Origin of the sequence: Methylobacterium sp. WL8, from assembly GCF_008040045.1 — a bacterium.
GTDB classification, from domain to species: domain Bacteria; phylum Pseudomonadota; class Alphaproteobacteria; order Rhizobiales; family Beijerinckiaceae; genus Methylobacterium; species Methylobacterium cerastii.
In genome coordinates this window covers 1-46,529 of record NZ_VRVF01000039.1, presented here as the reverse complement: position 1 = coordinate 46,529, position 46,529 = coordinate 1, and the positions used below count along the sequence as shown (strand labels likewise).

The following is a 46,529-nucleotide window of genomic DNA, read 5'->3' as shown; positions in this document are numbered from 1 at the left end:
GGACCGGGATGTTGATCGCGGTGTCGGCGCCGAAGGTGGCGTCGGGCCGGCGGTAGATGAAGGTGTTGATCGCGTAGACGCCCTCGGGCAGCGGCGCGCCGGTGGCCAGGCCGACCTGCTCGCCGGGAATGGTCGTCGTCTGCGCCTGCGCGGTCGAGACGGCCAGGAGGCCCGTGACGGCGGCGAGGCCTGCGACGATCGCGGTGCGTAACGACATGATGGATCTCAAGGTTGGAAGCTCGTGGGCGGCGGCGCGAATCATCGCGGCGGCGGTTGCCCGTTCTGTCTAACCGAGAATGATCGTCTTGCACGCCACGATGAACTCTGTTGAGCACGGTTAATCGCACCCGTTGCATTCACAGCACACGCGAACCCGTTCTTAATGGTTCGTTAACCTGGGGCCGTCGCGCGATGTGCAGGTTGTTGCAGTGCGTGATCTCGCGCGTCGCAACCCACGACGCCGTCTTCGGCCGTGACGCCCCCGATGCCGACCATCTCTACGGTGCGTCTGCGCCAGCCTCGCCGGCGCGCAGCCGATCGGCGACCAGGGCCTGCAGGGTCCACAGGTGCCGGTCGCGGATGCCGAGCGCCTCGCAGGCCTCGACCGTGCGGAACAGGTATTCGGCGCTCGGCCCGAGGTGCCCGCAGGCGGTCGCGATCCGGTCGGCGATCTCGGGCTCGGTGAGGCGGCCGGAATAGCGGTCGCTGTCGCGGTTCACCAGGAAGGTCAGCGCCGAGACGGTGCCGGCCTCCGTCGCCACCGGCAGCCAGCGCGCGACGTAGCCGCGCCCGCGCATCTCGCGGCGCCACACCGGCATCAGCGTCTCGCGCAGGTCGGTGCCGGGCAGCCGGAACGCGACGCCGCGGCAGGCGCCGCCACGGTCGAGCGCCAGAACGAAGCCGGGCCGCTCGGGGGTGCCGCGGAACCGACGCTGCAGCAGGCAGAACCGGCGGTGGAAGCCGCGCACCGTGCCGATCCGGCTCTCGGCGAAATCGAATTCCGGGCGCCACATCAGCGAGCCGTAGGCGAACACCCAGAGGTCGCCGCCGCCGGCGCGCTGCGCGATGATCGCGTCGAGGGCGGGCTTCAGCTCCTCGTCGGTCATCACCTGCAGGGCCGCGGCGTCGTCCGGCACCGGCACCGCGTGGGCCCGGGCGATGAGGTCGAGGGAGAGGGCGAGCGGCGCGTTTCGCATCGGTCCGGGGGAGCAAGGACGGGGCCGGGACAACCCGGCTCGGCCCCCGATGGTGCCGGACTAGGTCCCGGACTTGGTGTTCGACAGCGTGTCCAGCTCCGCGAACGGCTCGGTGCGGTGGCCCTGGCAGACCTCGTCGTCGTCGATCGCCGTCAGCGTGTCGGCCGCCTTGTCCTGGCGGACCACGACCTTCGGGCGCTCGCCCTTGCCGAAGCTGCGACCCTTCATGTGGCTCGACACGCAGTACAGCGTGCGCCCCCCATCCTCGAACGGCCCCGCGATGCGGCTCGACTCGAACCGCACCGGCAGCAGCGAGACCGATCCGAACGCCACCTGCCGAAGGGCGAGCGCGGCGATGCGCTCGCGGACGGGTTTCGCCGACGCGGTCGCGGGGGCGGGCGCCTCGCCGCGCGCCATGCAGCCGGAGAGCGCGAGGGCGACGGCGAGCGTGGCGGCGGCCGCCCGGAGCGGTCGGTCATCGAACGCCGCCGGTCGCTTCCCTCCCCCCTCTGCGGGGGAGGGTGAGCCTCGCGTCAGCGAGGGTCGGGAGAGGGGAGCGCCGTATCCGGAAACGTCGCTCCCCTCTCCCGACTTAGCTCGCGGCCCACCCTCCCCCGCAAAGGGGGGAGGGGGCGCGGCGTGGCGGCCTTGACGGAGCGTGCATAGGCGCAAGCGCCGGAAGGCGGTTTCGGTATTCGATATCCGCAGAAGCACCCCGACCTCCCCACGCCAAGCCTCATTCGATGCTACCGCGGCTTTCAGTCCTAGCAAACGCGAACTCTCACGCCGCGCACGGAAATCCCCTAAGGTGGGGCCATGCAATGGACGGATGACGCGCTGGTGCTCGGCGTGCGCAGGCAGGGCGAGACCGGCGTGGTGCTCGAGGCGATGACCCGCGCGCACGGGCGCCATCTCGGGCTGGTCCACGGCGGGCGCTCGCGCCGGATGCAGCCGGTGCTGCAGCCCGGGAACCTCGTGCGCGCCACCTGGCGTTCGCGGCTCGACGAGGGCCTCGGGGCGTTCGCGGTCGAGCCGCTGGATTCGGCGCTGTCGCGTCTGATCGGATCCGGCCTCGCGCTCTACGGCGTCGGCCACCTCGCGGCGCTGCTGCGGCTGCTGCCCGAGCGCGATCTGCATCCCGATCTGTTCGAGGCGGCCCGCGTGCTGATCGCGCACCTGCACGACCGCACGGTGGCGCCGGTGCTGATGGTCCGGTTCGAGCTGGCGATCCTGACCGAACTCGGCTTCGGGCTCGATCTCGGCGCCTGCGCCGCCACCGGCGGCAACGACGCCCTGATCTACGTCTCGCCGAAGAGCGGGCGCGCGGTCAGCGCCTCGGCGGGCGAGCCCTATCGCGACCGCCTGCTGGCGCTGCCGGCCTTCCTGCGCGACGGCGGGCGCCTGGAGGGGCCGGACGACGTGCGGAATGGCTTTACCTTGACCGGCTACTTCCTCACGCAGCACATCTGGGGTCCGCGGGCACTGCCGACCCCTGAGGACCGCACACGATTCGTCGCGGCCGGCCTGGATGCCGAGCGCTGATGTTCGTGTTATGTTCCACGTGAAACGTATGAGAACGGAGCCGTGATGGGCCAGCCCTTCGAGCCGCCGACCGGGGACGGCATCGAGAGCGTGGAGCTGAAGTCCGCGCTGGAGGAGCGCTACCTCGCCTACGCGCTCTCCACGATCATGCACCGGGCGCTGCCCGATGCCCGCGACGGGCTGAAGCCGGTGCACCGCCGCATCCTCTACGGCATGAGGCTGCTGCGGCTCGACCCGAACACGGCGCACAAGAAGTGCGCCAAGATCGTCGGCGACGTGATGGGCGACTTCCACCCGCACGGCGACCAGGCGATCTACGACGCGCTGGTGCGGCTGAGCCAGGACTTCGCGCAGCGCTACCCGCTGGTCGACGGGCAGGGCAACTTCGGCAACATCGACGGCGACGGCCCCGCCGCCTACCGCTACACCGAGGCGCGGCTGACCGAAGTCGCACGGCTGATCCTCGACGGGTTCGACGAGGACACGGTCGACTTCCGCCCGTCCTACAACGGCGAGAAGGACGAGCCGTCGGTCCTGCCGGCGGCCTTCCCGAACCTCTTGGCCAACGGCAGCCAGGGCATCGCGGTCGGCATGGCGACGTCGATCCCGCCGCACAACGCGGCGGAGCTGTGCGACGCGGCGCTCTACCTGATCGCCAACCCGGCCGCGACCTCGGCCCAGCTCGTCAGCTTCGTGCAGGGGCCGGACTTCCCCACCGGCGGCATCCTGATCGATTCGGCCGAATCGATCGCCGAGGCCTACCGCACCGGGCGGGGCGCCTTCCGCGTGCGCGCCCGCTGGACCAAGGAGGATCTGGGCCGCGGCACCTGGAACATCGTCGTCACCGAGATCCCCTACGGCATCCCGAAGGCGCGGCTGATCGAGAAGCTCGCCGAGCTGCTGCAGGAGAAGAAGCTGCCGCTGCTCGCCGACGTGCGCGACGAGTCGGCCGAGGACGTGCGCGTGGTGCTGGAACCACGCTCGCGCAGCGTCGACCCGGTGATCCTGATGGAATCGCTGTTCCGGCTGACGGAACTCGAAGCCCGCATCCCGCTCAACATGAACGTGCTGGTCGGCGGCCTCGTGCCCCGGGTGATCGGGCTCGCCGAGGCGTTGCGCGAATGGCTCGACCACCGCCGCGTCGTGCTGCAGCGGCGCTCGCGCAACCGCCTCGGGCAGATCGAGCGCCGGCTCGAGATCCTGAACGGCCTGCTCATCGTCTACCTCGACCTCGACGCGGTGATCCGCATCATCCGCGAGGAGGACGAGCCGAAGGCGGCGCTGATGGCGCATTTCGGGCTCACCGAAGTGCAGGCCAACGCGATCCTCGACACGCGGCTGCGGAGCTTGCGCAAGCTCGAGGAGATGGAGCTGAAGCGCGAGCTCGACACGCTGACGAAGGAGAAGGACGGGCTGGAGGCGCTGCTCGGCTCGGACGCCGCGCAGTGGAAGTCGATCACCCAGCAGGTCCGCCAGGTGAAGAAGACCTTCGGGCCCGACACCAAGCTCGGCGCGCGCCGCACGACTCTGCAGAACCCGCCCGACACCGCCGGCATCGACTTCACCGCGGCGATGGTCGAGCGCGAGCCGATCACCGTCATCGTCTCCGACAAGGGCTGGATCCGGGCGCTGAAGGGCCACGTCGCCGACCTGTCCGGCGTCGCGTTCAAGGGCGACGACCGGATCAAGATCGCCTTCCCGAGCGAGACCACCGCCAAGATCCTGGTGCTGGCCTCGAACGGCAAGGTCTTCACCCTCGACGCCTCGAAGCTGCCGGGCGGACGCGGCTTCGGCGACCCCATCCGCCTGATGGTCGACCTCGACGACGGCACCGAGATCGTCGCGGCCTTGCCCTACCGCCCGGAGACCCGCCTGCTGATCGCGGGCTCGGACGGGCGCGGCTTCCTCGCGCCGGCGGACGCGCTGGTCGCCAACACCCGCAAGGGCAAGGGCATCCTGAGCCTCGACGGCGACGCCAAGGCAGTGGTGCTGGTGCCGGCCGAGGGCGACCACGTCGCGGTGACGAGCTCCGACAAGCTGCTGCTGGTCTTCCCGATCACAGAGCTGACCGAGCTCGTCCGCGGCAAGGGCGTGCGCCTGCAGCGCTGCCGCCAATCGAGCCTGGTCGACGCCTGCGTCTTCCCCCTCGCCGAGGGCCTGCCCTGGCGCGACGGTTCACCCGAGGGCCGCCTCGCCCAGCACAGCGTGCTGGAGAAGTGGACGGGCCACCGCACGGATGCCGGGACGCTGATGACGCGGAGTTTCCCGAAGTTCGAGCGGTTCGGGAAGTAGGGCGAAACATCGGATGCCGCTCGGCGGCGGCTTTCCCTGACCGGCCACGTCCATCCCCTCGCCCCGCTGGCGGGGAGAGGGCTTCGGCGACCTCGTCGTCGCCGAAGCGAGGCGGCAGCCGAAGGTGAGGGGGGGCCGAAGCAGCCTCGTCCTGAGCCGCCCCCTCACCGTCGCTCCGGCTACGCCTCTCGCCTCCCGGCTGCACGACGGGGTGCAGCCGGGCCTCTCCCCGCGCGCGGGGAGAGGGGAACCCGCGGCTCAAGCCTTCACCGGTTCGACCCCTTCTCGAGCGAGCAATGCGCGCTTGCGGTCGATGCCCCAGCGGTAGCCGGAAAGGGCGCCGTCGGCGCGGACCACCCGGTGGCAGGGGATCGCGACCGCGAGCGCGTTGGCGCCGCAGGCGCGGGCGACCGCCCGCACCGCCGCCGGCGTGCCGATGCGCGCCGCGATCTCGGCATAGCTCGCGGTGGTCCCCGCCGGGATGGTTCGCAACGCCTCCCAGACCCGCTGCTGGAAGGCGGTGCCGCCGATGTCCAGGGGCAGGGAGACCGGGCGGGACGGTGTTTCGACCAGGCCGACCACCTGCGCGACCAGCGCCGCGAAGCCCTCATCGCCGCCCGCGAGCGCCGCGTTCGGGAAGCGGTCTTCCAGGTCGCGCAGCAACGCGTCCGGTTCGTCGCCGAGCAGGATCGCGCAGACGCCGCGGGTCGTCGCCGCGACGAGGACCGCGCCGAGGCTGCACGCCGCGACCGCGAAGCGGATCGTCTCGCCGGCTCCACCCTTGCGGTAGGCGGCCGGCGTCATGCCGAGGCGTGCCCCGGCGTAGAACCGGCTCGCGGCGCCGTAGCCCGCCTCGTACAGGGCTTCCGTGACGCTGGCCGCGCCTGGCAAGGCTTTGGCGACACGCTCGGCGCGACGGGCCGAACCGTAGGCCCGCGGCGTGACGCCGATGGCCGCCTTGAACACGCGGTGGAAGTGGAACGGACTCATCCCGGCGGCGTGGGCGAGGTCGTCGAGGGTGGGCGCGGTCTCGGACTCGTCGATCAGACGGCAGGCGCGGGCGACGGCCTCCGCGCGGCGGGTCTCGCGCGACGCCTCGTCAGGCCGGCAGCGCCGGCACGGGCGGAAACCCGCCGCCTCGGCTGCCTCGCAGGTGGCGTGGAAGGCGACGTTTCGGGGAAGCGCCGCGCGCGACGGGCAGCTCGGGCGGCAATACACGCCAGTGCTGCGCACGGAGTAGACGAAGCGGCCGTCGAACGCGCCGTCGCGGGCGGCCACCGCGGCATGGCGAGCGGCATCCGACAGGTCTGCGGGGGACACGGTTCCCAACGTCGGCATCGCGACCTCTCGGGTGGTGGGTGCCGGATCGGCCCCCTGTGCGTCCCTCGGAATGGCGCGTCTCGGTGTTCCCGGCATCCCGTCCCTTGCTCTCGAATCCCGCGGCGGCATCCGCCACCCAGAGATGCATCGCCGCGTAGGCGCGATAGGGTCGCCACGCCTCCGCCCGCCGAAGAAGCTCGGCAGGATCCGGGCGCCCGGCGCCGACATCGAGCGCCCGCATCAGGCCGACGTCGCCGCCGGGTAGGGCGTCCGCCGCGCGTAGGACGCGCATGGCGATGAACCGCGCCGCCCACGGCCCGATGCCGTGGATCGCGGTGAGGCGGCGGACCGCTATGGCGAGGTCCTGTCCCGGCGCGAACAGGTCCGGCTCGGCGAGGCTGGATTCGGCGAGCGCCCGGATCGCGGCGCGCCGCGCGCGTGGCATGTCGAGCATCTTCGCGACATCCGCCGCGGCGACGGCCTCCGGGGTGGGGAACAGATGGCTCAGCCCCAGGCCGGCGGCCGACCCGAACGGCATCCCGCCTTCGTCGGCGTTCCGGCCGGCGAAGTCGTGGCGCGTCGGCGTCATCCGCGACGCGGATCAGCCGGCCGCCCGCCGCAGCGGCTCGGCGTCGCGACCGGGCAGCCAGCGCGCGATGGTGTCGTAGAGGACCGCGCGGTCGAACGGCTTGCCGACGTGGTCGTCCATGCCGGCCTCGCGGAACTGGCGCACCTCGGCGGGCAGGACGTTGGCGGTCATCGCGATCACCGGCACGTTCGCGCAAGCGCCCTTCAGGCGGCGGATCATCCGCGTCGCGGTGATGCCGTCCATGCCCGGCATCTGGACGTCCATCAGCACGAGGTCGAAGGCGCCGTCCTCCACCGCCATCACGGCGGTGGCGCCGTCGGCGACCACCTCGACGGTGTGGCCGGCGGCCTCGAGCACAAGGCGCGCAAGCTCCTGGTTGATCTCGACGTCCTCGACGAGGAGGATGCGCCCGGTCGCCTGGGGCGCGGCGACGGGCTGCGCGGCGATGGCGGCGGCGACGTCGGCGGCGCGGGGAAGCGTCACCGTGAACCAGAAGGTCGAGCCCTCGCCGTCGTCGGAGGCCACGCCGATCGTGCCGCCCATCAGCTCGACGAGGCGGCGGCTGATCGCGAGGCCGAGCCCGGTCCCGCCGAAGTCGCGGCCGACCGAGTTGTCCACCTGCGAGAAGCGTTCGAACAGCCGGTGCTGCTTGGCCAGCGGGATGCCGATGCCGGTGTCGGTCACGCTGAAGCGGACGGTCTCGCCTGCATCCGTGGTGCCGGCATGGCGCACCGCCAGGGTGACGCTGCCGCGCCGCGTGAACTTCACCGCGTTGTTGAGGAGGTTGAGCAGGATCTGGCGCAGGCGCGCCTCGTCGCCCAAAAGGCTCCGCGGCAGGTCGGGATCGATCCGGGCGATCACGGACAGGCCCTTGGCGGCGGCCAGCCCCCGCACGATCGAGAGCCCGTTGTCGGCGAGCGCCGCCGGAGCGAAGGCGCGGTGTTCCAGGTCGATCGCCCCCGCCTCGACCTTCGAGAAGTCGAGGATGTCGTTGACGACGGTCAGCAGGGCCGAACCCGAGGAGCGCGCCAGCTCGGCGTGGCGCCGCAGGTCCGGCGCCAGCCGCTCGGCGCGGGCCAGCAGGTCGGTGAAGCCGATCACCGCGTTCAGCGGCGTGCGGATCTCGTGGGACATCGCGGCGAGGAAGTCGGTCTTGGCCAGGCTCGCGCGCTCGGCCTCCAGGCGCGCCGCCTCGGCTGCGGTCTTGGCCGCCTGCAACGCCAGCTCGGCGTTCTTCCGCTCGGTGGCGTCGAGGTTGAGGCCGATCACCCGCACGGCGCGGCCCGATGGATCGTAGTAGGCGCGACCGAAGCATTGCAGCCAGCGCACGACGCCGTCCTCGCCCGCGACCCGGACCTCGGTGACGAAGGTGCGGCGCGACGTGATCGCCTGCGAGGCGACCGAGAAGGCGTTCTCCCGGTCCTCCTCCACCACCAGGGCCTTCCATGCCTCGATCGACAGGTGCAGGGGTTGCGTCGTCGACACACCGTGCAGCCGCGCGCTCTCGGGCGAGAGCATGACGGTGCCGGCCACGAGGTCGAGATCCCACGAGCCGGCCTCGGCCGCGTCCTGGGCCAGCCGCAGCAGGTCGCTGGTCTCCTCCAGGGAACGCCGCGCCGCGATGATCTCGTCGATGTCCAATGCCGTGCCGAGCCAGCCGACGACCGCACCCGCCTCGCGGATCGGCATCATCACGATCTTGTGCCAGCGGTAGGCGCCGTCGTGCCGGCGCAGACGGCCCTCGACCTCGTGGCCGCGCTCCTCTCGAATGGCGGCGGCGCAGGCCGCGTCCATGCGCGCGGCGTCGTCCGGGTGGTTGGCGGCGCGCCTCTCCGCCAAGCCGGTGCCGATCGAACCGTAATACGCCTCGAAGCGCTGGTTGACGTAGGCCGCCCGGCCGTCCTCGGCCCGCATGATCCAGACGAGCTGCGGCAGCGTGTCGGCGAGCGCCCGGTAGCGCGCCTCGCTCGCTCGCAGGGCGTCCTCGGCCTGGTGGCGCGCATCGATGTCGCGCACCGAGGCGACGAAGCCGGCCGGCTGCCCGGCGGCGTCGCGCACGAGGCGCCACGAGCCCTCGACCCAGAGGTAGGCGCCGTCGCTCCGGCGCAGGCGATAGCTCGCGACCGCGGTCTCGGCCTCGCCCCGCGAGAGGCGGCCGACCATGGCGGTGAGGGTCGCCACGTCGTCCGGGTGGGCGTCGTCCTCGGGACGGGTGCCGACCATGTCCTGCGGCGACCGGCCGAGCAGGGCGTGCGAGGCCGGCGACGCGTAGATCTGCCGGCCGTCGCGATCGACCTGGACGATCATGTCGCTGGCGTTGTCGGCGAGCAGCCGGTAGCGCGCCTCGCTGCGGGCGATCGCCTCCTCGGCGCGGCGCAGGTGGGTGATGTCGCGCACGCTGACGAAGACGCGGGCGACGCTGGTGCCGCCGGCCTCGCGCAGGGGCACGAGGATCACCTCGAAGCGATGGGTTCCGTCGCCGTGGACCCGTTCCTCCGCGCGCCGCAACGGTTCGCCGGAGCGGATGACGCCCTCGATGTCGGCCCGCACGATCGCCGCGGTCCCGGGCGGCATCACGTCCTCGGGGACCTTGCCGCGGACCTCCTCGGGCAAGCGCCCGATCAACGCCGCGGCGCTCGGGTTCAGGGTTTCGAGGGCGAAGCTGCCGTCGGCCGCGACGGCGTGGACGAACAGGTGGTCGGTGGCGTTCTCGAACACGCCGCGGAACAGGGTCTCGGCTTGGCCGAGCGCACGGTGGGTCTCGACCAGCAGCCTTTCGCGCCGGCGCCGGCGTTCGAGTTCGCTGAGCAGAAAGAGGCATCCGAGCAGGATGACCGCGCTCGCGGCCACGCCGACCGCCAGCGCGTTGCGCCGCTCGGTGACGAGCGGCGCGAGCACCACGTCCACCGACTTGCCGACCGTGACGACGAGCGGCAGGTTCTCTGTGGTGCGATAGCCGAAGATCCGCGGGCGCCCGTCGAGGCCGCTCGCGATCTCGTAGACTCCCGCGGGTGCGTCCGCGAGCCTCGCGAACAGGCCCCTGCCGTCCGGGCGCAGCGTCAGGTCGCGCTCGTACATGCCGGCCATCGCCGGCTCGCGGATGCGGACGTAGCCGTCGCGCCCGAACAACCCGACGACGGAATCCGCGCCGACATCGAGCGCCTTGAAGCGGCGGGCGAGGTAGTCCGGGTCGACGGCCACCATCAGGACGCCGCCGAAGCTGCCGTCGGGGCGGGTCAGGCGGCGGGCGAGGTTGAACGTGAACGTGTCCATCAGCCGGCCGCGGATCGTGCGCCCGACATAGAGGCCGGCATCGGGGTTGTCCGCCAGCGCCCGGAAGTAGGGCCGGTCCGCCACGTTGGTCTTGCTGAGGGCGGAGGGCACCGCGTCGCGGGTGGCCACGAGGTCGCCGTTCTCGTCGAAGATCGCGATCTGGCGCGCGCTCTCGGCGAGCATCGTCGCGCGCTTCGACCAGGTGGCGAAGTCGAAGGCCTTGGGGTCGTCGGCGTAGTCGGCCTCGATCAGGCGCATCACCTGGTCGACGCCCTCGATCAGGCGCGACACCTGCTCGGCGAGCGCGATCGACAGGTTCAGCACATCGCGCCGCGCCTGGACCACCTCGCCCGCGCGGCGCTGGTCGAGGTGGAACAGCAGGCCGAGCCAGACGAGGGCGAGGAACACGAGGCCGCCGGCGGCCACCAGCGCCTGCGGCAGGCGCCCGGCGAGGCGGCTCGGCGACGGATCGGCCGCCCGGCGTCCCGTCATCTCAGACGTTCCCAACATCATTTCGCCCGTTCCGAGGCCTGGTCCGCGGAACCGTGGCATACCGATCGTGACGAAACTGAATACGCGGCGCGCGGTCTCAGTGCGTCTGCGCGGCGTCTTCCAGCGCGCGCACGGTCTCGTCGCGGAGCGCGCGGATCTCGGCGAGCGCCGGCGCGAGGTCGCCGCCGCCCTTGGCCTGCGCCTCGAGGGTGCGGCAGGCGTCGGAGAGCCGCTCGCACCCGAGCATGCCGGACATCGAGATCAGGGTGTGCGCTTCGCGCGCGACCGAACCGGGCTCGCGGCTGTCCTTCGGGAAGGCGGTGCGCAAGCTGTCGGTGAAACGGACGAGCAGCCGCTGAAGCTTCTCGGCGCCGATCACGCCGCCGAGGTCGTCGAGGACCGGGCGGCTGAGCAGGGGCAGTGTCACGGGCGCGCTCCGGGCGTCTCGGCGTTCAGGCGTCGTCTTCGCGGGCGACGCGCGCTTTACGTCGGCGCAGAGGGTGAAGTTTCCCTCACCGATCCATCGCAGGCGTCGCGGGCGCAATCCGTCAGAGCAACGTACCGCGCAGGATCAGCAGCGCCACCGAGAAATAGATCACCAGGCCGGTCACATCGACCAACGTGGCCACGAAGGGCGCCGAGGCGGTCGCCGGATCGAACCCGAGCCGCTGCAGCAGGAACGGCAGCATCGAACCCGAGAGGGAGCCGAAGGTGACGATGCCGACCAGCGCCCCGCCGACGGTGGCCGCCACCAGCGGCCAGTGCTCGCCGTAATCGTACAGGCCGGTCTTCTGCCAGATCGCGATGCGGACGACGGCGATCACGCCGAGGATGGCGCCGAGCACGAGGCCGGTGGGCAACTCCCGCAAGGCCACCCGCCACCAGTCGCGCAAGGAGATCTGATGCAGGGCCAGCGCCCGGATCAGCAGCGAGGTCGCCTGGCTGCCGGAATTGCCGCCCGAGCTCATGATGAGCGGGATGAACAGCGTCAGGACGATCGCCTTCTCCAGCTCGCCCTCGAAGCCCTGCATGGCGGAGGCCGTCAGCATCTCCGACAGGAACAGGGCGCAGAGCCAGCCGGCGCGCTTCCGGATCATCGTCATGAAGCCGATGTCCATGTAGGGCTCGGGCAGAGCCTCCATGCCGCCGAAGCGTTGCACGTCCTGGGTCTGCTTCTCGACCATGGCGTCGATCATGTCGTCGACGGTGACGATGCCGATCAGATGGCCGACGGCGTCGACCACCGGCAGGGCGAGGAGGTCGTATTTCGAGATCAGCCGGGCCGCCTCCTCGCGGCTCGCCGTCGGCGACACCGCGAGCGGCCGCCGGCCGGCGGCGACCGAGAGCACGTTGTCGTCGGGGTTGCCCGAGATCAGCCGGCGCAGAGGCACGGCCTTGGTCAGCGCCCGGGTGCGCGGGTCGAGCACGAAGATCGCGTAGATGGTCTCGCGAGTCTTCTCGACGCTGCGGACGTGGTCGAGGGTCTGCGCCACCGTCCAGGTGCCGGGCACGGTGACGAACTCGGTGGTCATCAGCGATCCGACCGTCTCCTCGCCGTAGGCGCTGAGCCGGTCCACGGCGCCGCGGGTCTCGGCGTCGAGGCGCGCCCGCAGGTCCGAGCGCCCGGGCTCCTCGATCTCGCGGAACACGTCGGTGACCCGGTCTGCCGACATGCCCGACAGGAAGGTCGCCACCCGGTCGCGCGGGAGCATCTCGATGATGTCGGCGGCGTCGTCGAGCTCGGGCTGATCGAGCACCTCGATCGCCCGGTCGTGCGGCAGGCCGAGCAGGATCGCGGCTGCGACCTCGGGGGCCTCGGCGTTCAGCGCCTCGACGATGTCGGGCGCGCGCTCGTCCGAGAGGCGGGCGGCCAGGACGGAGGGGTCGACGCGCGGATCGATCGGCGCGACCGCGTCCGGGACCGGCGGACGGGAAACCTGTTGAACCATGGGCCTCGCCTCGCGGGCTCGGCGGCGCGCCCTACGGCACCGGCCGCGACCGGCGGCGCGGCGGAGCCCGGCGCGGGCCCCTCAGGACCTCAGGCGGGATCGCGACGTGCGGCCGGGCACGGCTCGGACGATCGGTCTGGCGTGTCGCTGGGCATCGGGATCTTCGTGGGAAGGGCGCATGCGGTCACCGAAGCCCGGCTCACCGCGCGCCAGCCTGTGCGCCCGGCGCCGCGACCCGTCAAGCGAAAGGATGGCGGCGTCGGATCGGGGGGCGACGGGGTTCGGCCGCCCGGGCTGGCGATCGTGGGCGATCGGCACCATATGTCTGATCAGGCACGCAATTTTGGCTCGAACAGGGTGAAGGCGCACCGGATCGGCAGGTCGGGCTTCGATCTTATGAGAAATATAAGTGTAGCGCCCGCTTGTATTGCGCCCAAGGTATCGCCTATCTTCCGGTCATCGAAGTTCACGAGGAGAAACGCCATGGCCTGGTCCGCCCCCATCGTTCAGGAAGTCTGCGTCGGCATGGAAGTGACGAGCTACGAGTCCGCCGAGATTGACACCTTCAACTGAGCCGATGACCGGCTCGCTCGCGAGCCGGCACGACGCCGTTTCCCACCTCTTTCCGTTCAGGAGAATTCACATGGCTTGGTCCGCCCCCGTCGTTTCCGAGATCTGCGTCGGCATGGAAGTCACCAGCTACGAGTCGGCCGAGATCGACACCTTCAACTGAGCACCGGTCGGCTGCGAACGCGGCCGGTCGACGGAACGCCGCTCCCTCGGGGGCGGCGTTTTTCGTTTGCGTCGCGCAAAAACGAAAAAGCCGGCCGTCCCTCGCGGGCGGCCGGCTTCGTCGTCCTCGGTGTCGGCAAGTTTCAGAGGCGGTAGCGGATCTGGTCGGTCCAGAACCGCTCCAGGCGACCGAGCGCGACGTTGAGCCGGCCGAAGTCGTCGTCCGAGATGCCGCCGATCGGCTGGATGGTGCGGGCGTGCTTGTCGTAGAGGCCCTGGATGATGTCGTGGACCATGCGGCCCTTGTCGGTGAGGCTGATGCGCACCGAGCGGCGGTCGGTCTTCGACCGGGCGTGGTGGAGGTAGCCGGCCTCGACGAGCTTCTTGACGTTGTAGGAGACGTTCGAGCCGAGATAGTAGCCCTTGGTGCGCAGCTCGCTCGCGGTGAGCTCCTTGTCGCCGATGTTGTAGAGCAGCAGCGCCTGGACGCTGTTGACGTCCTCGCGGCCGCGACGCTCGAACTCGTCCTTGATCACGTCGAGCAGGCGGCGATGCAGGCGCTCGACGAGGTGGAGCGCCTCGAGATACGAGCCGGTCACGACCCCGGTCTCGGGGGCGGCGGTGGTCTCCGAGATCTTGACGGCCTGGGACTTCATCGTGTGCCTCATCCGGTGGTTCTGCCGGAACATCTGCTGTCCGGCGCCGCTCATGGGGTGAACCTAGGCGGCGGAGATGAAAGGCGCTCTAAGAGACACGATGAATTCGCGATTTACTTCTGTCGGTAAATGCAAAGTGAAGCGATCCGAATAACCTCTCGTTTACCGCGCTTCCTGCGCCGCAAGCCAAGAGAATACGAAATAGATCACCACGATACTGGACTCAGCCAAGACCAGCGCCAGCGGCGTCTGCAGAAGCTGCGGCGTGAGGACGGCGAGCGTCAGCATCGAGGTCACCGCCAGCAGCCAGACGACGCCGCCCCAGGCGCTGGTGAGCCACAGGCCGATCGCGGCGTTGGCGTCGATCACCGCGAAGTAGATCAGCGCCGCCTGCCGGCCGAACGGCTCCAGCGCGAACGGGCGATGCCCCGGCACCACGTCGAGGATCGTGGCGAAGGAGAACACGCTCTTGGCGAGCCAGGCCAGCGCGGTCAGGCGCATGAACCAGACCAGCACCGTGTCCCAGGTGCTCTTGGGCGCGGCCGCGCGCCGCTCGATGCGGTCGCCCGGCGCGTCGCCGACCGCGCTGCCGCGGGTGATCCGTCCGACCTTGCGCATCAGGAGAACCGCGGCTCCGGCCGCTCAGTCGGGCCGAAGGCGGCGCGCACCGCGTCGCGGTCGACCGCCTCCAGGGTCGCCGGCCGCCAATCCGGTCGTCCGTCCTTGTCGATCAGCACGGCGCGCACGCCCTCGAAGAAGTCGTGGCCGTGCATCAGGCGGGTGACGAGGCGGTATTCGGTGAGCACGGCCGCGGGAAAGTCGAGCGCGGGCCCGCGGGTCATCTGCTCGCGGGCGATGCACAGGCTCGTCGGGCAGCGGGTGCGGATCAGCGCCGCGGTCTCGGCGGCGAAGGTCGAGCCGGCCGACGCCGCGACGTCGAGGCGGCCGAGGATGTCGGCCACGTCGTCGGCGGCGAACGCGTCGTCGATCAAGCTGCGCTCGGCCACGAGCGGACCGGTCGGGGGAAGCGGGGCGCCGGTCCCGATCGCGTCGGCGACCGGTCCGCCGTCGGACAGCCGGTCGAGGATCGCCTCGAAGCCCTGCGCCGGGGCGTAGGCGGTAGCGAGGCCGATCGCGAGGGCGTCGCCGGGACCGACCCGGCCGCCGGTGAGGGCGAGATAGGTACCGATCCGTCCCGGAAGCCGGGGCAGGGCGTAGGTCGTGCCCACGTCCGGAAACAGGCCGATGCCGACCTCCGGCATGGCGAAGACGTAGCTCTCGCAAGCCACGCGGTGCGCCCCGTGCAGCGAGATGCCGACGCCGCCCCCCATCACCACGCCCTCGATCAGCGCGACGACCGGCTTCTCGTAGCGCTGCATCCGCGCGACCAGGCGGTACTCGGCTTGCCAGAACGCGAACACGTCGTCGAACCGCCCGGCCTTGCCGCAGGCGTAGATGTGGCGGATGTCGCCGCCGGCACAGAACGCCCGGCCGCCCGCGCCACGGATCGCCACGCGGGTGACGCCGGCATCCGCCGCCCAGGCGTCGAGCTGCGCGTGCAACGCGTCGATCATCCCGAGGGAGAGCGCGTTCAGGGCCTTCGGCCGGTCGAGGGTGACGAGGCCGAGCGCGCCCCGCCGCTCGAACCGGATCTCGTCGTTGGCCGCTTCGGCTCCGCTCACGATGTGCCCGCTCCGTTCCCGTCCACGCGATCGTTGCGCGGTTAGAGGCCGACCGGGCGCTCGCGTCAACGCGCCGGGCTTCGCCGGCTCGGGCACTTGTGCTAGGCCGCGCCACCCGCGAACCGATCACAGCGAACGCGATCCCATGTCCCGCGAACATCCGTCCGACGACACGCCCCGGCCGCGCCCCCTCGCCGTGGAGACCGCGCACGAGGATTCCCGCGCCGCCGGCCTGAAGATCACCCAGCGCCCGCGGCGCAACCGCAAGGCCGACTGGTCGCGGCGCCTCGTGCGCGAGCATACGCTGACGGTCGACGACCTGATCTGGCCGATGTTCGTGATCGAGGGGACCGGCCGGCGCGAGCCGATCGCCTCCATGCCCGGCGTCGAGCGCCTGAGCGTCGACGAGATCGTGCGCGACGCCGAGCGCGCGGCGCGCCTCGGCATCCCGGCGGTCTCGTTCTTCCCCTACACGGAGGTGAGCTTGCGCGATCCGACCGGCTCCGAGGCGCTGAACCCGCACAACCTCGTGTGCCGGGCGGTGCGCGCGGTGAAGAAGGCGGTGCCGCAGGTCGGCATCATGACCGACGTGGCGCTCGATCCCTACACCAGTCACGGCCATGACGGCCTGCTCTCGGACGGGGCGATCCTCAACGACGAGACGGTGGCGCTCCTGGTGGAGCAGAGCCTGATCCAGGCCGAGGCCGGCACCGACATCATCGCGCCCTCCGACATGATGGACGGGCGCGTCGGCGCGATCCGCGCCGGGCTCGACAAGGCCGGCTACCTCGACGTGCAGATCATGGCCTACGCCGCCAAGTACGCCAGCGCCTTCTACGGCCCGTTCCGCGACGCCATCGGCACGCAGGCGGCGCTGGTGGGCGACAAGCGCACCTACCAGATGGACCCCGGCAACGGCCTCGAGGCCCTGCGCGAGGTCGCGCTCGACCTGGAGGAGGGCGCCGATTCGGTGATGGTGAAGCCGGGCCTGCCCTATCTCGACATCATCCGCCGGGTGAAGGACGAGTTCGGCGTGCCGACCTTCGCCTACCAGGTGTCGGGCGAGTACGCGATGATCGAGGCGGCCAGCCGCAACGGCTGGCTCGACGGCGACCGCGCCATGGTCGAGAGCCTGCTCGCCTTCAAGCGCGCCGGCGCCGACGGCGTGCTGACCTACTACGCCCCCCGCGTCGCCGAGCGTCTGCGCGCCGGGGCGTGAGGCGCCGGCTCCTTGCCGCCGGCGTGCTCCTCGGCTTCCTGGGAGGCCTGGTCGCCTGCGAGAGCGCGGTGCAGCGGCAGCGCCTCGACACCTGCCGCCGCGCGGTGCCGGCGCTGGTGCCGGACGAGACGGCCGTGCGCATCCTGCGGGCCGGCACCGGCTCGGCCCCAGACAGCGTCCGCGTCGACTACGTGCTGGGCAACCAGCCCCACTTCGCCCTGTGCCGCTTCAACGCCGGCGCAGTGCTCGAGGGCGTCGCCACCGATCGCAAGACGCTGTCCGAGTCCTCCCTCTACCTGCTCAAGCGCTACTACCTCGACAGCCCGGACGCTCAGGACCCGAAGCCGAAGGCGCCATGACGGCGCGCGAGCGCCCCGGCCTTGAGGGGGGCTCGGGCACTTCCCATTTGACGGACCAGCGACGTCACGCGAGACCACCGCCATGCTGAACCCCCGTCCCGAATACGCCCGCCCGTTCGATGCGCCCGTCTACCTCCCGCCGGTGGCGATGCCGGCCGTCCGCGCCAGCCTCGGCGGGCGCACGGTCGCCTACATGCTCGACATCCTGTTCATCCTCGGCTTCACCGCCCTGCTGTCGGTCGCGATCGCCTTCGTCGGCGTGATCACCTTCGGCCTGGGCTGGGCCCTGTTCGCGATCCTGCCGGCCAGCGGCGTGATCTACAGCGCGATCACCGTCGGCGGGTCGCGCCAGAGCACGCTCGGCATGCGGATGATGGGCCTGCGCGTCGTCGCGCCCGAGAGCGGGCGGCCGGTGGACATCCTCACCGCCGCCGTGCACGCGCTGCTGTTCTACGTGGCGGTCTCGACCTTCCTGCTGTGGTTCCTCGACCTCGCCTTCGGGCTCGTCCGCGGTGACCGGCGCCTCGGCCACGACGTGCTCCTCGGCCTCGCGGTCGTCCGCGCCGGCTAATACCAAGTCTCATGGGTAGGAACCCATGAGGCCCGTCGCATTGCCGCCGCCCCGCAGTCGCGGGGGCCGGACCTCGATGAGTCGGGCTCATCGCGGTCTGGTATAAGCCGCGAACCTCCGCCGCGGCGTAGCCTTCCCCGGCGGCGGCCCCGGCGAAAATGTCGCCGCGGGATTGCCGGCAACCCATTGAGCGCGGCCGCGGCCGCGTTACACTGCGGATCGCGGCCCGGCGCAGGAACCCGTGGCGAGAGGGCAGCGCGAAGCGTGACGAGCCACCCGCGCGACACACCGCAATTCTACCTGACGGCGCCGTCGACCTGCCCTTACCTGCCGGGCCAGGAGGAGCGGAAGGTGTTCACGCACCTCGTCGGACGACGCGCCCGCGACCTCAACGAGATCCTGACGCAGGGCGGCTTCCGCCGCTCGCAGACCATCGCCTACCGCCCCGCCTGCGAGACCTGCCGAGCCTGCGTCTCGGTGCGCGTGGTCGTCGCCGACTTCGCGCCCGGCGGCAGCCAGCGCCGCATCCTCTCCCGCAACGCCGACCTCGTCGGCACGCCGGAGCCGAACCGCCCGGCCTCGGAGCAGTACGCCCTGTTCCGCCGCTACCTCGACGCCCGCCACGGCGACGGCGGCATGGTCGACATGACCGTGCTCGACTACGCGATGATGATCGAGGACAGCCACGTCGATACCCACCTCGTGGCCTATCGCCGCCGCGGGCCGGACACGGCGATCCACGGCCGCGGCGTCGGCGGGCTGGTGGCGTTGTGCCTCACCGACGTGCTCTCCGACGGCCTGTCGATGGTCTACTCGTTCTACGACCCCGCGGAGGCGCACCGGAGCCTCGGCACCTACATGATCCTCGACCACATCCGCCGCGCCCGCGAGATGGGTCTGCCGTACCTCTACCTCGGCTACTGGGTCGAGGGCTCGCGCAAGATGGACTACAAGGCACGGTTCCTGCCGCAGGAACGGCTGATGCCGCAGGGCTGGGTGCGGGCGGAGTAGGCGGCCGTTTCGGGCGTCGAGGGCTGCTCGGGCGGTGCGCCTTCGCGCAGTCCGAAAATCCGGGCGGCGTCGGCCGCCGCCCGGGATGTCGTGACGACGCCTTCAGGCGGCGCGGACGGTCCGCAGGAACCGATCGACCTCGCTCCCGAGGTGCTCGGATTGGCGCGACAGCTCGGAGGCCGCCGACAGCACCTCGTTCGCGGCAGCGCCGGTTTCCTCGGAGGCCTGCGCCACGCCGGCGATGTTGCTGGTCACCTCGGTGGTCCCGGTCGAGGCCTGGGCGACGTTGCGGACGATCTCCTGGGTCGCCGCGCCCTGCTGCTCGACGGAGGCGGTGATCGAGGCGGCGACCTCGTTGATCTCGCGGATGCGCGCCGCGATCGAGCCGATGGCGGTGACGGCCTGGCCCGTCACCCCTTGGATCTGGCCGATCTGGGTGCCGATCTCCTCCGTGGCCCGGGCCGTCTGGCCGGCCAGCTCCTTGACCTCGCTCGCGACGACCGCGAACCCGCGGCCGGCCTCGCCGGCCCGCGCCGCCTCGATCGTGGCGTTGAGCGCCAGGAGGTTGGTCTGGCTGGCGATGTTGGAGATCAGGCCGACCATGTCTCCGATCCGGGCGGAGGCCTGGCTCAGGGCCTCCACCAGATGCAGCGTCTGGTCGGCCTCGCCCACCGCCGTCCGGGCAAGGTCGGACGAGCCGGCGACCTGCCGGCTGATCTCCTGGACCGAGGAGCCGAGCTCCTCTGCGGCCGCGGCCACCGTGTGGACGTTGGCGGCGGCCTCCTCCGCGGCGGCGGCCACGGTGACGGACTGGTTCGCGGTCTCGGTCGCGGTCGCCGTCATGGTCTGGGCGGTGGCCTGCAGCTCGGTCGCGGAAGACGAGACCATGCCGATGATGCCGCCGACCGCCTGCTCGAAGCCGTCGGCGAGGGCGACCATCGTCCGCTTGCGCTCGGCGCCGGCGGCTTCGTCGGCGATGCGCTTGATTTCGGCCTGCTCGGTGGCCTTCTGCGCCACCATCGCCTTGATGCCCTCCACCGCACGGCCGACGGCGCCGATCTCGTCGCCGCGGTCGGCCGCCCGGATCGTGGCGTCGACGTCGCCCTTGGCCATGCCCTGGAGAACGTTCACCAAGGACCCCAGAGGCCGGGTGATGCCGAATACGACGATGGTGCAGGCGAGCGCGAGGGTGCCGAGCAAGCCCGCCGCCGTCGCGGTGATCAGCGTGGCGCTGGCGCTTGCGGCGGAGGCCTCGGCGTTGTCGCGAGCCTTGCGGAGCTCGGTCGTCAGCAGCTCGACCCGCGGCTGGACCATGTCGCGGACCTTCATGCGGAGTACCACCCCCTCCCGCAGGAGTATCGCGCTGGCCGCGTCGCCCGCATTCTTGAGGCCGAGGACGTTGGATTGGTCCGTCACCGCGAAGAACTCGGTCAAAGTGTCGGCCAGCTTCTGGTTCGCCGCCTTGCGCTCGGGCGTGTCGGACATCGCGATGAGCTTCGCGGCGAGGTCGAGGCTGGTCTTCACGGCGTCGTCGTAGCGCGTCTTGTAGGCGGACCTCTCCTCCTGACGGGTCTCGATGATGATGTTCCGAGCCTGGACGGAGGCCTCGTTCACGGCGATCCGGATGCTCAGGATGCTTTCGAGGCGTGCCGCCTGGACGTCGACCAGGCTTCGCGTCTGCCGCGCCGAGTCGAGGAGGATCGTCCGGGCGTAGAGGCCGATGCCGAGCGTGACCAGGGCGATCAGGAAGAAGGGGATTGCGACTTTGAAGATGATCTTCATGTCGGCCAGATGGCGCATGATTGTATTCCGATGGGCGCGCGGGGTGCGATGACAGGATGCCCGATTTTGGGTTTACAATCTGTCACTGTACAACCAGTGCGAAGCCCTGCCTCCGCACTTGCACGCCGCTCGGGATCCTGCGCCCGCGCCGGGTCGGGTCAGGACGGGAGACGCCCCGCCGGCCCCGCCCCGAAGCGCGCGCCGTCCATCAGAACCGTGCGACCACCTGTGCGCGGATGGTGCGCGGCGCGCCGGGCGAGATGTTGTTGTTGTTGTCGGCGGTGGCGATGTAGCGCCGGTCGAACAGGTTCTCGATGTTCACCTGCGCCCGCACGAACTCGTTCACCTGGTAGAACAGCCCCAGGTCGATGCGGGTGTAGCCCGGAAGGCGGACGGTGTTGTCCGACGCGGCGAAGGTGTGGGTGTAGTTGAGCACGCCGACGCCGACCGAGAACTGCTTCGTCACTTCGAACTTGTTCCATAGGGTGAAGGCGTTGATCGGCACCAGGCCGACGGTGTTGCCCTTGACGATCGTCGCCGAGGTGGCGCTGTCGATGCGGGCGTCGGTCAGCGCGTAGCCGCCCGCGACCTGCCACCAGTCGGTGACGTAGCCGTTGGCGCCGATCTCCAGGCCCTGGGTGTTGGTCTTGCCCGAGAGGATGAAGAAGCCCGGGTTGTTCGGGTCGGCCAGGCGCTGGTTGAGGCGGTCGAGGTTGTAGATCGCGCCGGTGAGCTGGAACGTCGGCGAGACATCGTACTTCACGCCGACCTCTGTGTTCTCGAACTTCTCCGGCTGGGCGATGACGAGCCCCGGCGTGAAGTTGCCGATCTGGTCGCCGGAGGAGGGCAGGTACGAGACGCTGTAGCTGCCGTAGATCGCGAGGTTCGCGAGCGGCTTCAGCACGATGCCGGCGCGCGGCGAGACGAGGTCGTCGACACGGTTGAAGCTCTGCTTGAGGATGCGGTTGTCGTTCTGGAAATCGAAGTGGTCGTAGCGAAGGCCGCCGACGACCTGGAGCCAGTCGGTCACGTCGATCTGGTCCTGCGCGTAGACCGCCGCGAGCCCGAGGTTGTAGCGCGCGTTCGCGTCGGTCGTGCCGTTGTTGCGGAAGGTGATCGGCGTGCGGGTGATCGGCGCCAGCGGGTTCACGGTGATGCTGGTGGCGATGTTGTTGAAGAACGCCGACTGGCGGAACACCACGCCTTCCTGGTAGCCGAGCTCGAAGCCGCCGAGCAGGGTGTGGCGCATGTCGCCGGTCTGGAAGCGGTAGGTGAAGTCGTTCTGGTTGAAGTAGTTTCGGCGGTCGGTCTCGTTGCGATAGCCGGTGATCGACACCGAGGTGCCGGCGTTGTTCACGGCGCCGCCGGGCAGCGTGTTGATGTAGTACCGCTCGTAGTCGGCGAAGCGCAGCTGGCTGTGCAGCTCGACCCCCGAATCGAACCGGTGGTCGAGGATCGCGGTGGCGATGTTGGCGTCGACCTTGGTGAAGTTCACGTCCGGGTTGCCGAAGAACGTCCGCAGGTTGTCGCGGTAGCGGTAGGGCCGGCCGAATTGCGAGGGGATGCCGCGATCGGGGAACCGGTCGTCATGGAAGTACTCATACGAAAGCTTCAACGTCGTCTGCGGATCGATGACGATGGTCGCCGTCGGGTTCAGCCCGTAGCGATGCAGGTCGCCGAACTGGCGGAAGGTGCCCGAATCCTCGGCGACGGCGTTCAGGCGGAAGAACACGCTGTCGCTGATCCGGTCGCCCACGTCGAACGCGACGCGCTTGTCGCCGAACTGGCCGCCGCCGGCCACGATCTCGCGGACGCGGTAACCGTCCGCCTCCTTCAGGACGCGGTTCACGATGCCGCCGCCGCCGCCACGGCCGAAGATCAGCGAATCGGGGCCCTTCAGCACCTCGATCCGCTGAATGTTGTACAGGTCGCGGAAGTACTGCACGTCATCGCGGACGCCGTTGACGTAGAAATCCGCGCTGGTGTTCTGCCCGCGGATAATAAGCTGGTCGCGGTTGCTCTCGCCCTGGGCCGGGATCACGCCCGGCACGAAGCGCAGCTGATCGGTGAGGTTCTGGTAGTTCTGGTCCAGCACCTGCTCGCGCGTGACGATGGTGATCGATTGCGGCGTGTCGATCAGGGCGGTGTCGGTCTTCGTCGCGCTCCGGGTGCGCTTGGTGAGGTAGCCGACGGTGTTGCCGTTCAGGCCCTCGACGCTGAGCTGGTCCAGGGTCACGTTGGCCTCGCCGGCGGGCGCCGGTTGTGCTGGGACGACTTGTGCAACCGCCGGCGCGATGAGGAACGACGAGCCGAGAAGCGCGGCCAGGAGGCGCGGCGAAGGTGCGATCTGCATGATGACGGGTCCCGACGTCGTAGTTCTTGGTTCGCGAGCCCACGAATGCTTCGGGGGCGCTATTGCGGCTCTACGCGCAATCGCGAACAGGACAAGGGATACGACGCAAGACTAAGCCATGATGTTTTGCACTCGTTCTAAGAACGACTACAACGTCTGCGCTAAACCGCCCTCGGCATTGCGCAAAGTCCTTGCGGTTTTCATCTTGGATTCGTTCCAGATTGTTTCCGATCGTTACAGTCTGTGTCCAAGTTGCAACGCTGACGTTGGCCATCCTCCGTTCCGGCGGGCGGCCACCGCGCGTTGAGCCGCCCGGCGGCCCATGCTAGGCGCGCGGCTCGGACCAGCCCGTAGACGAGACGCCGATGATCCCCCGCTACAGCCGCCCCGCGATGACGGCGATCTGGTCGCCGGAAGAACGCTTCCGCATCTGGTTCGAGATCGAGGCGCACGCCACGACCGCGCTGGCGGAGATCGGCGTCGTGCCGAAGGCGGCCGCCGACAAGGTCTGGGAGAAGGGCCGCGACGCGGTGTTCGACGTCGCCCGCATCGACGAGATCGAGGCGGTGACGAAGCACGACGTCATCGCCTTCCTGACGCACCTGTCCGAGATCGTCGGGCCGGAGGCGCGCTTCGTCCACCAGGGCATGACCTCGTCGGACGTGCTCGACACCTGCCTCAACGTGCAGCTCGTGCGTGCCGCCGACATCCTCATCGCCGACGTGGACGCGCTGCTCGCCGCCCTCAAGCGCCGCGCGCTTGAGCACAAGCTCACCCCGACGATCGGCCGCTCGCACGGCATCCACGCCGAGCCGGTGACCTTCGGCCTCAAGCTCGCCCAAGCCTTCGCCGAGTTCGCGCGCAACCGTGCGCGGCTGGTCCTGGCGCGCGAGGAGATCGCCACCTGCGCGATCTCGGGCGCCGTCGGCACCTTCGCCAACATCGACCCGCGGGTGGAGGCCTACGTCTCCGAGAAGATGGGGCTGACGCCCGAGCCGGTCTCGACCCAGGTCATCCCGCGCGACCGCCATGCGATGTTCTTCGCGACGCTCGGCGTCGTCGCCTCGTCGCTCGAGCGCCTGGCGATCGAGGTCCGGCACCTGCAGCGCACCGAAGTGCTCGAGGCGGAGGAGTTCTTCTCGGAAGGGCAAAAGGGCTCGTCGGCGATGCCGCACAAGCGCAACCCCGTGCTCACCGAGAACATCACCGGCCTTGCCCGCATGGTGCGTTCCTACGCGATGCCGGCGATGGAGAACGTGGCGCTCTGGCATGAGCGCGACATCTCACATTCCTCCGTCGAGCGGATGATCGGACCGGACGCCACCGTCACCCTCGACTTCGCGCTGGCGCGCATGACCGGCGTGATCGACAAGCTGCTGATCTACCCGGCTCAGATGCAGAAGAACCTCGACCGCCTCGGCGGCTTGGTTCACTCGCAGCGGGTGCTGCTCGCTTTGACCCAGGAGGGGGTCAGCCGCGAGGATGCGTATCGGCTGGTTCAGCGCAACGCGATGCCGGTCTGGCGTGGGCAGGGCGACTTCCTCGCCCTGCTCAAGGCCGACAGCGAGGTCGCCGCCGCGTTGTCGCCCGAGCAGATCGAGGAATGCTTCGATCTCGGCTACCACTTCAAACACGTGGACACGATCTTCTCACGAGTGTTCGGCGACAGCTGAGCGACCCGCACGAATCCTGCTTGAGGCAGGTTCATCATACGTCCCGAACACGAGGCATCCGCCGTGGCGTCACCCCGCATCGTCTACCTCAACGGGGAGTTCCTCCCCTTCGACCAGGCCCGCGTGCCGGTGATGGACCGCGGCTTCCTGTTCGCGGACGGGATCTACGAGGTCTCGGCGATCATCGAAGGGCGCCTCGTCGACAACGCGGCGCATCTCGCCCGCCTCGACCGGTCGCTCAGCGAGATCGGCATCCGCAACCCGCACGACGCGGCGGAATGGGAGCGGCTGCAGACGGAGCTTGTCGCGAAGAACGGCGTCGTCGAGGGTTTGGTCTACATGCAGGTGACGCGCGGCGTGTACGAGCGCGACTTCGCCTTCCCGCCCGCCGACACGCCGCCGACCGTGATGATGTTCACGCAGGCCAAGACCGTGATCGCCAACACACTGGCCGAGACCGGCGCCAAGGTCGTCACGGTCGAGGATCTTCGCTGGAAGCGCCGCGACATCAAGTCGGTGGCTTTGCTGGCGCAGGTGCTGGCCAAGCAGGCGGCGGCCGAGGCCGGCGTGGCCGAGGCCTGGATGGTCGAGGACGGCGCAGTCACCGAAGGATCGTCCTCCACCGCGTTCATCGCCACCAAGGACGGGCGCCTGGTCACCCGCCCACTCTCCACCGCGCTCCTGCCCGGCATCACCCGCGCGGCGGTGATGCGGCTTGCCGCCGAGACCGGCCTGACGGTGGAGGAACGTCTGTTCTCCGTCGACGAGGCGCACGCGGCTTCGGAAGCCTTCTACACCAGCGCCTCCGCCTTCGTGATGCCGGTGGTCGCCATCGACGGCCGCCCGATCGGGGAGGGCGTCCCAGGCCCCGTGGCCCGGCGCCTACGCGAACTCTACATCGCCATGGCGCGGGGGGGGATTGAGGCCGGCGGTTCGGTCGTCCCCCAGCCCTCCACGCCTTCCACGGTCATCGCACGCCCGAGCTTTCCTGAAAGGGCGCAGGTCCCTTCTCCCATGGGGAGAAGTACAGGATCAGGGGCGTGACCCTTCCGGATGACGCACGCCCCTTACCCCAACCCTCTCCCCCTGGGAGAGGGAGCCGCGTGTTGGTTCGGGTCGGCGACGGCGTCCGAAGGACGGACATGCCGCAACGCTCTTCGACATGCAGAGCGGTGTCGCACTTCCGGCAACAGGAACGGTTTCCCGGCCTCGGTGTTTGCTTCTTGATCGTGAACGAGAGGGAGGTCTTCGTTGTCCAAAGTCCTGACGGGGCTCGCCGCCTCGGTCTTCGCGCTGGTCGCCACGGCCGCGCTCGCCCAGAATCCCGACGCGCCGCTGAAGGGTCGCGACACCGATCCAGTGCTGCCCCCCCAGAACCAGACGCCGCCCGAGCGCGTGCGCCCGAACGCCGACGCGCCGCCGAACGATTCCACCCTGAGCGACAAGCTGCGGCAGAGCGACGGCGTCATCAAGCCGCCGGGCAACGCGGCGCCGGGCATGGTGGTCGAGCCGCCGAACCCGAACGCTGGTTCGATGCCGGTGATCAAGCCGGGCGAACTGCCCGGTCAGAAGCCCGGCACCGAGGCCAAATAGCGCTCGGCCCTGCAGCCATCCCCCGCCGCTTCCGCGCCGGTGGGGCGGTTTGCTTGATTTCCCGGACCGGATCGCGGAAACACCCTCACGGCAACGGGTTTTCTCTCGCGCGGCGCAACGCCGTGCGCCCGCGAACGGGCCACGGGTCAGAAGGCACGCATGGCGAACGTCGTCGTCGTAGGCGCCCAATGGGGCGATGAGGGCAAGGGCAAGATCGTCGACTGGCTCTCCGAGCAGGCCGACATCGTCGTCCGCTTCCAGGGCGGGCACAATGCCGGCCACACGCTGGTCATCGACGGCGTCACCTACAAGCTCGCGCTCCTGCCCTCGGGCGTGGTGCGCGGCGGCAAGCTTTCTGTGATCGGCAACGGCGTCGTCGTCGATCCCTGGCACCTGGTGGACGAGATCGCCCGCATCCAGGCGCAGGGCGTCGAGGTCTCGCCGAAATCGCTGCGCATCGCCGACAACGCGACGCTGATCCTGCCGCTGCACCGCGAGCTCGACCATTTTCGCGAGACCGCCAACGCCGGGCTGAAGATCGGCACGACCAAGCGCGGCATCGGCCCGGCCTACGAGGACAAGGTCGGCCGTCGCGCGATCCGCGTGGTGGACCTGGCCGACGCCGACACCCTGCCGGCCAAGATCGAGCGGGTGCTGACCCACCACAACGCGCTGCGTCGCGGCCTCGGCATCGCCGAGGTGGACGCGGCCGCTCTGCTCTCCGAATTGAAGGCGATCGCGCCGACGATCCTGCCCTATGCCTGCCCGGTCTGGGCGCTCCTCGACGAGGAGCGGCGCGCCGGCAAGCGCATCCTGTTCGAAGGGGCGCAGGGCGCGCTCCTCGACGTCGACCATGGCACCTATCCCTTCGTCACCTCCTCGAACATCGTGGCCGCGCAGGCGGCGACCGGCTCGGGCCTCGGCCCGGGTGCGATCGGCTACGTGCTTGGCATTGCAAAAGCCTACACCACCCGCGTCGGCGAGGGCCCGTTCCCGACCGAACTATTCGATGAAATCGGCGAGACCATCGGCCGGAAAGGCCGCGAGTTCGGCGTCAATACCGGGCGCAAGCGCCGCTGCGGCTGGTTCGACGCGGTGCTGGTGCGCCAGACGGTGCGGACGTCCGGCATCAACGGGATCGCGCTGACCAAGCTCGACATCCTCGATGGGTTCGAGACGATCGAGGTCTGCACCGGCTACCGCCTCGACGGCGCGGTGATCGACCACCTGCCGGCGAGCCAGGCGGCGCAGGCGCGCGTGGAGCCGATCTACGAGACCATCCCCGGATGGTCGGAAACGACTGCCGGCGCCCGCTCCTGGGCCGAGCTGCCGGCTCAGGCGATCAAGTACGTCCGGCGCATCGAGGAGCTGATCGGCTGCCCGGTGGCGCTGCTCTCGACCTCGCCGGAGCGCGACGACACCATACTGATGCACAATCCCTTCGAGGATTGATCGTCCGGTCCGTGCGACGCACGGACCGCGAACACGCGGATTCCAGAGGACATGGCCGATTACTACCCGTTGCTGGCGCGGGCGCTCGACGCCTTGCCCGACCGGACGCCGGCCATGCGCAAGGCCGTCTACGAGCGCGCGCGGAACGCCCTGATCGGCCAGCTCCGCTCGCTCGACCCACCCCTGCCCGAGGCGGACATCGACCTCGAACGGCAGGCGCTGGACAACGCGATCGAGCGCCTCGAACGCGACTACGGTGCCTCATCGGCCGCGCCTGAGCCCGCACCGCCTCCCGTCGTCTCACCGCGGGCTGCTCCAGCACCGGTTCCTCCGGCGAGGCCGGCACCGATCCCGGAGCCACCCGCACCTCCGCCTGCGCAGGCCTTCGAGCCGGCGCCCCCGCCCGAGCGGATATCGCCGCCTGAGCCCACGCCGCCGCCCGAGCCGACGCCGTTCCTGCCGCCGGCGCCGCCGCCGAGCTTCCTCCCGTTGCCGCCGGAGGAACCGCGCGAGGCGCCCGTTCCGATCACTGCGCGCAAGGCGAAAGCGCCGGATCCGGTCCCCGAGGCTCAGCTCGAGACCGTCGCACCGGCCGAGGTGGCCAACGATGCGATCGCGGCCAACGATTCGGCCAACGGCCGGCAGCGCCCGCGCATCGACGTGGTGGCACCGCGTGGCGGTCGCTCGCGACTGTTGCGCAACGCCTTCGTCGGCGTCGTCCTCACCGTGGTGATCGGCCTGATCGCGGTCGCGGCTTTCCTGCTGCGCGACAAGCCGGCGAACCTCCCCGCCGGGGGCGCAGAAACGGCGGAGACCCAGCAGGACCCGGGCGACACGAAGTACTCCGATCGGGTCGGCGGTGATCCGGTTCCCAGGGCGTCGCCGTCGGCGAACGCCCCGGCGACGGCGTCATCAAGCCCGCGCAATCCTTCGACGCAGCCGAGCCAGCCCGGCCTCGCGGTGGCGCAACGCGCCGTCCTGATCGAAGAGAACACGGCGACCCCGAACGCCGCGCCGATCTCGACAGCTGGGCGCGTGGTCTGGCGTCTTGATTCGGTGCCGGGCGAGCAGGGCCAGCCCCTGGAGACGGCGATCGTCGCGACGGTCACGGTGCCGGAGGCCGGCCTGACGCTGGTGATGACGATCCAGCGCAACCTCGATCAGACCCTTCCGGCGTCGCACACGATCAACCTCGTCTTCACCGGCACCGGGACCGAAGGCGAGAAACGCGCGGTGCAGGATATCGGCCTGCTTCAGGCCAAGGACGACGAAGCCGCCCGGGGCTCTCCAGTGTCGGGCCTGCCGATCCGCGTGACGGACAACCGGTTCCTGATCGGCCTGTCGTCGCTGCGTGGCGACGTCGATCGCAACACCGACCTGCTGCTGCACAAGCCCTGGTTCGACCTCGCGGTCCGCTACGTCAGCGGCCAACGTGCGGTCGTCAACTTCGAGAAGGGCAACGCCGGCACACAGGTCGTGCAGGATGCGTTCGACCAGTGGAAGTAAGCTGATCCGTCCTAAACGCAACGAAACCGCGTCTCCCCGCCCAGTGGAAGGGGGGAGGGGAGATGCGGGTCGGAAGTTCAAACCTGGCGAGAGCCACGCCTTACGCACCCATGCGCGGCGACTCGCGCGTGGCGAGGTTGCGTTTCACGGCTTCCTGTACCTTCTCGAACGCCCGCACCTCGATCTGACGCACGCGCTCACGCGAGACGCCGAACTCACCGGAGAGGTCTTCGAGGGTGATCGGGTCGTCGGCGAGCCGGCGTGCCTCGAAGATGCGCCGCTCGCGCGCATTTAGCACCGAGAGCGCGTCGCGCAGGGCCGACAGCCGGTTCTGGCCCTCCTGCTCGCCGGCTAGCACCGTCTCTTGGCTCGGAGCGTTGTCCACGAGCCAATCCTGCCACTCGCCCTCGCCCTCCTCGCGCAGGGGCGCGTTAAGCGAGGTGTCGCCGGACAGGCGCCGGTTCATGTCGATCACGTCCTGCTCGGGCACGCCGAGCCGAGTCGCGATCTGCGCGACCTGATCGGGCTTCAGGTCGCCTTCCTCGAGGGCCGAGATCTTGCCCTTCGCCTTACGCAGGTTGAAGAACAGCTTCTTCTGGTTGGCCGTGGTGCCCATCTTCACGAGCGACCACGACCGCAGGATGTATTCCTGGATCGCCGCCTTGATCCACCACATCGCATAGGTCGCAAGCCGAAAGCCCTTATCGGGATCGAAGCGCTTGACCGCCTGCATCAGGCCGACGTTACCCTCGGACACGACCTCGCCGATCGGCAGGCCATAGCCGCGATAGCCCATGGCGATCTTCGCCACGAGGCGCAGGTGCGACGTGACGAGGCGGTGTGCCGCCTCGCGGTCGCCGCCGTCGCGCCAGTTCTTGGCCAGCGTGAACTCTTCCGTCGGTTCCAGCATCGGGAACTTGCGGATCTCGTCGAGGTAGCGCGACAGGCCACCTTCGTTGGCGAGCACGGGCAATGCGCCGGCCATGGCAATCTCCTTAGATGGTCCCCCGATCGGGCGGACGCTGTGTGCGGAACGCCGCTTCTCAAGCCGGCGTACCGAACCCCATGGTAGTGGGGAAAGCTCCGGGCCGGTAGCGGGTCCGCGACGAGAACATAAACTCAACGCATCGCGGCTTTGGAAAGTCGAACCTGTCACGATCGGTCGCGGGTCTCGGTGCGGTTCCACACGCAAGCCCTTGACCGTGGCATCGCTGCGACAGCGTTCAGCTCTTCGCTAGCGCCGTTACCAAGTTCGCCATCTCCGGGGGAAGTTGGCTCTCGAAGCGAAGGTGCTCCCCAGTGCGCGGGTGGGCGAAGCCCAGGAGTGCCGCGTGCAGCGCCTGTCGCCCGAGCGTATGGAGCGCGCCCTGCGCCGTCTCCGACAACCGAGCGGCCTTGGTGATGAAGGCTCCGCCATAGATCGCGTCCCCCAGCAGCGGATGGCCGCGATGGGTCATGTGCACGCGGATCTGGTGCGTGCGCCCGGTCTCGAGCCGGCAGCGCACCAGCGCGGCCTCCGCGTAGGCAGCCTCCACGGCGTAGTGCGTCACCGCATGCCGGCCCTCGTCGCCGCGTACCACCGCGATCTTCTCGCGATTCTTGCGGCTGCGGTCGAGGTTGGCCTCGATGGTGCCGACGCGCGGCTCCGGCAGGCCCCAGACCAGGGCGAGGTAGGCCCGCTCCAGAGGGCCGCTGCGTCCGTGGTCGGCGAACTGCGCGGTGAGCCCCTTGTGGGCCGCGTCGTTCTTCGCGACGACGATCAGGCCGCTGGTGTCCTTGTCGAGGCGGTGGACGATGCCGGGCCGGCGTACGCCTCCGATGCCGGACAGGCTCGCCCCGCAATGGCCGATCAGGGCGTTCACCAGCGTGCCAGCCGCATGCCCCGGCGCCGGGTGGACCACCAGCCCGGCCGGCTTGTCGATCACCACTAGGTCGTCGTCCTCGTAGGCGATGACGAGATCGAGAGACTCAGCCTGCGGTTCGGCGGACACCGCCTCCGGCAGCACCACCGCCAGCACCGTGCCCGGCCCGACCTTCACCGCCGAATCGAGCACGGTCACCCCGTCACGGCGGACATGGCCCGCCTTCACCAGATCCTGAAGCCGCGCCCGCGAGACGTCCGGGAACGCGATCGCCAGGGCGCGGTCGAGCCGCACCCGCTCCGCCTCCGGCCCGATCACCGCCTGACGCTCGCCTTCGATCTCGAAACCCTGCAACACGCCACTCCTCACGACCCAGCGAAAAAGGCACCGCCCGGGTCTTGCTCCCTCGACGCACCGTCGCTATACGAACGCCTCGCCGGCCGATAGCTTCATCAGCCGCAGCGACCGCGCCCATCGTCTAGCGGTTAGGACAGGTCCCTCTCACGGATCAGACCGGGGTTCGATTCCCCGTGGGCGCGCCACTTCTGTGCAGAATTGCGAACGCCGGGCTTGATGTGCTGCCGGCCTCTGGTGCTGAAGTTTCCGAGTTTTCTTAAGTCGCCGAAGATGCGGATCACGTCCGCTTCGATCTCTTTCCGATCAACGATCGCGTGGACCACGCCTTCAAGGCTGGTATCTCGCCCGACGTCACGTGCTCGCGCATTGGACGCCCGACGTGGTCGATGTATCCAAGGCCGATCTCCGCTGCGTCCGGATCCGGCCAAGCTCGGTCTTCGTTAGGTTCCGCTTGGTCCGCAAAGCCGAGATCCCCTCTTTCAATCAGCCGTCCGGCTTATCCTTGCCGTCCTCCATCAGCCGGTTGAGCTGCGACGAGTTCGCGACGCAGCGCACCTTCGCGGCGGTCGCCTCCGCCATCCGCTCGGCATTTGGCGCCCAGAGCGAAGCCAAGGTCGCCCGTAGGGGCCCTGGCTGCAGCAGTTCGGCCACCAGGTCGACAGTCACGGGCGTGTCGAGCGTGGCCATTCGGATCGAGCAGCCCGTCGAACCCAGACGATCATGTCGTCGATGTCCACGGTGGTCGGACGGCGCACCACGCCCCAGTAGCGCTCGGCCATCACGAGGCGGCGCGCATAGAACCACCCGCCGATCAGCCCGGCGATGTAGGCCAGGGCGTACCACTTGATGGTGATCGGCCCGATCGCGACGGCGACCGGGTCGATGGCCGGAAAGGGCAGGGCGAAATGATCGGCCCCATTGAACTGGCTCTTCGCCGGGTTTGGTGGATCAGGCTGCGAGGAGGAACCGTCGGCGGAGGAGATCGAGGTTGGCGCGGCCGTACATGGCGCGCTTCAAGAGCTTGAGACGCGTGATCTGCCCTTCAGCCTGTCCACGGCTCCAAGGGAGTGTCAGCGCAGCCCGGACGGCGTCTCCGTCCTGACCGATGCTGGCAGCGAAGTTCTCGACGATGCGGACGCCGCAGGCTTGCGCTTCGCAGAGCCATTCATCGAACGCCGTGACATCCGATCTTCCCGATGGCGGCGTATGACAGCGGCTCCGGACGATCCGGCAGAACCGGCGACCGAGATCGACGACCTTGGCCGCCTCTGGATCCTGCAGGACACGCGCGACGACCGCGGCTGCCTCGGGGTCGAGGTCTTCGGGCTCACGCAGGAGATACCAGGACAGTTGCTTGGATGAGGCCAGGGGTGATGCGGTGGAGATCGCAATACGGATGTCAGCCGGTGCTGGCGACGACCGGATTGTCGTTTTGGCCGAGCCTGCGCGCCGCTCGGATAACCAGCGACGCACCTGCTTTGCGGTGCCGGCAAATCCGACACCCTGAAGTTCGCGCCAGAGTTGCGTCGCGTTCTCGCACCCCTCATCCAGGCGGACATGCAGATGCCCGAGATAAGGATCGAGCATGCTCGGCTTCGGCTCGCGCACGCCGTTCCGGGGGACGCTCGCGGCGAAGGCGTACTTGCGCACCGTGGCTCGGGCCAGGCCGGTCTCGCGATTGATGCGCCGAAGCGACTGTCCCTCCGCATGGCGGCGACGCACGTCATCGTAGACCGCTTCCCATCGACCGCGGGCCGCGGCCCGCGCCAGCATTTCGGACGGTGCGCGTGGATAGGCCGTGACGCGCTGAGTCGATGGCAATGACGGGGCCACGGCCGGCAATCGCTTCAGACGCGGATGGACGCGGGCGAGCCAGCGCTCGACCATCTGCCGGGTCTTGAGCAGGAGATGCCATCGGTCTGCGACCTGAACGGCATCGGGCGCACCCATGGTGGTCTCACGCGCATATTCGGTCGAGCGATCCCGTGCCACGACCTGGATCTGCGGGTCTCGCCGGAGCCGAGCCGCCAGCGTCGCGGCCGAACGATCCGGCAGCAGGTCGATGGGACGGCGGCGTTCGAGGTCGACCAGGATGGTGCCATAGGTTCGCCCCTTGCGCAGGCCCCCATCGTCGACACCGACGATGATCGGTTTGGATCGGGTCGGCAGCGGCCATTTGCGGATGTCACGCAGCAGCGTCGTGGCACGGGTCGGCATCGCCAGGTGCGGCCGCAGCCTTGGCCAGGTGCGGCAGCAGCCATGCGGCGGGCGTGGCACCGAGCGCCAGCGCGGTCCGAACCTGGGCCTCGGCCAGCCGGCAGGTCCTCTGAGCGTAGCGGTCGAGAAGGCGGGGCAGACGCTCGGCGAAGGTCCGACGCGCGCAAGCAGGATCGTGGCAGTAGAAGCGCCGGATCGTCAGGGTCGGACGCACCGCCCGACCGCTCGTCGGTAGGTCGGCGGGACGCCGGTGATAGCGACTATGCACTGACCGGCTGACCGTACGACAACCTGGGCAACGGGCATGATCGCGCTTCGCTTGAGCGGTCATGCGAAGGGCCGTGCTCTCCGCACGCGTCACGTGGAGAACGCGACAACCGGGGATGTAACAGAGAAGGGTCATGCCCTGATCTGAGAATCCCTGCCCGGTTCAGCCAGGAGCTACCTCCCAGCACCCCAAGCCGACCCAATCCACCAAACTTGGCGAAGAGCCACTTTCCAGGGGGAAGGCCACACAAGGTCACCGGGGTGAGGGCAGCCATCGAGGCGGCCGGCGCACGCTCGCTCTACCTCCCGGCCTATAGCCCGGACTTCAACCCGATCGAGCAAGCCTTCGCCAAGCTGAAGGCGCTCCTGCGAACGGCCGTCGCGCGCACCGTCCCAGACCTCTGGGCCGCCATCCGAGAAGCCTTCAAGGCCTTCCGCCCGTACGAATGCCGAAACTACGTCGCCGCTGCTGGATATGATGCCTTCGACCCAACATGACCGGCAAGGGCTCTAGGCCACTTGTGGCAACGCCGCCTTAGAAAAATCACGTCGAGCACTGATTTTCACTGCACTCTTTTTACTTCGATGGATGGCCGCCCATTGTCATGCAGGCTGTTTAATCCGAGTTTATGCAAAGATTTCGCATTGGGGAGTCCGTGATACCCAAGGCAAACCCTCCCACCAAGAAAGCTTTTCCATCCGACTTTTTTAGATATCTACATTCGCCACGGCCTCGGATGACGCGCGCCCCCCCGCGGGCGGGGAGTGGCCCGGCTGCACCCCGTCGTGCAGCCGGGAAGCGAAGGCGAAGCCGAAGCGACGGTGAGGGGTTGCCGAAGGACGAGCGACCTCCGGGCCGGCCCCCTCGCTGTCGGCTGCCGCCTCGCTTCGCCGACGACAAGGTCGGCAAAGCCCTCTCCCCGCACGCGGGGCGAGGGGATGCGCGCGCATCGAATCACCAAAAGCAGGGATGCGTGTGAATCCGGTGGCACCGGATCAGAAGCCGATCAGCAGGATCGCCAGCGCCGCGAGGGCGGCGCCGACCGCCGGGCCGGCGACCGGGATCAGGGCGTAGCCCCAATCCGAGCCGCCCTTGCCGGCGATCGGCAGCACCGCGTGGGCGAGGCGCGGCCCGAGATCGCGGGCGGGGTTGATCGCGTAGCCGGTGGTGCCGCCGAGCGACAGGCCGATGCTCCAGACCACCATGCCGACGAGGTAGGGCGCCAGCCCCGTGGGGATGTTGCCCGAAGCCCCCACCGACCGCGACAGCAGGGCGCTGATGATCAGGATCAGCAGGAAGGTGCCAATGATCTCGCTCGTCCAGTTGGCGGCCGTTTGCCGGATCGCCGGATCGGTGCAGAAGCAGGCCCGCTTCAGGCCCGGATCCTCGGTGACGGCCCAGTGCGGCAGGTAGTGCAGCCACACCACCGTCGCGCCGAGGAAGGCTCCGATCATCTGCGCCGGCACGTAGACTAGGAGCTTGCTCGGATTCCCGGAGGTGATCGCGCCGGCGATCGTCACAGCCGGGTTGAGGTGGGCGTCGGGGCTGCCGGTCGCGGTCGCGACGAAGATGCCGGCCAGCACCGCGAAGGCCCAGCCGGCGGTGATCGCGATCCAGCCTGCGCCTTCCGCCTTGGAGCCGCGCAGCAGCGCGCCGGCCACGACCCCGTTGCCAAGGATGATCAGCACCATCGTGCCGAGAAGCTCGCCCAGGAACGGCGATGTCATGGGGTGTCCTCCGAAAATGTCCGAGACGGGAAGCGGCGAGGCGGCCTCGTCCCAAATCCGGTCGATCCCTTCGGGATGGCGGATTTGGCCGTCGCTCATGCGCCGCGCGGGCTTGCGGATACGGCGTCCGCTTTGATCAAGCGGATGCCGTATCAGTCCTCCTGCTCGTCCCAGTCGAAGGCGCGCTTCACGGCGCGGCCCCAGGCGGCGGTGATGCGTCGGCGCTCGCCCGCATCCATGTTCGGCTCCCAGCGCCGGTCGACGCCCCAGTTGCGCACGAGGTCGTCGGTGCTCTTCCAGTAGCCGGTGGCGAGGCCGGCGGCGTAGGCCGCGCCGAGCGCCGTCGTCTCGGTGACCTTCGGGCGCACCACCGGCACGTCGAGGATGTCGGCCTGGAACTGCATCAGGGTGACGTTGGCGACCATGCCGCCGTCCGAGCGCAGCTCGCGCACGGGGATGCCGGAATCCTTCTCCATCGCCTCCAGCACCTCGTGCGTCTGGAAGGCGGTGGCCTCCAGGCAGGCGCGGGCGATGTGGCCGCGGTTGGCGTAGCGGGTCAACCCGATGATCAGCCCGCGCGCACCCTCGTTCCAGTGCGGCGCGTAGAGGCCCGAGAAGGCGGGCACGAAGTAGACGCCGCCGTTGTCCGCGACCGTTGTGGCGAGGCTCTCGACCTCGGCGCTGTCCTTGATCATGTGTAGGTTGTCGCGCAGCCACTGCACCAGCGCGCCGGTGATCGCGATCGAGCCCTCCAGCGCGTAGACCGCCGGCTTGCCGTCGAGCTTGTAGCCCAGCGTCGTCACGAGGCCGCAGGTGGAGGGCACCGGCGTCTCGCCGGTGTTCATCAGCGCGAAGCAGCCGGTGCCGTAGGTGTTCTTGGCCTCGCCCGGCTGGAAGCAGGTCTGGCCGAACAGGGCCGCCTGCTGGTCGCCGAGGATGCCGGCGATCGGCACGCCGGAAAACGGCACCCGCGTCTCGCCGTAGACCTGCGAGGACGAGACGATCTCGGGCAGCATGGCGCGGGGGATGCCGAAGGCGGCGAGCATGCCGTCGTCCCAGGCCAGCGTCTCGAGGGACATCAGCTGCGTGCGGCTGGCGTTGGTCACGTCGGTGAGGTGGAGGCCGCCGTCCGGGCCGCCGGTCAGGTTCCAGACGAGCCAGGTGTCGATGTTGCCGAACAGCACGTCGCCGGCTTCCGCCTTCTCGCGGGCGCCCTCGACGTGGTCGAGGAGCCAGCGCAGCTTCAGCCCCGAGAAGTAGCTCGCCAGCGGCAGCCCGGTCAGCGCGCGGAAGCGGTCGCGCCCGCCGTCGCGGGCGTATTCGGTCACGAGGCGGTCGTTGCGCGTGTCCTGCCAGACCAGGGCGTTGTGGAGCGGCGCACCCGTGCGCTTGTCCCAGATCAGGGTGGTCTCGCGCTGGTTGGTGATGCCGATCGACAGGAGGTCCTTCGGCGTCAGCCCGGCGCCGTCGAGGGCGTCCTGCATCACCCCTTGCGTGTTGCGCCATATCTCCATCGGGTCATGCTCGACATGGCCCGGCCGCGGGTAGATCTGCGCGTGCTCGCGCTGCTTGCAGACGATGATGCGCCCCTCGCGGTCGAACACGATGAAGCGGCTGCTGGTGGTGCCCTGGTCGATGGCGCCGACATACTGGGACATGGCTGTCTTCCCTCCCTCGAGGAACGTGGGTCGATCTTGGTCTCGCGGACCGGTCTTCGCGCCGGTTCCGCCGTTCGGATCTTTCAGGCCGCCTCCGCCTTTCGCGTCAGGTAGGCGGACAGGCGCGCGGCCCCCTCCGGACCGGTGCGCAGGCCGAGCTTCGAGCGGCGCCAGAGGATGTCCTCCGCCGTGCGGACCCATTCGGTCCGGACGAGGTAGTCGACCTCCGCCGCGCTCAAGCCTCCGTCGAAGGCCTCGCCGAGGTCGGCGAGGCTGCGCGCGCCGGCCACGATCGCCCGCGCCTCGGTGCCGTAGGCGCGGGCGAGGCGCTTGGCGGTCTCGGCCGGCAGGAACGGCGCCTCGCGGGCGAAGGCTTTGAGGAACGCGTCGAAATCCGCCTCCGGCATGGCCCCGCCGGGCAGGGTCGCCTCCCCCGTCCAGGCCGGCTCGAGGTTCGGGAAGTAGGCTGCGATCTTCTCGATCGCGTGCTCGGCCAGGCGCCGGTAGGTGGTGATCTTGCCGCCGAACACGGACAGCGCGGGCGCCTGCCCGCCGGCGTCGTCCACGTCGAGCACGTAGTCGCGCGTCACCGCCGAGGCGTTCGCGGCGGCGTCGTCGTAGAGCGGCCGCACCCCCGAATAGCTCCAGACCACGTCCTCCGGCCCGATGGCGCGCGCGAACGAGCGGTTGACGCAGTCGCAGAGGTAGCGCGTCTCGTCCTCCGAGATCCGCACCGGGCCGGGCTCGTCCTCGTAGGGGACGTCGGTGGTGCCGATCAGCGTGAAGTGGCGCTCGTAGGGAATCGCGAAGATGATGCGCTTGTCCGGCTGCTGCAGGATGTAGGCCTGGTCGCCCTCGTAAAGTCTGCGCACCACGATGTGGCTGCCCTTGATCAGCCGCACCGCCGCGCGGCTGTTCACGCCGAGCGTGCCGCCCAGCGTCTCGCTGACCCAGGGGCCGGCGGCGTTCACCACCGCCTTCGCCCGGACCGTCTCGGTGCGCCCGGTGACGGCGTCGCGCAGGGTCGCGGTCCAGGTCCCGTCGATGCGGCGCGCCGACTCGACGCCGGTCCGGGTGCGGATCTCGGCGCCGCGCGCCCGCGCATCCATGGCGTTGAGCACCACGAGGCGGCTGTCCTCGACCCAGCAGTCGGAATAGACGAACCCCTTCGTCAGGCGGTCCTGCAACGGCGCGCCCACAGGTGATGTTCGCAAACGAACCATCTTCGAGCCGGGGAGGGTGCGGAGCCGCGCGAGGTGGTCGTACAGGAACAGGCCGACCCGCAGCATCCAGGCCGGGCGCAGGCCCTTGTCGTGCGGCAGCACGAAGCGCAGCGGCCAGATGATGTGCGGCGCCTGCCGCAGCAGGCGCTCGCGCTCGGCCAGGGCCTCCCGCACCAGGCGGAACTCGTAGTATTCGAGGTAGCGCAGCCCGCCGTGGATCAGCTTCGTGCTCGACGACGAGGTGAACTCGGCGAGGTCCCCGCGCTCGCACAGCAGCACCGAGAGGCCGCGGCCCGCCGCGTCGCGGGCGATGCCGGTGCCGTTGATGCCGCCGCCGATGACGAGCAGGTCGTAGGGGGCGCCAGGCGCCCGCACGTTCGAGACCGTCGTCATGGTTCACCTCCCGCCCCGGCCGATGCCGCGTTCGGCAGAATATTGCCTTATCTTAGGATTTTCGCAAGCGAAAATTTTGATGTTCGTTACGGTTCGTCCCGGTCGGCCACCGCGAGGGTGACGCCGTGGCGCTCCATCAGCGCGGCGATCTCGGGCGGCGGGGCGCGGTCGGTGAAGAAGGTGTCGACCTGCTCGAGCCGCCCGACCTCGACCATCGGCCGGCGGGTGAACTTGGTGTGGTCGGCCACGAGGAAGGTCTGGCGCGCATGCGCCAGGATGGTCTGCGTCGCCCGCACCTCCTCGTAGTCGTAGTCGAGGAGGGCGCCGTCGCCGTCGATGCCGCTGATGCCGATCACCGCCACGTCGACGCGGAACTGGCTGAGCGTGTCGCAGGTGAGTTGCCCCAGAACCGCGCCGTCGCGGTTGCGGATGGTGCCGCCGGCCACGACGATGCGGAAGTCGGTCGCCTCCGCCAGCCCGACCGCCACGTTGAGGTTGTTGGTGATGATGCTCAGGTCGTCGTGCCGGACGAGCTCTCGCGCCACCGCCTCCGGCGTGGTGCCGATGTTGAGGAAGACCGAGCAGTGCGACGGGATGCGGCTCGCCGCGAGCCGGCCGATCCGCGTCTTCTCGGACAGGAGCGTGGTGCGGCGGTCGGCGTAGGCGATGTTCTCGACGCTGGAGGGCAGGCCGCCGCCGCCGCGGTAGCGCTCCAGCCGCCCCTCCGCGCTGAGCTCGTTCAGGTCGCGCCGGATGGTCTGGACGGTGACGCCGAACTGGCTCGCCAGGGCTTCGATCGTCACGAACCCGCGCTGGCGGACGGCGACGACGATCGCCGAGCGCCGCGCCTCCACCGCCGACGCGTCGGCGCGCTCGCTCGCCTTCCGCTCGAAACCGCCCCGATCGAGGATACGCGTCATGGGGATTCCGGCCCGGGACATGCTGGTCTCGCAACGCCCGCCGATCCTTCCCGTTCGCCGCCGTCTAAGACGAAGAAGGGAAGGGGGAGGCGGGCGTTCCGACACGAAGTGTATGTGACCGGCCGGGTTTCGCAAACGAAACGCCGCATCATCGTTTGGGATGAGCGCCGACCGTTCGCACCGGACGCGGACGCTGCGTTTCCGGCCCTCGCGCTTGTCTCGACGAAGCGGCGCGCCGATGTTGGCGCGCATCGCCTTCGAAGGGCCATGCGGGAAGCGGTCGCTGTCCGCGCGAACGGGGAGGGACGTCGTCGATGCCGGAGGTCGTCCGGGACGCGCCCGCCGCGGTGGGGTTCTCGCAAAACGCCCCTGACCGCCAAGACCGCGCGGCGCATCGGCGGATGATCGGCCCGCCGCCATTCGGAGAGCGGTCCTGAAAGCGGACCTCTCGGCCGCCGAGGCCCGCCGCATCGCCCTGGCGGCGCAGGGTTTTGCAGCGGGGCGGCGTGAGGGCGCCGTCACCGACGCGCGGATGCACCGGGAGATCGGCCGCCTCGGCCTGCTCCAGATCGACAGCGTGAACGTGCTGGTGCGCGCACACTACCTGCCGCTGTTCTCGCGGCTGGGCGCCTACGCGCGCGACCGCCTCGACGCGATGGCCGCCGCCCGGCCGATGCGGTTCTTCGAATACTGGGGCCACGAGGCCTCGCTGCTGCCCATCGACCACCACCCCCTGCTGCGCTGGCGCATGGCCCGCGCCCGCGACGGCCGCGACGTGTGGCGGCGGCTCGAACCCTTCGCCGGGGAACGGCGCAACGAGGCCGAGGCGGTCCTCGCCCGCATCGCGGCGGACGGGCCGCTGGCCGCCTCGGACCTGGCGGAAACCCGGGCCGGGTCCGGCATGTGGGCGTGGAGCGCGGGCAAGCACGCGCTCGAATGGCTGTTCTGGGCCGGCCTCGTCGCCGCGACGCACCGGCGCGGCAGCTTCGAGCGGGTCTACGACCTGCCCGAGCGGGTGCTCCCCCGCGCCGTGCTCGCGCGCCCGACCCCGACCGGTGCCGACGCCCGGCGGGACCTGATATCGCATGCGGCCCGGGCGCTCGGCGTGGCGACGGCGCAGGACCTGCGCGACTACTACCGCCTCTCGCCGGCCGACGCGGACCGACCGATCGCTGAGCTGGTCGAGGACGGGACGCTCGTGCCGGCCGAGGTTCGCGGCTGGCGCCGCCAAGCCTACCTGCACAGGGATGCGCGCCCCGGCCGCCGGCTCGACGGGGCGGCGCTGCTGTCGCCCTTCGATCCGCTGGTCTGGCACCGCCCGCGCACCGAGCGACTGTTCGGGTTCCGCTACCGCCTCGAGATCTACACGCCCGCCCACAAGCGCGAGCACGGCTACTACGTCCTGCCGTTCCTGATGGACGGCGCCCTCGTCGCCCGCGTGGACCTGAAGGCGGACCGCAAGCGCGGCCGGCTCGTCGTCCAGCGGGTGCACCTGGAACCGGAGGCGCCCCCCGCCACCCTGGAACGCCTGCTGGTGGAACTCCGCCTGATGGCATCGTGGCTCGACCTACCGAGGCTTGCCGCCGCCCCCGCCGCGGCCGGCACCGGCCTGCCCGTCGCTGACGCCGTCGAGGCCGACCCGCCGGCCGCAGAACCGGTGGGGTGAGGGTCTCGGGGGTCGCGCGTTCAGTGGCGGGAAGCGGTGGCGGCGCGCCGGGTCGCCAGGGCCGTCGCGAGGTCGATGGCCAGCGCCAGGACCATCGCGGCCGCGCCGAGGGCGAACAGCAGCGCGTAGTCGCCTCCGGTGTGCGCGAAGACGAAGGACAGCCCGTAGGCGGCGCCCGCCTGGAACAGCGCGAAGGCCACGGTCGCGACGCTCCAGGCCGCCTTCTGCCGTTCCGGGTCGTCGGGGAGGAGTTCGCCGAGGCGGCCGAGCATGAGCGGGACGGTTCCGGTGACGAAGGCGCCGACCGTGACGCTGGACAGGACCAGCCACGGCTCGCCGAGGCCGAGCGCCGGGATCGCGACGGCCCCGGCCTCGACCAGGAAGGCGAGGCGAAGCGCGGTGCCGAAGCCGACCCGGTCGGCCAGGTGCCCGACGAGGATCGGGCCGACCGTCGCACCGAGGCCGAACAGCACCCAGTAATGCGAGCCGGCCTGGATGCCGCGTCCGAGGCCGCGGGCGACGAGGTCGACGAGGAAGAGCATGTGCGGCACCCAGGCCGCCGCGTTGAGCGCGTATTCGGCGTAGAGCGCCCGCAGCGTCGCTCGGCCGGGGCTCCGGGACGGCGCGGCCCGCGCCCCCACCCGGGCCGGCGCCGGCGCCTCGGACGGCCAGCCCCGCCAGCCGAGGAGCGTGAGCAGGGCGGAGAGCGCGCCGAGGCCGAACCAGGCCTGCCGCAGCCCGCCCTGCAGCAGGAGCGGGACCAGCGTCCCCGATGCCGCGACGCCCGCGCCGATGCCCATGAAGATCAGCCCGCCGGCCAGGCCCCGCTTGCCCGGGGGCACGTGCGGCAGCACGGCGGGCGCCGCCAGCACCATCAACGCGCCTCCCGCGAAGCCCGACGCGAAGCGCCAGGCGAAGAACCACGCGACGCTCAAGGGGAAGGCGCAGGCGAAGAACGCCACCGTCGCCAGCCCCATCATGCCTCGGAGGACCGTCGGAACGCGGGTCCGGGCGGCGAGCCGACGCCCGAGGAGGGCGCCCGCGAGATACCCGGCGAGGTTGGCCGCCCCGAGATAGGCCGCGGTCGAGGCCGGAAACCAGCCGCCGTCGATGATCGCCGGAAGCAGGGGCGTGTAGGCGAAGCGTGCGAGGCCGATGCCGACCAGGCTGGCGCAGGAGGCCGACGCGACCGCGCGCCAGGCCCGCCGCCCGTCGGCAGAGGTCGGCAGGGGACCAGGCTGCAGTGACGTCGGCACGGCCATGGGACGAGGCTCCCGCCATCGGGTTGAGAGGGTGCATTCCGCAGGCACGGATGCCGGTCGCGCGCGCAAAACACTTAGCCGCTGCCGATCGCGGCGCGAACGGGATCGCGCCTCACGCCGTGGCGAATTCGAGACGAACGCCGCCGGGCATCGTGCACAGGAAATGGTGGGTCTCCGAGCCCTCTCGCATCGGGCCGGGTGCGAACTCGATCGTCGTGCCGGGATGGGCGCCGACCCGCTCGTGGGCCGCAACGAGCGCCGCCCGGTCGGCGACCGTGAGGGCGAGGTGGTGCAGGCCGACGTTGGCGCGCCGGTCGAACGGCACCGCCGTCTCGGGGTCCGCGACCCGCCACAGCGTCACCAGGATCGCGCCGTCGGAGACGAAGACCGCCGGGTAGGACGGCACGCTGCCGGCGACGCGCCATCCGAGCGCCTCGACGAAGAAACGCTCGGCGGCTTCGAGGTCCGGCACGGCGAGGCCGACATGGTGCGCGCCGCGGGTCAACGGGTTCGTCATGCGGGGATTTCCTGAGAGAATTTTCAAGCGGAGTGGATGCCGGCTCGCGTGAAGAACATGCGACCGCACGGCAGGCTAGAGACCTTCCCGGGATCCGGGGATCACGGGAAGGTCTCTCAGGCGCGCCACCTCGGCGCGCAGGTCGGCGACCTCGGTTAGCAGCGGACGAAGCTCGGCCGCGATCTCGGCGCGGGTGAAGCGCGGCTCGATGTATTGCGGGCAGTTCCAGTCGAACCCCACCACGTCGACGACGAACGCGGAGGCGGCCGGCGGCGCGTCGGGGTGGACGACCTGCGCGACGAGGTCGGGGTCGTCGGCGGCCGCAACGACGCGCGCATGCCCGATCAGCTTGAGCCGGCGCCGGGCGGGGTAGTCCATCGCGAACAGGGCGACGCGCCCGCGCTCGATCACGTTGCCTTGCGAGATGAACTGGCGGTTGCCGGGGTAGTCGGCAAAGCCGATCCGGTTGCCGCCCAGCGCCCGGACGAAGCCGGCCGGGCCGCCGCGATGCTGGAGGTAGGGCCACCCGTCGGGGCCGACGCTGGCGAGGTAGACGCTGTCGCGCGCCTGCAGGAATTCGTGCTCGCGCTCGGTCAGCGCGTCGCGTTCGTCGGGGGACGCCGCGTCGCGTCGGGCGTAGCTGGCACGCGAGCCGGCTTGCGCCTGGAGCGTGCGCGCCGCCTCGCCGAACAGGGTGTGGAAGTAGGTGTTGGGCATGCATGTGAATGTACGACGTCACGGATTGGCGATAATCCGTCCTGTCGGCAGTTCAGTGTTTCACCGGGAGGAATGATCGTGGACCGCTTCGCGGCGCTGACCACCTTCGTCGCGGTGGCCGAGCGGGGCGGCTTCAAGGTCGCCTCCCGTCACCTCGGCGTCTCGCCGCCCGCCGTGACGCGGACGATCGCCGCCCTGGAACGGCATCTCGGCGTGCCGCTGTTCCGGCGCTCGACCCGCAGCGTGGCTTTGACGGAGGAGGGCGCAGCGCTCCTGGAGCGCGCCCGCGAGATCCTGATGCGGCTGCAGGACGCCGAGCACGTCGTGATGGGGCGCCAGACGACGCCGCAGGGCGAACTGCAGATCACCGCGCCGGTGGTCTTCGGCCGCCTGCACGTGCTTCCCGTGGTGGCCGACCTCCTCGCCCGCCACCGGCAGATGTCGGTGCGACTGCTGCTCCTCGACCGCAACATCCGCCTCGTCGAGGAGGGGATCGACGTGGCGGTCCGCATCGGCGAGCCCCGCGACAGCAGCCTGCGCTCGGTCGCCGTCGGCACGGTACGGCAGGTCCTCGTCGCGAGCCCGACCTATTGCGCCGCGCGCGGGCACCCCGCCGACCCGAAGGCGCTCGACCTGCATGACCTCATCGCGGGCGACAACGTCCGGACCAGCTCGCAGTGGCGCTTCGGCCCGCACTCGGTCGGCGTCGCAATCACGCCGCGCCTCACCGTGACCTCGATCGACGCCCAGCTCGCAGCCGCAGCCGCCGGCCTCGGGATCGCGAACGTGCTGAGCTACCAGGCGGCCGAAGGCCTGGCCGCAGGCACCCTGCGCCGCGTGCTGGACGCGCACGCCCCGCCGCCCGTGCCGATCCACCTGCTGTTCGACGCCGGCCGCGCGAACCTGCCGAGCGTCCGCCTGTTCCTCGACGGCATGCGCGCCCGCGCGAAGAACGGGGCCTGGCAGTGAAGCCAGCTCGCCTGTCCAGAAAAAGAGAGAGATTGATCCGCTGGACATCGACGCACGGCGATCGGCCGCTCCGCCGAATGGCGCGGCCACGTCTGAAGGGCGGCTGACGACCGATCGAGAACCGGGCGGCGCTGACCGGTATCCTGTTCGTGCTGCGCTCAGGTCTGCCCTGGGAGATGCTGCCCGCCGAGATGGCTGCGGCTGCGGGATGAGTTGCTAGCGGCGCCTGCGTGACTGGCAGGCGGCAGGGATTTGGGCGCGACTGCATCAGGTCCTGCTGGAGCGCCTGCACGCGGCGGGTGAGATCGATTGGAGCCGGGCGAGCCTGGACAGCGCGTCTGTTCCGGCGAAAAAGGGGGCTCTGCGACGGGGCCGAACCCGACGGACCGGGGCAAGCCGGGCACGAAGCGCCACGTCGTCACCGATGCGCGCGGGACGCCGCTCGGCTTCTGCCTGAGCGGGGCCAATCGGCACGACAGCCCGATGCTGGCCCCGACGCTCGACGCGATCCCGCCCCTGCGTAGCGGACGGCGCGGGCGACCGCGCCGACGGCCCAACGAGCTGCACGCGGACAAGGCCTACGGTGCCAAGGCGCGACGCCAGGAATGCCGGGCCCGCGGGATCACGCCCCGCATCGCCCGCAAAGGCATCGAGAGCAGCGAGCGGCTTGGGCGTCATCGCTGGGTCGTTGAGCGCACCCACGCGTGGTTCAACCGCTTCCGCCGCCTGCCCGTCCGCTACGAACGACGCGCCGACATCTACGAAGCCTTCACCAGCCTCGCCACCAGCCTTATCACCCTCAACCAGATCAGAGGGTTCTGTTAGGCACTCTAAGCGCGGCTTCGTCCTGCTCCCACGACGATGGGTGGTGGAGCGCTCCTTCGCCTGGGCGACCCGCTTCCGGCGCATCGTCAAAGACTGTCCGACGTCAGCACCTGTGGGACAGATTGAGGGTCTTCACGAACGGAGGATGGCTGGTTCATCGTAGCCCCTGAGGAGCGAAGATGAAGCAGACATCCGGACCGGCCAAGAAGCCGGCAGAAGCGGTGATCAAGGACATCCGCCGGGCCACACGTCGACAGTTCTCGTCCGAGGAGAAGATCCGTGTGGTGCTGGAAGGCTTGCGCGGCGAGGACAGCATCGCCGAGCTGTGCCGGCGCGAGGGGATCGCCGCCTCGATGTACTACGGCTGGTCCAAGGAGTTCCTAGAGGCGGGCAAGAAGCGCCTGTCTGGCGACACGGCGCGCGCGGCAACGACGGACGAGGTGCGGGATCTGCGCCGCGAGACGGGGGCGCTGAAGGAGGTCGTGGCTGATCTCGTGCTGGAGAACCGTCTGCTTAAAAAAACGTATGGCCCGCCCCGTCTGCAAGGTCGTCGATGAAGATGCCTGTGACCGGTCTGCACTGATCCTCCCCCGGTTCCACGGACACCTCTGATACGCTCCTTGCGGGCGGGGAAGGTGTTTGATGGCCAAGACGAGACGCGAGTTCACCCCAGAGTTCAAACGCGAGGCGGTAGCGCTGCTGGAGA

General features: G+C 70.0%; 36 protein-coding genes, 1 tRNA gene and 8 pseudogenes. 20 read left to right on the top strand and 25 right to left on the bottom strand.

Translation table 11 applies throughout. The features are described 5' to 3' along the window. From FV234_RS15180 to FV234_RS15170, 3 genes and pseudogenes are all read right to left on the bottom strand, one after another. Window positions 1-217: pseudogene (locus FV234_RS15180) on the bottom strand (transporter); the annotation flags it as partial. A gap of 280 nt (window positions 218-497) precedes the next feature. Beyond that, complete coding sequence (locus tag FV234_RS15175) at window positions 498-1,196, bottom strand: gamma-glutamylcyclotransferase (RefSeq protein ID WP_147764042.1); 699 nt, start codon at window positions 1,194-1,196, stop codon at window positions 498-500. A 60-nt stretch (window positions 1,197-1,256) separates the two neighbouring features. Continuing rightward, complete coding sequence (locus FV234_RS15170; protein WP_147764062.1) at window positions 1,257-1,613, bottom strand: hypothetical protein; 357 nt, start codon at window positions 1,611-1,613, stop codon at window positions 1,257-1,259. Window positions 1,614-2,012: 399 nt separating this feature from the next. On the opposite strand from FV234_RS15170, the gene recO reads away from it, so the two are divergent. Both recO and parC read left to right on the top strand, forming a co-directional pair. After that, on the top strand, window positions 2,013-2,738 hold the full coding sequence (recO, locus tag FV234_RS15160; RefSeq protein ID WP_147830182.1) for a DNA repair protein RecO: 726 nt from the start codon (window positions 2,013-2,015) through the stop codon (window positions 2,736-2,738). Window positions 2,739-2,783: 45 nt separating this feature from the next. Further along, entirely contained in the window at window positions 2,784-5,030 is a 2,247-nt protein-coding gene (gene parC, locus FV234_RS15155) for a DNA topoisomerase IV subunit A (protein WP_147764044.1), read from the top strand. 258 nt (window positions 5,031-5,288) lie between these two features. Here the strand turns inward: parC and ada are convergent, their stop codons facing one another. From ada to mgtE, 5 genes and pseudogenes are all read right to left on the bottom strand, one after another. Then, window positions 5,289-6,368, bottom strand: coding sequence for a bifunctional DNA-binding transcriptional regulator/O6-methylguanine-DNA methyltransferase Ada (gene ada, locus FV234_RS15150; RefSeq protein WP_147764045.1), 1,080 nt, complete (start codon window positions 6,366-6,368; stop codon window positions 5,289-5,291). A 103-nt stretch (window positions 6,369-6,471) separates the two neighbouring features. Continuing rightward, a pseudogene (locus tag FV234_RS26705) lies at window positions 6,472-6,861 on the bottom strand (DNA-3-methyladenine glycosylase 2 family protein); the annotation flags it as partial. Between the two features lie 90 nt (window positions 6,862-6,951). Continuing rightward, on the bottom strand, window positions 6,952-10,704 hold the full coding sequence (locus FV234_RS15145) for a PAS domain S-box protein (protein WP_187273695.1): 3,753 nt from the start codon (window positions 10,702-10,704) through the stop codon (window positions 6,952-6,954). A gap of 97 nt (window positions 10,705-10,801) precedes the next feature. Then, window positions 10,802-11,131 (bottom strand): Hpt domain-containing protein, encoded by a 330-nt coding sequence (locus tag FV234_RS15140; protein ID WP_147764047.1) that lies wholly within the window; start codon window positions 11,129-11,131, stop codon window positions 10,802-10,804. Window positions 11,132-11,252: 121 nt separating this feature from the next. Continuing rightward, window positions 11,253-12,653, bottom strand: coding sequence for a magnesium transporter (mgtE, locus tag FV234_RS15135; protein WP_147751684.1), 1,401 nt, complete (start codon window positions 12,651-12,653; stop codon window positions 11,253-11,255). 483 nt (window positions 12,654-13,136) lie between these two features. On the opposite strand from mgtE, the gene pqqA (FV234_RS27060) reads away from it, so the two are divergent. Both pqqA (FV234_RS27060) and pqqA (FV234_RS15125) read left to right on the top strand, forming a co-directional pair. Continuing rightward, on the top strand, window positions 13,137-13,226 hold the full coding sequence (gene pqqA, locus FV234_RS27060; protein WP_147727216.1) for a pyrroloquinoline quinone precursor peptide PqqA: 90 nt from the start codon (window positions 13,137-13,139) through the stop codon (window positions 13,224-13,226). Window positions 13,227-13,296: 70 nt separating this feature from the next. Beyond that, window positions 13,297-13,386 (top strand): pyrroloquinoline quinone precursor peptide PqqA, encoded by a 90-nt coding sequence (pqqA, locus tag FV234_RS15125; protein WP_007559225.1) that lies wholly within the window; start codon window positions 13,297-13,299, stop codon window positions 13,384-13,386. A 142-nt stretch (window positions 13,387-13,528) separates the two neighbouring features. Here pqqA (FV234_RS15125) and FV234_RS15120 read toward each other — a convergent pair whose 3' ends face one another. The 3 genes from FV234_RS15120 to FV234_RS15110 form a co-directional block, all read right to left on the bottom strand. Next, window positions 13,529-14,041: a winged helix DNA-binding protein gene (locus tag FV234_RS15120; RefSeq protein ID WP_147751701.1), complete on the bottom strand. Its 513-nt coding sequence runs from the start codon at window positions 14,039-14,041 to the stop codon at window positions 13,529-13,531. 162 nt (window positions 14,042-14,203) lie between these two features. Next, window positions 14,204-14,659 (bottom strand): DUF6163 family protein, encoded by a 456-nt coding sequence (locus FV234_RS15115; RefSeq protein ID WP_147751685.1) that lies wholly within the window; start codon window positions 14,657-14,659, stop codon window positions 14,204-14,206. Continuing rightward, entirely contained in the window at window positions 14,659-15,723 is a 1,065-nt protein-coding gene (locus FV234_RS15110; RefSeq protein WP_147830177.1) for an enoyl-CoA hydratase/isomerase family protein, read from the bottom strand. Before FV234_RS15110 ends, FV234_RS15115 begins: the two co-directional genes overlap by 1 nt. A 145-nt stretch (window positions 15,724-15,868) precedes the next feature. Here FV234_RS15110 and hemB point away from each other — a divergent pair, with 145 nt between their 5' ends. From hemB to FV234_RS15090, 4 genes are all read left to right on the top strand, one after another. Continuing rightward, window positions 15,869-16,942, top strand: a complete 1,074-nt coding sequence (gene hemB, locus FV234_RS15105) for a porphobilinogen synthase (RefSeq protein ID WP_147830175.1) — start codon at window positions 15,869-15,871, stop codon at window positions 16,940-16,942. Then, the gene (locus FV234_RS15100) at window positions 16,939-17,301 is read left to right on the top strand and encodes a hypothetical protein (RefSeq protein WP_147830173.1); all 363 of its coding nucleotides are present in this window, start codon (window positions 16,939-16,941) and stop codon (window positions 17,299-17,301) included. Before hemB ends, FV234_RS15100 begins: the two co-directional genes overlap by 4 nt. 82 nt (window positions 17,302-17,383) lie before the next feature. Then, on the top strand, window positions 17,384-17,872 hold the full coding sequence (locus FV234_RS15095) for an RDD family protein (protein ID WP_147830171.1): 489 nt from the start codon (window positions 17,384-17,386) through the stop codon (window positions 17,870-17,872). Window positions 17,873-18,136: 264 nt separating this feature from the next. Next, a complete protein-coding gene (locus tag FV234_RS15090) occupies window positions 18,137-18,883 on the top strand; it encodes an arginyltransferase (RefSeq protein ID WP_147830169.1) in 747 nt (248 codons plus the stop codon). Window positions 18,884-18,985: 102 nt separating this feature from the next. On the opposite strand, the gene FV234_RS15085 is transcribed toward FV234_RS15090, so the two are convergent. Next, on the bottom strand, window positions 18,986-20,683 hold the full coding sequence (locus tag FV234_RS15085; RefSeq protein ID WP_147830167.1) for a methyl-accepting chemotaxis protein: 1,698 nt from the start codon (window positions 20,681-20,683) through the stop codon (window positions 18,986-18,988). Between the two features lie 190 nt (window positions 20,684-20,873). After that, window positions 20,874-23,018: a TonB-dependent siderophore receptor gene (locus FV234_RS15080; RefSeq protein ID WP_147830165.1), complete on the bottom strand. Its 2,145-nt coding sequence runs from the start codon at window positions 23,016-23,018 to the stop codon at window positions 20,874-20,876. A gap of 365 nt (window positions 23,019-23,383) precedes the next feature. On the opposite strand from FV234_RS15080, the gene purB reads away from it, so the two are divergent. The 5 genes from purB to FV234_RS15055 all read left to right on the top strand — a co-directional run bounded on the left by purB (window position 23,384) and on the right by FV234_RS15055 (window position 29,242). Continuing rightward, complete coding sequence (gene purB / locus FV234_RS15075) at window positions 23,384-24,691, top strand: adenylosuccinate lyase (RefSeq protein ID WP_147830163.1); 1,308 nt, start codon at window positions 23,384-23,386, stop codon at window positions 24,689-24,691. A 63-nt stretch (window positions 24,692-24,754) separates the two neighbouring features. Further along, complete coding sequence (locus FV234_RS15070; RefSeq protein WP_147830160.1) at window positions 24,755-25,735, top strand: D-amino-acid transaminase; 981 nt, start codon at window positions 24,755-24,757, stop codon at window positions 25,733-25,735. A gap of 207 nt (window positions 25,736-25,942) precedes the next feature. Continuing rightward, window positions 25,943-26,284 (top strand): hypothetical protein, encoded by a 342-nt coding sequence (locus FV234_RS15065; protein ID WP_147764057.1) that lies wholly within the window; start codon window positions 25,943-25,945, stop codon window positions 26,282-26,284. Between the two features lie 159 nt (window positions 26,285-26,443). Beyond that, a complete protein-coding gene (locus tag FV234_RS15060; RefSeq protein WP_147764058.1) occupies window positions 26,444-27,736 on the top strand; it encodes an adenylosuccinate synthase in 1,293 nt (430 codons plus the stop codon). A 51-nt stretch (window positions 27,737-27,787) separates the two neighbouring features. Next, window positions 27,788-29,242, top strand: a complete 1,455-nt coding sequence (locus tag FV234_RS15055; RefSeq protein WP_147830158.1) for a histidine kinase — start codon at window positions 27,788-27,790, stop codon at window positions 29,240-29,242. Between the two features lie 100 nt (window positions 29,243-29,342). Here the strand turns inward: FV234_RS15055 and rpoH are convergent, their stop codons facing one another. Both rpoH and FV234_RS15045 read right to left on the bottom strand, forming a co-directional pair. Next, window positions 29,343-30,227 (bottom strand): RNA polymerase sigma factor RpoH, encoded by an 885-nt coding sequence (rpoH, locus tag FV234_RS15050; protein ID WP_147830156.1) that lies wholly within the window; start codon window positions 30,225-30,227, stop codon window positions 29,343-29,345. A 238-nt stretch (window positions 30,228-30,465) separates the two neighbouring features. Next, complete coding sequence (locus FV234_RS15045) at window positions 30,466-31,443, bottom strand: RluA family pseudouridine synthase (protein WP_147830184.1); 978 nt, start codon at window positions 31,441-31,443, stop codon at window positions 30,466-30,468. A 128-nt stretch (window positions 31,444-31,571) separates the two neighbouring features. Between FV234_RS15045 and FV234_RS15040 the strand changes: the two genes are divergently transcribed. Next, window positions 31,572-31,646, top strand: a tRNA-Glu gene (locus FV234_RS15040). A 298-nt stretch (window positions 31,647-31,944) separates the two neighbouring features. Here the strand turns inward: FV234_RS15040 and FV234_RS15035 are convergent. From FV234_RS15035 to FV234_RS15025, 3 genes and pseudogenes are all read right to left on the bottom strand, one after another. Further along, on the bottom strand, window positions 31,945-32,148 hold the full coding sequence (locus tag FV234_RS15035; RefSeq protein WP_147830154.1) for a hypothetical protein: 204 nt from the start codon (window positions 32,146-32,148) through the stop codon (window positions 31,945-31,947). A gap of 20 nt (window positions 32,149-32,168) precedes the next feature. Continuing rightward, window positions 32,169-32,360: pseudogene (locus FV234_RS15030) on the bottom strand (prolipoprotein diacylglyceryl transferase family protein); the annotation flags it as partial. Between the two features lie 49 nt (window positions 32,361-32,409). Next, window positions 32,410-34,081, bottom strand: a pseudogene (locus tag FV234_RS15025) (ISL3 family transposase). A 110-nt stretch (window positions 34,082-34,191) separates the two neighbouring features. On the opposite strand from FV234_RS15025, the pseudogene FV234_RS15020 reads away from it, so the two are divergent. Next, window positions 34,192-34,443: pseudogene (locus FV234_RS15020) on the top strand (transposase); the annotation flags it as partial. 498 nt (window positions 34,444-34,941) lie between these two features. Here FV234_RS15020 and FV234_RS15015 read toward each other — a convergent pair. From FV234_RS15015 to FV234_RS15000, 4 genes are all read right to left on the bottom strand, one after another. Beyond that, window positions 34,942-35,673, bottom strand: a complete 732-nt coding sequence (locus tag FV234_RS15015) for an MIP/aquaporin family protein (protein ID WP_147753086.1) — start codon at window positions 35,671-35,673, stop codon at window positions 34,942-34,944. A 152-nt stretch (window positions 35,674-35,825) separates the two neighbouring features. Next, complete coding sequence (gene glpK / locus FV234_RS15010) at window positions 35,826-37,331, bottom strand: glycerol kinase GlpK (RefSeq protein ID WP_147814943.1); 1,506 nt, start codon at window positions 37,329-37,331, stop codon at window positions 35,826-35,828. 83 nt (window positions 37,332-37,414) lie between these two features. Then, window positions 37,415-38,947: a glycerol-3-phosphate dehydrogenase gene (gene glpD / locus FV234_RS15005; RefSeq protein WP_147830152.1), complete on the bottom strand. Its 1,533-nt coding sequence runs from the start codon at window positions 38,945-38,947 to the stop codon at window positions 37,415-37,417. An 86-nt stretch (window positions 38,948-39,033) separates the two neighbouring features. Further along, window positions 39,034-39,867 (bottom strand): DeoR family transcriptional regulator, encoded by an 834-nt coding sequence (locus FV234_RS15000; RefSeq protein ID WP_147753088.1) that lies wholly within the window; start codon window positions 39,865-39,867, stop codon window positions 39,034-39,036. A gap of 433 nt (window positions 39,868-40,300) precedes the next feature. Here FV234_RS15000 and FV234_RS14995 point away from each other — a divergent pair, with 433 nt between their 5' ends. After that, window positions 40,301-41,533: a crosslink repair DNA glycosylase YcaQ family protein gene (locus tag FV234_RS14995; RefSeq protein WP_187273696.1), complete on the top strand. Its 1,233-nt coding sequence runs from the start codon at window positions 40,301-40,303 to the stop codon at window positions 41,531-41,533. A 20-nt stretch (window positions 41,534-41,553) separates the two neighbouring features. Here the strand turns inward: FV234_RS14995 and FV234_RS14990 are convergent, their stop codons facing one another. The 3 genes from FV234_RS14990 to FV234_RS14980 form a co-directional block, all read right to left on the bottom strand. Next, a complete protein-coding gene (locus FV234_RS14990; protein WP_246686210.1) occupies window positions 41,554-42,789 on the bottom strand; it encodes a YbfB/YjiJ family MFS transporter in 1,236 nt (411 codons plus the stop codon). Between the two features lie 118 nt (window positions 42,790-42,907). Then, window positions 42,908-43,312, bottom strand: coding sequence for a VOC family protein (locus FV234_RS14985; protein WP_147815322.1), 405 nt, complete (start codon window positions 43,310-43,312; stop codon window positions 42,908-42,910). A 75-nt stretch (window positions 43,313-43,387) separates the two neighbouring features. Next, window positions 43,388-44,029 (bottom strand): pyridoxamine 5'-phosphate oxidase family protein, encoded by a 642-nt coding sequence (locus FV234_RS14980; RefSeq protein WP_147815321.1) that lies wholly within the window; start codon window positions 44,027-44,029, stop codon window positions 43,388-43,390. A gap of 78 nt (window positions 44,030-44,107) precedes the next feature. Here FV234_RS14980 and FV234_RS14975 point away from each other — a divergent pair, with 78 nt between their 5' ends. The 4 genes and pseudogenes from FV234_RS14975 to FV234_RS14960 all read left to right on the top strand — a co-directional run. Then, window positions 44,108-44,998: a LysR family transcriptional regulator gene (locus FV234_RS14975; protein ID WP_147830145.1), complete on the top strand. Its 891-nt coding sequence runs from the start codon at window positions 44,108-44,110 to the stop codon at window positions 44,996-44,998. A 77-nt stretch (window positions 44,999-45,075) separates the two neighbouring features. Further along, a pseudogene (locus FV234_RS14970) lies at window positions 45,076-45,823 on the top strand (IS5 family transposase). A 4-nt stretch (window positions 45,824-45,827) separates the two neighbouring features. After that, window positions 45,828-45,917: pseudogene (locus FV234_RS14965) on the top strand (IS5/IS1182 family transposase); the annotation flags it as partial. An 85-nt stretch (window positions 45,918-46,002) separates the two neighbouring features. Further along, window positions 46,003-46,344: pseudogene (locus FV234_RS14960) on the top strand (transposase); the annotation flags it as partial. Window positions 46,345-46,529: the final 185 nt, after the last annotated feature.

Excerpts from the sequence above, each read along its gene's own strand:
- ada (WP_147764045.1), bottom strand. The coding sequence starts at position 6,368 with ATGCCGACGTTGGGAACCGTGTCCCCCGCAGACCTGTCGGATGCCGCT.
- FV234_RS15145 (WP_187273695.1), bottom strand. The coding sequence starts at position 10,704 with ATGACGGGACGCCGGGCGGCCGATCCGTCGCCGAGCCGCCTCGCCGGG.
- FV234_RS15170 (WP_147764062.1), bottom strand. The coding sequence starts at position 1,613 with ATGGCGCGCGGCGAGGCGCCCGCCCCCGCGACCGCGTCGGCGAAACCC.
- hemB (WP_147830175.1), top strand. The coding sequence starts at position 15,869 with ATGTCCCGCGAACATCCGTCCGACGACACGCCCCGGCCGCGCCCCCTC.
- recO (WP_147830182.1), top strand. The coding sequence starts at position 2,013 with ATGCAATGGACGGATGACGCGCTGGTGCTCGGCGTGCGCAGGCAGGGC.
- FV234_RS14985 (WP_147815322.1), bottom strand. The coding sequence starts at position 43,312 with ATGACGAACCCGTTGACCCGCGGCGCGCACCATGTCGGCCTCGCCGTG.
- mgtE (WP_147751684.1), bottom strand. The coding sequence starts at position 12,653 with ATGGTTCAACAGGTTTCCCGTCCGCCGGTCCCGGACGCGGTCGCGCCG.
- FV234_RS15060 (WP_147764058.1), top strand. The coding sequence starts at position 26,444 with ATGGCGAACGTCGTCGTCGTAGGCGCCCAATGGGGCGATGAGGGCAAG.
- FV234_RS15035 (WP_147830154.1), bottom strand. The coding sequence starts at position 32,148 with ATGGCCACGCTCGACACGCCCGTGACTGTCGACCTGGTGGCCGAACTG.
- pqqA (WP_007559225.1), top strand. The coding sequence starts at position 13,297 with ATGGCTTGGTCCGCCCCCGTCGTTTCCGAGATCTGCGTCGGCATGGAA.
- FV234_RS15095 (WP_147830171.1), top strand. The coding sequence starts at position 17,384 with ATGCTGAACCCCCGTCCCGAATACGCCCGCCCGTTCGATGCGCCCGTC.
- pqqA (WP_147727216.1), top strand. The coding sequence starts at position 13,137 with ATGGCCTGGTCCGCCCCCATCGTTCAGGAAGTCTGCGTCGGCATGGAA.
- FV234_RS15175 (WP_147764042.1), bottom strand. The coding sequence starts at position 1,196 with ATGCGAAACGCGCCGCTCGCCCTCTCCCTCGACCTCATCGCCCGGGCC.
- purB (WP_147830163.1), top strand. The coding sequence starts at position 23,384 with ATGATCCCCCGCTACAGCCGCCCCGCGATGACGGCGATCTGGTCGCCG.
- glpD (WP_147830152.1), bottom strand. The coding sequence starts at position 38,947 with ATGACGACGGTCTCGAACGTGCGGGCGCCTGGCGCCCCCTACGACCTG.
- FV234_RS15120 (WP_147751701.1), bottom strand. The coding sequence starts at position 14,041 with ATGAAGTCCCAGGCCGTCAAGATCTCGGAGACCACCGCCGCCCCCGAG.
- FV234_RS15115 (WP_147751685.1), bottom strand. The coding sequence starts at position 14,659 with ATGCGCAAGGTCGGACGGATCACCCGCGGCAGCGCGGTCGGCGACGCG.
- glpK (WP_147814943.1), bottom strand. The coding sequence starts at position 37,331 with ATGTCCCAGTATGTCGGCGCCATCGACCAGGGCACCACCAGCAGCCGC.
- FV234_RS15080 (WP_147830165.1), bottom strand. The coding sequence starts at position 23,018 with ATGCAGATCGCACCTTCGCCGCGCCTCCTGGCCGCGCTTCTCGGCTCG.
- parC (WP_147764044.1), top strand. The coding sequence starts at position 2,784 with ATGGGCCAGCCCTTCGAGCCGCCGACCGGGGACGGCATCGAGAGCGTG.
- FV234_RS15015 (WP_147753086.1), bottom strand. The coding sequence starts at position 35,673 with ATGACATCGCCGTTCCTGGGCGAGCTTCTCGGCACGATGGTGCTGATC.
- FV234_RS15085 (WP_147830167.1), bottom strand. The coding sequence starts at position 20,683 with ATGCGCCATCTGGCCGACATGAAGATCATCTTCAAAGTCGCAATCCCC.
- FV234_RS14980 (WP_147815321.1), bottom strand. The coding sequence starts at position 44,029 with ATGCCCAACACCTACTTCCACACCCTGTTCGGCGAGGCGGCGCGCACG.
- FV234_RS15000 (WP_147753088.1), bottom strand. The coding sequence starts at position 39,867 with ATGACGCGTATCCTCGATCGGGGCGGTTTCGAGCGGAAGGCGAGCGAG.
- rpoH (WP_147830156.1), bottom strand. The coding sequence starts at position 30,227 with ATGGCCGGCGCATTGCCCGTGCTCGCCAACGAAGGTGGCCTGTCGCGC.
- FV234_RS15055 (WP_147830158.1), top strand. The coding sequence starts at position 27,788 with ATGGCCGATTACTACCCGTTGCTGGCGCGGGCGCTCGACGCCTTGCCC.